This window comes from Citrobacter sp. Cf088 (genome assembly GCF_030334295.1).
Lineage (GTDB): Bacteria > Pseudomonadota > Gammaproteobacteria > Enterobacterales > Enterobacteriaceae > Citrobacter > Citrobacter freundii.
In genome coordinates this window covers 1-57,671 of sequence record NZ_JAOWEE010000029.1, presented here as the reverse complement: position 1 = coordinate 57,671, position 57,671 = coordinate 1, and the positions used below count along the sequence as shown (strand labels likewise).

The 57,671-nt window shown below is 53.1% G+C and carries 53 protein-coding genes and 5 tRNA genes (1 of these 58 running past the window's edge); 15 read left to right on the top strand and 43 right to left on the bottom strand.

The window, feature by feature from the left end; all coding sequences use genetic code 11:
- The 3 genes from OGV71_RS02340 to pldB form a co-directional block, all read right to left on the bottom strand.
- Positions 1-104: the 5' portion of a carboxylate/amino acid/amine transporter gene (locus OGV71_RS02340; RefSeq protein ID WP_003017909.1), read on the bottom strand. The gene continues 796 nt to the left of window position 1, outside the view; the window shows 104 of its 900 coding nt (coding positions 1-104); the start codon lies at positions 102-104; its stop codon lies beyond the left edge, outside the window.
- Between the two features lie 75 nt (positions 105-179).
- Positions 180-980, bottom strand: a complete 801-nt coding sequence (yigL, locus tag OGV71_RS02335) for a sugar/pyridoxal phosphate phosphatase YigL (protein ID WP_003017910.1) — start codon at positions 978-980, stop codon at positions 180-182.
- Between the two features lie 15 nt (positions 981-995).
- A complete protein-coding gene (gene pldB, locus OGV71_RS02330) occupies positions 996-2,012 on the bottom strand; it encodes a lysophospholipase L2 (RefSeq protein ID WP_204583137.1) in 1,017 nt (338 codons plus the stop codon).
- Between the two features lie 110 nt (positions 2,013-2,122).
- On the opposite strand from pldB, the gene rhtB reads away from it, so the two are divergent.
- A complete protein-coding gene (rhtB, locus tag OGV71_RS02325) occupies positions 2,123-2,743 on the top strand; it encodes a homoserine/homoserine lactone efflux protein (protein WP_003828938.1) in 621 nt (206 codons plus the stop codon).
- Between the two features lie 48 nt (positions 2,744-2,791).
- Here rhtB and rhtC read toward each other — a convergent pair whose 3' ends face one another.
- The 3 genes from rhtC to pldA form a co-directional block, all read right to left on the bottom strand.
- The gene (gene rhtC / locus OGV71_RS02320) at positions 2,792-3,412 is read right to left on the bottom strand and encodes a threonine export protein RhtC (protein WP_003828942.1); all 621 of its coding nucleotides are present in this window, start codon (positions 3,410-3,412) and stop codon (positions 2,792-2,794) included.
- Between the two features lie 63 nt (positions 3,413-3,475).
- Entirely contained in the window at positions 3,476-5,305 is a 1,830-nt protein-coding gene (recQ, locus tag OGV71_RS02315) for an ATP-dependent DNA helicase RecQ (RefSeq protein WP_003017915.1), read from the bottom strand.
- A gap of 88 nt (positions 5,306-5,393) precedes the next feature.
- Positions 5,394-6,263 (bottom strand): phospholipase A, encoded by an 870-nt coding sequence (gene pldA, locus OGV71_RS02310; protein ID WP_003017916.1) that lies wholly within the window; start codon positions 6,261-6,263, stop codon positions 5,394-5,396.
- Between the two features lie 165 nt (positions 6,264-6,428).
- Here pldA and yigI point away from each other — a divergent pair, with 165 nt between their 5' ends.
- Both yigI and rarD read left to right on the top strand, forming a co-directional pair.
- A complete protein-coding gene (gene yigI, locus OGV71_RS02305; RefSeq protein WP_139934959.1) occupies positions 6,429-6,896 on the top strand; it encodes an acyl-CoA thioesterase YigI in 468 nt (155 codons plus the stop codon).
- A gap of 51 nt (positions 6,897-6,947) precedes the next feature.
- Positions 6,948-7,841, top strand: coding sequence for an EamA family transporter RarD (rarD, locus tag OGV71_RS02300; RefSeq protein WP_003841213.1), 894 nt, complete (start codon positions 6,948-6,950; stop codon positions 7,839-7,841).
- A 73-nt stretch (positions 7,842-7,914) separates the two neighbouring features.
- Here the strand turns inward: rarD and corA are convergent, their stop codons facing one another.
- From corA to lptM, 8 genes are all read right to left on the bottom strand, one after another.
- Positions 7,915-8,865, bottom strand: a complete 951-nt coding sequence (gene corA / locus OGV71_RS02295) for a magnesium/cobalt transporter CorA (protein WP_003017920.1) — start codon at positions 8,863-8,865, stop codon at positions 7,915-7,917.
- A gap of 153 nt (positions 8,866-9,018) precedes the next feature.
- Positions 9,019-9,075 carry a YsgD/CorL family protein gene (ysgD, locus tag OGV71_RS02290; protein WP_212723238.1) on the bottom strand — a complete coding sequence of 19 codons (57 nt, stop codon included), beginning with the start codon at positions 9,073-9,075 and terminating at the stop codon, positions 9,019-9,021.
- A gap of 148 nt (positions 9,076-9,223) precedes the next feature.
- Complete coding sequence (gene uvrD, locus OGV71_RS02285; RefSeq protein ID WP_003017922.1) at positions 9,224-11,386, bottom strand: DNA helicase II; 2,163 nt, start codon at positions 11,384-11,386, stop codon at positions 9,224-9,226.
- 64 nt (positions 11,387-11,450) lie between these two features.
- Positions 11,451-12,167: a 5-amino-6-(5-phospho-D-ribitylamino)uracil phosphatase YigB gene (yigB, locus tag OGV71_RS02280; RefSeq protein ID WP_003017925.1), complete on the bottom strand. Its 717-nt coding sequence runs from the start codon at positions 12,165-12,167 to the stop codon at positions 11,451-11,453.
- A complete protein-coding gene (xerC, locus tag OGV71_RS02275) occupies positions 12,167-13,069 on the bottom strand; it encodes a tyrosine recombinase XerC (RefSeq protein WP_114681699.1) in 903 nt (300 codons plus the stop codon). The genes yigB and xerC overlap by 1 nt, the downstream gene beginning before the upstream one ends.
- Positions 13,066-13,773, bottom strand: a complete 708-nt coding sequence (locus OGV71_RS02270; protein WP_204583138.1) for a DUF484 domain-containing protein — start codon at positions 13,771-13,773, stop codon at positions 13,066-13,068. Before OGV71_RS02270 ends, xerC begins: the two co-directional genes overlap by 4 nt.
- The gene (dapF, locus tag OGV71_RS02265) at positions 13,770-14,594 is read right to left on the bottom strand and encodes a diaminopimelate epimerase (protein WP_003017933.1); all 825 of its coding nucleotides are present in this window, start codon (positions 14,592-14,594) and stop codon (positions 13,770-13,772) included. Before dapF ends, OGV71_RS02270 begins: the two co-directional genes overlap by 4 nt.
- 49 nt (positions 14,595-14,643) lie before the next feature.
- Entirely contained in the window at positions 14,644-14,847 is a 204-nt protein-coding gene (gene lptM, locus OGV71_RS02260) for an LPS translocon maturation chaperone LptM (protein ID WP_003017937.1), read from the bottom strand.
- Positions 14,848-14,985: 138 nt separating this feature from the next.
- On the opposite strand from lptM, the gene cyaY reads away from it, so the two are divergent.
- Positions 14,986-15,306, top strand: coding sequence for an iron donor protein CyaY (cyaY, locus tag OGV71_RS02255; RefSeq protein ID WP_003017943.1), 321 nt, complete (start codon positions 14,986-14,988; stop codon positions 15,304-15,306).
- A 94-nt stretch (positions 15,307-15,400) separates the two neighbouring features.
- Here cyaY and cyaA read toward each other — a convergent pair whose 3' ends face one another.
- Positions 15,401-17,947, bottom strand: coding sequence for a class I adenylate cyclase (gene cyaA / locus OGV71_RS02250; protein WP_003017946.1), 2,547 nt, complete (start codon positions 17,945-17,947; stop codon positions 15,401-15,403).
- A gap of 391 nt (positions 17,948-18,338) precedes the next feature.
- On the opposite strand from cyaA, the gene hemC reads away from it, so the two are divergent.
- Genes hemC through hemY form a run of 4 tightly spaced genes read left to right on the top strand, consistent with a single transcriptional unit; the run spans position 18,339 to position 22,416 of the window.
- Positions 18,339-19,280, top strand: coding sequence for a hydroxymethylbilane synthase (hemC, locus tag OGV71_RS02245; RefSeq protein ID WP_003841203.1), 942 nt, complete (start codon positions 18,339-18,341; stop codon positions 19,278-19,280).
- Positions 19,277-20,017, top strand: coding sequence for a uroporphyrinogen-III synthase (gene hemD, locus OGV71_RS02240; RefSeq protein ID WP_003017952.1), 741 nt, complete (start codon positions 19,277-19,279; stop codon positions 20,015-20,017). The genes hemC and hemD overlap by 4 nt, the downstream gene beginning before the upstream one ends.
- A 21-nt stretch (positions 20,018-20,038) precedes the next feature.
- A complete protein-coding gene (gene hemX, locus OGV71_RS02235) occupies positions 20,039-21,214 on the top strand; it encodes a uroporphyrinogen-III C-methyltransferase (RefSeq protein ID WP_003017955.1) in 1,176 nt (391 codons plus the stop codon).
- Between the two features lie 2 nt (positions 21,215-21,216).
- Positions 21,217-22,416, top strand: coding sequence for a protoheme IX biogenesis protein HemY (gene hemY / locus OGV71_RS02230; RefSeq protein ID WP_016151234.1), 1,200 nt, complete (start codon positions 21,217-21,219; stop codon positions 22,414-22,416).
- 454 nt (positions 22,417-22,870) lie between these two features.
- Here the strand turns inward: hemY and OGV71_RS02225 are convergent.
- From OGV71_RS02225 to trxA, 18 genes are all read right to left on the bottom strand, one after another.
- Positions 22,871-22,947 (bottom strand) — tRNA-Pro (locus tag OGV71_RS02225).
- Between the two features lie 41 nt (positions 22,948-22,988).
- Positions 22,989-23,074, bottom strand: a tRNA-Leu gene (locus tag OGV71_RS02220).
- Between the two features lie 20 nt (positions 23,075-23,094).
- A tRNA-His gene (locus tag OGV71_RS02215) sits at positions 23,095-23,170 on the bottom strand.
- A gap of 56 nt (positions 23,171-23,226) precedes the next feature.
- Positions 23,227-23,303: transfer RNA gene (locus tag OGV71_RS02210), tRNA-Arg, on the bottom strand.
- Positions 23,304-23,405: 102 nt separating this feature from the next.
- Positions 23,406-24,791: a bifunctional threonine/serine APC transporter ThrP gene (gene thrP / locus OGV71_RS02205; protein ID WP_003841199.1), complete on the bottom strand. Its 1,386-nt coding sequence runs from the start codon at positions 24,789-24,791 to the stop codon at positions 23,406-23,408.
- A gap of 277 nt (positions 24,792-25,068) precedes the next feature.
- The gene (wecG, locus tag OGV71_RS02200) at positions 25,069-25,809 is read right to left on the bottom strand and encodes a lipopolysaccharide N-acetylmannosaminouronosyltransferase (RefSeq protein WP_200055323.1); all 741 of its coding nucleotides are present in this window, start codon (positions 25,807-25,809) and stop codon (positions 25,069-25,071) included.
- The gene (gene wzyE / locus OGV71_RS02195; RefSeq protein ID WP_003017967.1) at positions 25,809-27,164 is read right to left on the bottom strand and encodes an ECA oligosaccharide polymerase; all 1,356 of its coding nucleotides are present in this window, start codon (positions 27,162-27,164) and stop codon (positions 25,809-25,811) included. Before wzyE ends, wecG begins: the two co-directional genes overlap by 1 nt.
- On the bottom strand, positions 27,161-28,240 hold the full coding sequence (locus OGV71_RS02190; protein WP_054528917.1) for a TDP-N-acetylfucosamine:lipid II N-acetylfucosaminyltransferase: 1,080 nt from the start codon (positions 28,238-28,240) through the stop codon (positions 27,161-27,163). The genes wzyE and OGV71_RS02190 overlap by 4 nt, the downstream gene beginning before the upstream one ends.
- The gene (gene wzxE, locus OGV71_RS02185) at positions 28,237-29,487 is read right to left on the bottom strand and encodes a lipid III flippase WzxE (protein WP_204583139.1); all 1,251 of its coding nucleotides are present in this window, start codon (positions 29,485-29,487) and stop codon (positions 28,237-28,239) included. Before wzxE ends, OGV71_RS02190 begins: the two co-directional genes overlap by 4 nt.
- A 1-nt stretch (position 29,488) precedes the next feature.
- Complete coding sequence (gene rffA, locus OGV71_RS02180) at positions 29,489-30,619, bottom strand: dTDP-4-amino-4,6-dideoxygalactose transaminase (RefSeq protein ID WP_003017973.1); 1,131 nt, start codon at positions 30,617-30,619, stop codon at positions 29,489-29,491.
- Positions 30,620-30,623: 4 nt separating this feature from the next.
- Positions 30,624-31,301 (bottom strand): dTDP-4-amino-4,6-dideoxy-D-galactose acyltransferase, encoded by a 678-nt coding sequence (gene rffC / locus OGV71_RS02175; protein ID WP_204583140.1) that lies wholly within the window; start codon positions 31,299-31,301, stop codon positions 30,624-30,626.
- Positions 31,298-32,560, bottom strand: a complete 1,263-nt coding sequence (wecC, locus tag OGV71_RS02170; RefSeq protein WP_286532521.1) for a UDP-N-acetyl-D-mannosamine dehydrogenase — start codon at positions 32,558-32,560, stop codon at positions 31,298-31,300. The genes rffC and wecC overlap by 4 nt, the downstream gene beginning before the upstream one ends.
- A complete protein-coding gene (gene wecB, locus OGV71_RS02165; protein WP_286532518.1) occupies positions 32,557-33,687 on the bottom strand; it encodes a non-hydrolyzing UDP-N-acetylglucosamine 2-epimerase in 1,131 nt (376 codons plus the stop codon). Before wecB ends, wecC begins: the two co-directional genes overlap by 4 nt.
- 55 nt (positions 33,688-33,742) lie before the next feature.
- The gene (wzzE, locus tag OGV71_RS02160; RefSeq protein WP_204583142.1) at positions 33,743-34,789 is read right to left on the bottom strand and encodes an ECA polysaccharide chain length modulation protein; all 1,047 of its coding nucleotides are present in this window, start codon (positions 34,787-34,789) and stop codon (positions 33,743-33,745) included.
- Positions 34,790-34,801: 12 nt separating this feature from the next.
- On the bottom strand, positions 34,802-35,905 hold the full coding sequence (gene wecA / locus OGV71_RS02155) for a UDP-N-acetylglucosamine--undecaprenyl-phosphate N-acetylglucosaminephosphotransferase (protein ID WP_003017991.1): 1,104 nt from the start codon (positions 35,903-35,905) through the stop codon (positions 34,802-34,804).
- A gap of 238 nt (positions 35,906-36,143) precedes the next feature.
- Entirely contained in the window at positions 36,144-37,403 is a 1,260-nt protein-coding gene (gene rho / locus OGV71_RS02150) for a transcription termination factor Rho (RefSeq protein ID WP_002437993.1), read from the bottom strand.
- Between the two features lie 87 nt (positions 37,404-37,490).
- Positions 37,491-37,610 (bottom strand): rho operon leader peptide, encoded by a 120-nt coding sequence (locus OGV71_RS02145; protein ID WP_049259789.1) that lies wholly within the window; start codon positions 37,608-37,610, stop codon positions 37,491-37,493.
- 130 nt (positions 37,611-37,740) lie between these two features.
- A complete protein-coding gene (trxA, locus tag OGV71_RS02140) occupies positions 37,741-38,070 on the bottom strand; it encodes a thioredoxin TrxA (RefSeq protein ID WP_001280776.1) in 330 nt (109 codons plus the stop codon).
- 143 nt (positions 38,071-38,213) lie between these two features.
- Here trxA and rhlB point away from each other — a divergent pair, with 143 nt between their 5' ends.
- Both rhlB and gppA read left to right on the top strand, forming a co-directional pair.
- Entirely contained in the window at positions 38,214-39,482 is a 1,269-nt protein-coding gene (rhlB, locus tag OGV71_RS02135) for an ATP-dependent RNA helicase RhlB (protein WP_003017994.1), read from the top strand.
- A 136-nt stretch (positions 39,483-39,618) separates the two neighbouring features.
- The gene (gene gppA, locus OGV71_RS02130; protein WP_003017996.1) at positions 39,619-41,100 is read left to right on the top strand and encodes a guanosine-5'-triphosphate,3'-diphosphate diphosphatase; all 1,482 of its coding nucleotides are present in this window, start codon (positions 39,619-39,621) and stop codon (positions 41,098-41,100) included.
- Between the two features lie 47 nt (positions 41,101-41,147).
- Here the strand turns inward: gppA and rep are convergent, their stop codons facing one another.
- Positions 41,148-43,169, bottom strand: coding sequence for a DNA helicase Rep (rep, locus tag OGV71_RS02125; protein WP_204583144.1), 2,022 nt, complete (start codon positions 43,167-43,169; stop codon positions 41,148-41,150).
- Positions 43,170-43,253: 84 nt separating this feature from the next.
- Between rep and ppiC the strand changes: the two genes are divergently transcribed.
- Positions 43,254-43,535, top strand: coding sequence for a peptidylprolyl isomerase PpiC (gene ppiC, locus OGV71_RS02120; RefSeq protein ID WP_003017999.1), 282 nt, complete (start codon positions 43,254-43,256; stop codon positions 43,533-43,535).
- Positions 43,536-43,654: 119 nt separating this feature from the next.
- On the opposite strand, the gene ilvC is transcribed toward ppiC, so the two are convergent.
- On the bottom strand, positions 43,655-45,130 hold the full coding sequence (gene ilvC, locus OGV71_RS02115) for a ketol-acid reductoisomerase (RefSeq protein ID WP_003844614.1): 1,476 nt from the start codon (positions 45,128-45,130) through the stop codon (positions 43,655-43,657).
- 164 nt (positions 45,131-45,294) lie between these two features.
- On the opposite strand from ilvC, the gene ilvY reads away from it, so the two are divergent.
- Entirely contained in the window at positions 45,295-46,197 is a 903-nt protein-coding gene (ilvY, locus tag OGV71_RS02110) for an HTH-type transcriptional activator IlvY (protein ID WP_057102263.1), read from the top strand.
- Positions 46,198-46,369: 172 nt separating this feature from the next.
- Complete coding sequence (gene fabV, locus OGV71_RS02105; protein WP_048220134.1) at positions 46,370-47,563, top strand: enoyl-ACP reductase FabV; 1,194 nt, start codon at positions 46,370-46,372, stop codon at positions 47,561-47,563.
- A gap of 63 nt (positions 47,564-47,626) precedes the next feature.
- Here fabV and ilvA read toward each other — a convergent pair whose 3' ends face one another.
- The 6 genes from ilvA to ilvL form a co-directional block, all read right to left on the bottom strand.
- The gene (gene ilvA, locus OGV71_RS02100; protein ID WP_003018007.1) at positions 47,627-49,171 is read right to left on the bottom strand and encodes a threonine ammonia-lyase, biosynthetic; all 1,545 of its coding nucleotides are present in this window, start codon (positions 49,169-49,171) and stop codon (positions 47,627-47,629) included.
- 5 nt (positions 49,172-49,176) lie between these two features.
- Complete coding sequence (ilvD, locus tag OGV71_RS02095; protein ID WP_003844609.1) at positions 49,177-51,027, bottom strand: dihydroxy-acid dehydratase; 1,851 nt, start codon at positions 51,025-51,027, stop codon at positions 49,177-49,179.
- Between the two features lie 60 nt (positions 51,028-51,087).
- On the bottom strand, positions 51,088-52,017 hold the full coding sequence (locus OGV71_RS02090) for a branched-chain amino acid transaminase (RefSeq protein ID WP_003018014.1): 930 nt from the start codon (positions 52,015-52,017) through the stop codon (positions 51,088-51,090).
- 17 nt (positions 52,018-52,034) lie between these two features.
- Positions 52,035-52,298, bottom strand: coding sequence for an acetolactate synthase 2 small subunit (ilvM, locus tag OGV71_RS02085; RefSeq protein ID WP_003018017.1), 264 nt, complete (start codon positions 52,296-52,298; stop codon positions 52,035-52,037).
- Positions 52,295-53,941 (bottom strand): acetolactate synthase 2 catalytic subunit, encoded by a 1,647-nt coding sequence (ilvG, locus tag OGV71_RS02080; RefSeq protein ID WP_204583145.1) that lies wholly within the window; start codon positions 53,939-53,941, stop codon positions 52,295-52,297. The genes ilvM and ilvG overlap by 4 nt, the downstream gene beginning before the upstream one ends.
- A 139-nt stretch (positions 53,942-54,080) precedes the next feature.
- Positions 54,081-54,179: an ilv operon leader peptide gene (ilvL, locus tag OGV71_RS02075; protein ID WP_001311244.1), complete on the bottom strand. Its 99-nt coding sequence runs from the start codon at positions 54,177-54,179 to the stop codon at positions 54,081-54,083.
- Between the two features lie 351 nt (positions 54,180-54,530).
- Between ilvL and OGV71_RS02070 the strand changes: the two genes are divergently transcribed.
- The gene (locus tag OGV71_RS02070) at positions 54,531-56,051 is read left to right on the top strand and encodes a YifB family Mg chelatase-like AAA ATPase (protein ID WP_204583146.1); all 1,521 of its coding nucleotides are present in this window, start codon (positions 54,531-54,533) and stop codon (positions 56,049-56,051) included.
- Positions 56,052-56,075: 24 nt separating this feature from the next.
- Here the strand turns inward: OGV71_RS02070 and maoP are convergent, their stop codons facing one another.
- A complete protein-coding gene (maoP, locus tag OGV71_RS02065) occupies positions 56,076-56,414 on the bottom strand; it encodes a macrodomain Ori organization protein MaoP (protein WP_003018025.1) in 339 nt (112 codons plus the stop codon).
- Positions 56,415-56,520: 106 nt separating this feature from the next.
- Here maoP and hdfR point away from each other — a divergent pair, with 106 nt between their 5' ends.
- Positions 56,521-57,366: an HTH-type transcriptional regulator HdfR gene (hdfR, locus tag OGV71_RS02060; RefSeq protein ID WP_085952510.1), complete on the top strand. Its 846-nt coding sequence runs from the start codon at positions 56,521-56,523 to the stop codon at positions 57,364-57,366.
- Positions 57,367-57,470: 104 nt separating this feature from the next.
- Here hdfR and OGV71_RS02055 read toward each other — a convergent pair.
- Positions 57,471-57,546 (bottom strand) — tRNA-Trp (locus OGV71_RS02055).
- Positions 57,547-57,671: the final 125 nt, after the last annotated feature.

Sequence of the window (57,671 nt, the reverse complement as noted above, 5' to 3'; positions counted from 1 at the left end):
CGCACCAGCACCGCAAAATAGCTATCGACATGACCGGCAAGGTACTCGCCAAACAGGCTGAAGGAAAAGGCCCACAAAATAGTGGTAATGATGAGTAGCGCCACAATGGATGTCTCTTAGAACAGGGAACGTCCATTGTAGCGGAGAGTTTAGTTGACAACTGGTCAACTAAAGAACAATCACTTTAAAAAGAGATCGCGCAGGTAGTGCGGCACGGCATCGTCAGCATTAAGACCAATGACTTCCAGTTCTGGGTGCAGATCCTTCAGGCGCTGGTGGGCATTGCCCATGATGCAGCCTTTGCCCGCCATGGAGAGCATTTCCGCATCGTTCATCCCGTCGCCAAAAGCGATGCAGTCTTTCAGGCTGTAGCCCATCGCTTTCGCTACCGCTTCCAGCGCATGACCTTTCGACACGCCGCCCGCCATGACTTCCAGACAGGTAAGCGTAGAGAAGCTGACGTTGACGCGATCGCCCCAGCGGGCGTTAATCGCCTGCTCCAGCGGTAGCAGTCTTTCGTGAGAGTCGGTGGTGAAGAACACTTTGCTGACGCCTTCAGGCTCCAGTAATGCAGGTTCAAACAGGGAATAATTAAACACTGCTTCTTTGAAGAATCGCATTTCGTCCGGACGATGGCGATTCATAAACCATTCATCATCGCGATAAACGTTGGTCACGATGTCCGGGTTTGCATTCACTACGCCAAACAGGTCGCTGGCAATGTCGCGATCCAGGTTATGGGAAAAAACCAGATTCCCGTCAGAATCATGCACCCGCGCGCCGTTGGACGTGATCATGTAGGTTTTAATGCCGAGGTTATCGCGAATTTGCCCCACATCAACATGATGACGGCCAGTCGCAAACACGAAGTTAACGCCGCGAGCGGTCAATAACTTCAGCGTCTCTTTGGCATAAGGGGACAGAGTATGGTCGGGGGAAAGCAGCGTACCGTCTAAATCAGACGCAACAACCTGATACATAAGAAAATTCAACCTCTAGGCAAAGCGGGTTCCGCTGGATGAGTTATGCTTGTCGAAAAATTCGACAATAGCGTTAAGCGCGACTGAGCGCATGGCGTCCTTTTCAAAAAGGATCTCATGGTACGCGCCTTTTATGACAAGCGGCTGACCTCCTTCTACAGGATGGCCCGCTGCGGCGCGGAGTTCACAAAAACGATCGTGCATGCGGTTATCCACTACACGTTCTTCTTCAGCCTGAATCAGCAGCGTCGGCGTCGTATCATCCCCAGCGCCAGCCAAAACCTGTTCACCAGCCAGAATCCCTTCGCGTACCCAGTGATAGGTAGGACCGCCAACGCGCAACCGCGGCTCATCAGCATAGAAGCGTAGATTGCGCCGATAGCGCTGTCGACTATGGGTTAACGCATTCATACCGAACGGCAGCGCCCGCCAGCGCCCGGTTCCCATCGCATAGCCTTCGCGGATCCGCGGGTGCCCTTCAGCCCAGTCCAGAATGTGGCGCACCATCCAGTCGGGAAAGCGCATCACAATACCAAACATCGGTGCACAAAGCGCGATGGCATCACACTGATTCGGGTGGCGCTGCAGGAATAACGTGGCAATCGCCCCGCCCATTGAATGCGCCAGGATATAGCGTTTTCTCCACGGACCGGGTAGCACCTCCTGCTGCCAGAAGGCGGTTAGATCGTCGACATAGTCATTAAAGTTATCGACATGACCGCGATGTGGATCCGAAAGCATTCGCCCGGAACGCCCCTGACCACGGTGATCGATAATGAGCACGTCAAAACCAGAATGAAACAGGTCATACGCCAGTTCAGCGTATTTCACATAGCTTTCAATGCGTCCAGGACAGACGACGATGACGCGATCGTTTTTTTCTGCATGAAAACGCACAAAATGTACGGGGATATCATCCACACCCGTAAATTCCGCTTCTTCCCGCTGACGCCAGAAATCTGTCAGTGGCCCCATGGAAAAAGCAGCAAACGCGTTTTCTCTTGTTTCCCAGTCCTTTTGCTGCTGAAACATCGGGTATCCAGCCTCGCTGACCAAGTAAAATCGTTTTTTTCGCCGTCGCTGATACAACCTAACGGCAGTAGCGTATTGTGGCATAAAAATAGACAATCCGGGAGTTTCTCATGACCTTTGAATGGTGGTTCGCCTACCTGCTGACCTCTATTATTTTGAGCTTGTCTCCAGGCTCTGGCGCAATCAACACTATGACCACTGCCATCAGCCATGGTTATCGCGGTGCCAGCGCGTCGATTGCAGGTTTACAGACAGGGCTGGGCATTCATATCGTTTTGGTAGGCGTGGGGCTAGGAACGCTATTTTCACGTTCGGTGATCGCATTTGAGGTGCTGAAGTGGGCGGGAGCGGCCTATCTGATTTGGCTGGGTATTCAACAATGGCGGGCTGCGGGCGCTATCGATCTGAACACCATGGCGAATACACAATCACGCAGTCGCCTGTTCAAACGCGCGGTCTTTGTGAATCTGACCAACCCCAAGAGCATTGTTTTTCTTGCCGCCCTGTTCCCGCAGTTTATCCTGCCGCAGGAACCGCAACTGATGCAGTACGTGGTGCTTGGCGTTACGACCATCGTGGTCGATATCATTGTGATGATCGGTTACGCGACGCTGGCCACGCGCATTGCAGGCTGGATTAAAGGACCAAAGCAAATGAAGGCGCTCAACAAAGTGTTTGGCTCGCTATTTATGCTGATAGGCGCTCTGCTGGCATCGGCAAGGCATGCTTAAAAGCAGATAAAAATACTGGGCCCACCCAATACCGAGTGGGCCAATCACTTAGCGCGAAATAATCAGATGGATGCCGAAACCCGCGAACAGCGCGCCAGCAAAACCATCAATCCACTTCGCCAGACGCTGATAGCCACGACGCATTTTCGGCAGCGCAAACAGGCTGGCGACCACGGTAAACCACGCCAGCGTTTCCACGATAATCAGAGCAAAAATCCCCCAACGCGCGCCCGTTCCCACGTTATCGCCAACGAACAATGAGAAGACGGAGCCAAAATAGATAATGGCTTTAGGGTTCGCCAGGTTGGTCAGCAGACCTTTCAAAAAGCTGCGTCCGCTCTGCGCCAGCTCCACCTGCGGAGTGGGAGCTGCAACATCCTGTTTTTTAAACGCGCCACGCAGCATCTGGTAGCCCATCCAGCACAGATACAGACCCCCACCGACCATAATAATGGTGTGCAGCCAGGCCATTTTTTCGATAATCAGATGCAGGCCGAGCAGTGCCACGCCAGCCCAGACCATGACGCCACAGGTAATACCCAGCACGCCCATCATCGCTTCTTTGCGCGAACGGCTAACCGCAGTTTGAGAAACAAAAAAGAAATCGGGACCGGGGCTCATCAGCGCAACGATATGCACCAACGCAACGGTGAAAAATAGCGTTAACATAAAAATGACTCGCGGGGGAATAGTTCAGTGAGTCACCATCCTGGCACTTTTTTGCCCGGCTGACTACTCTTCGTCGTCACCATCAACATGTGCGCGAATAAGCGCCATAAACTCTTTGCCAAAACGCTCAAGTTTACGCATTCCCACGCCGTTGACGCTCAGCATTTCACTCGGTGAAACCGGCATTTGTTCGGCCATTTCAATCAACGTAGCGTCGTTGAACACCACGTACGGCGGGATGTTCTCTTCATCGGCAATGGCTTTACGCAGCTTACGCAATTTGGCGAACAGTTTGCGGTCATAGTTGCCGCCGAAGGATTTCTGCATCGCGCGCGGTTTCAGCGCCACAATACGCGGCACGGCAAGCTGTAGTGGAACGTCACCGCGTAGCACCGGACGCGCGGCTTCGGTTAACTGTAACGCGGAGTGATGAGCAATATTCTGCGTCACCAGGCCCAGGTGAATAAGCTGGCGAATAACGCTCACCCAGTGTTCGTGGCTTTGCTCGCGACCAATGCCATAGACCGGCAGTTTGTCATGGGCCAGTTCGCGAATACGCTGGTTATTCGCTCCGCGCAGCACTTCCACGACGTACCCCATGCCGAAGCGTTGGTTAACACGGTAAATCGTCGACAGCGCTTTACGCGCATCCATGAGTCCGTCGTACTGCTTTGGCGGATCGAGACAAATATCGCAGTTACCACACGGCTCCTGACGCCCCTCGCCAAAATAGTTCAGCAGCACCAGACGACGACAGGTTTGCGCCTCGGCAAACGCCCCCATCGCATTGAGCTTATGCCGTTCGATATCCAGCAGTTGCCCAGCGGGTTTCTCTTCGAGGCAACGGCGTAGCCATGCCATATCAGCCGGATCGTAAAACAGCATCGCTTCCGCCGGTAGGCCATCACGTCCGGCGCGGCCGGTTTCCTGGTAATAGGATTCGATATTGCGCGGAATGTCGAAATGCACCACGAAGCGTACGTTAGGTTTGTTGATCCCCATACCGAACGCCACGGTCGCCACCACGATTTGCAGATCGTCGCGCTGGAATTTCTCCTGCACCTCGGCGCGTACGGCGTTTTCCAGCCCGGCATGATAAGCTCCGGCGCTGATACCCCGGCTTTGCAAACGCGCGGCGGTATCTTCAACTTTGGCGCGGCTGTTGCAGTAGATAATGCCAGACTTACCGCGCTGCTCTTGCACGTAGCGCATCAGCTGATCGAGCGGCTTAAATTTCTCCATCAACATGTAGCGAATGTTCGGGCGGTCAAAGCTGCTGATCTGAATTAACGGGTCGTTGAGTCCCAGCAGACGCACAATGTCCAGCCGGGTTGTCTCATCCGCGGTCGCGGTCAGCGCCACAAACGGCAGGGTTGGGAAACGTTGGCGCAACTGGCCCAGCGCCGCGTATTCGGGGCGGAAATCATGCCCCCACTGCGAAATACAGTGCGCTTCATCAACCGCCAGCAGCACCGGATTCCAGTGCGCCAGATGCTCAAGGAAGTTATCCAGCATCAGGCGTTCGGGCGCAATGTACAGTAAGCGAATCTGTCCTGTACGACAGCCTGCCATCACCTCAAGCTGCTGCTCACGACTTTGAGTAGAGTTAAGGCACGCCGCCGCCACGCCGTTGGCCAGCAGTTGATCGACCTGATCCTTCATCAAGGAAATCAGCGGAGAAACAACAACGGTGAGTCCGTTTAGCAATAATGCGGGAATTTGATAGCACAGGGATTTACCGCCGCCGGTCGGCATAACGACCAGGCAGTCGCGACCAGAGAGCACGGTGTCAATGATTTCTTCCTGACCAGGGCGAAACTGTTGGTAGCCAAAGGTTTCTTGCAAAACCTGTTTAGCGCCCATTTCCAGATTCAACACTTCCGCCTGCGCCACATTAACCCCATTAGCCTGAAATAAAAACAGGCGCTATTTTCAGCGCCTGAGAGAGAAACTGCAATGATTAAAATACTCTCAATACTTATCAGAAGATATCGTTGAGCATCACGCCCACACCAACACGGGTCTGATTGAAGTTATAGTCAATCAGCGATTCGCCGTAACCGCTGTAAACCTGGGTGTAAAGACGCACATGCTTCGTAATGGGGTAACTGACACCCAACTCAGCGCCGCCGTAACCGGTATTCCAGTTGTACTGACCTTTCGCACTTAAGACGGCGTCACCGAGGTGATAACCCAGTTTGAGCTGATAGTAGCCCATATATTTTGTGATATCAGGGTTATCGTCAGTGCTGCCGATGACGTACCACGGCTTAACTTCCACCAGCCAGTTACCGTTTTCAGCCATCAGACGAGTATAAAGACGGTTCCAGCTACGTGAAGTGGGATCGGAGCGGCCGTTGGAATCATGGTTATAGCCCATTTCGACATCACGAAGCGTCCAACCGGCAAAGCGGTAGTCGGTGGCGAAACCGAGGAACAATTGCGGTTCGTAGTTGGTTTCGCGAAACGGTGAAGACTCTTCACTGTTAGAAAGCTGCCACCAGGATTTCTGGGTATAGGAGCCGCCGAGCACCGAATTTGGGCCTAATATCCCGCGCCAGAGCGGAAACGCCAGGCTTAGCTGAAACTTAACCTCATCTTTGCGCGCATTTTCGGACCAGCTATAGCTGCTGATCGCTTCTTTGTTCATGTCGCTGGTATTGGTGTAGATAAGATAGTTGGTGTCATAAGGATAAAGCGTGAAAGGATTGTCATGCTCCTGCAGCATGTTGGCGATAATACTGCCGCGAACCGCGGGTGCATCATGAATCTCTTTCACTGTCGCTTCCTGCGCATACGCGGTCAACGGCAGCATGACTGCTGGTAGTAACCATCCCAGAATCGCCCGCATCGGTACTGTTCTCCTGAACCAAAATATTGATGAATTGTATAATTATCTGGCAAGTATTCTACATACTTAGCGAGTTCCTCGTTAGTTATCCCTTCCTAAAGTAGAAAACAACAAATAATAAGCATAATATCAACATTTCATTAACCATTGAGATGTAGGGATCGTATGTCTGCCGTACTTACTGCTGAGGAAGCGCTGAAGTTAGTGGGTGAAATGTTTGTCTATCATATGCCGTTTAACCGGGCGCTGGGACTGGAGCTTGAACGCTATGAGAAAGAATTTGCTCAATTAGCCTTTAATAATCAACCGATGATGGTCGGCAACTGGGCGCAAAGCATTTTACATGGCGGCGTGATCGCCTCGGCGCTGGACGTCGCCGCCGGACTGGTGTGCGTTGGCAGTACGCTAACCCGCCATGAGACAATCAGTGAGGACGAACTGCGTCAGCGGATGTCACGCATGGGAACCATCGATTTGCGCGTTGATTACCTGCGTCCAGGGAGAGGGAATCGCTTTACCGCCACCAGCAGCCTGCTGCGGGCGGGTAATAAAGTCGCCGTGGCACGCGTGGAACTGCATAACGAAGAACAGCTTTATATTGCCAGCGCAACCGCCACTTATATTGTGGGGTAAGTAGCCAAAAAAAGGTAAACTGCTGTTACATTTCTGCAATGAGTTTTCCCGATGGATGCTAAACAAACGCGGCAGGGCGTGTTACTCGCTCTTGCTGCTTATTTTATTTGGGGTATCGCACCTGCCTACTTCAAGCTGATTTACTATGTCCCGGCGGATGAGATCCTGACGCACCGCGTCATCTGGTCATTTTTCTTCATGGTGGTGCTGATGAGCATCAGCCGCCAATGGTCGGGTGTCAAAACGCTGCTCCAAACGCCAAAGAAGATCTTCCTGCTGGCGCTCTCGGCGGTGCTCATCGGCGGAAACTGGCTGCTGTTCATTTGGGCAGTCAATAATCACCATATGCTGGAAGCCAGCCTCGGCTATTTTATTAACCCGCTGGTGAATATTGTGCTGGGAATGCTTTTCCTCGGCGAACGCTTTCGCCGCATGCAGTGGCTGGCGGTACTGTTAGCCGCCTGCGGCGTGCTGGTACAGCTGTGGACCTTCGGATCGCTGCCAATCATCGCGTTGGGACTGGCGTTCAGCTTTGCTTTTTATGGTCTTGTGCGCAAGAAGATAGCCGTCGAAGCACAAACCGGCATGCTGATCGAAACCCTGTGGCTTTTACCCGTTGCAGCCATTTATCTGTTTGGCATTGCCGACAGCCCAACCAGCCATATGGGGCAAAACCCGATGTCGCTTAATCTGCTGCTGATTGCTGCGGGTGTCGTGACCACCATACCGCTGCTGTGCTTTACCGGCGCGGCAACCCGCCTGCGTCTGTCGACGCTGGGTTTTTTCCAGTACATTGGCCCTACGCTGATGTTCCTGCTGGCGGTAACGTTCTACGGTGAAGTACCGGGTGCGGACAAGATGGTTACTTTCGCGTTTATCTGGGTCGCGCTGGCGATTTTCGTAATGGATGCGATTTATACGCAACGACGGGTTCGTCGGAGCTAGGGGATTGCCGGATGGCGCTTCGCTTATCCGGCCTACAAAAACACATCACCGTAGGCCGGATAAGTCACCGCCATTACAGCCAGTTCTTGCGCTTAAAGTACAGATACGGCGCCAGACCGGCGAGCATCATAAAGACAATCGCCCCAGGATAACCAAAGCTCCAGTGCAGTTCCGGCATGAACTCAAAGTTCATCCCATAGCTGGACGCCACCAGCGTCGGCGGCAGGAACACCACAGAAACCACTGAGAAGATCTTGATGATGCGGTTCTGCTCGATGTTGATAAAACCCATCGCCGCCTGCATCAGGAAGTTAACCTTCTGGAACAGCGATTCATTGTGCGGCAGCAGAGATTCGATATCGCGCAGGATCTCACGCGCCTGCTCCAGCTGACTGCCCGGCAACCGCGCTTTACGCACCAGGAAGTTCAGTGCGCGTTGGGTATCCATCAGACACAAGCGTACCTTCCAGCCGATATCTTCCAGTTCCGCCAGCGTCGACAGCGCTTCGTCATATTCATCGCCCTGACGCCCTTCCATGATCACACGGCTGAGTTTTTCCAGGTCGCTGTAGATGTTTTCGATCTCATCCGCCAGTTGTTCAATTTTGGTTTCGAACAGGTCGAGCAACAGCTCGTAGGCATTGCCATCCACCATAGCCTGGTTACGCGCACGCATGCGGTACAGGCGAAAGGCCGGCAATTCGCGCTCGCGCAGGGTAAACAGACGGCCTTCGCGAATAGTAAATGCGACGGTTGAGTTACCCGCGTGATCGTCGGCGTCTTCATAAAAGAAGAAGGAGTGAATGTGCAGACCGTCTTCGTCTTCAAAAAAACGCGCGGATGCTTCGATGTCTTCCAGTTCAGGGCGCGTAGCCAGATTCTGGCCCAAGTCCTTTTGCACACGGTTTCGTTCTTCGTCATCCGGCTCGACTAAATCGACCCAAACCGAACTGGCAAGGTGCTCGATCTCGTCTGCCTCAAGGCGAGTTAAACGATTGTTTTCCAGTTGAAATGCGCTCAGCATGACCGGGACTCCCAATGCAAAAAATTATCGGACAGTTCGGAGGGCACACAGAAACAAATTGGGTTTCAGACCATTAAACAGCCTGACTCAGCGCGACGGGAAAAACAGAAGGTCGCTGACAACCGCGAAGGCTATCAGCAAAAAGGGATAGCCTTAGGAGTTGATCCTGGATGACAGGATAATGAGCCAGTATCTACTGGGTGTGTCCAAGGCGAATGTCCTCTTAGCGTAATCGTGCGCGCATGTTACGCCAGCAAAATTTTGACGTCAACACGCAACGAAACGCTAGCCTGGATAAATTACCTGCTCATCAGTAAGGCTAGCAGATCGTTACAAAATAATGATATTTTTCTGAAAGTTATACCGTTTCCAGTCGGGCATAGGCCGCCACCAGCCATTTGATCCCCTGCCCCTGGAACGCGACCTGCAAACGACTGTGCTCGCCGCTGCCTTCCAGATTGACAATGGTGCCCTCGCCAAACTTGGCATGGCGTACGCGCTGGCCAAGCTTATAGCCGGTATCGTTTTCCGCCATTGGCGTGCCCATTCGCTGATGGCTTACCGGGCGGCTGACCGTGGCGCGCAGACGTACCTCTTCAACACACGCTTCCGGCAGTTCACCAATAAAGCGCGACGGACGATGGTAAACCTCTTTGCCGTACAGACGACGCGTTTCGGCGTAGGTCAGCGTCAGCTTTTGCATCGCGCGGGTCACGCCGACGTAGGCCAGGCGGCGTTCCTCTTCGAGACGTCCTCCTTCGTCCAGCGACATCTGGCTGGGGAACATGCCTTCTTCCATGCCGACGATAAACACCTGCGGGAACTCCAGACCTTTCGCCGAGTGCAGGGTCATCAGCTGAACCGCATCCTGCCAGGTATCCGCCTGCCCTTCGCCCGCCTCCAGCGCGGCGTGAGACAGGAACGCCTGCAGCGGCATTAAGTCTTCATCTTCCTCGTTGTAGCTGAACTGGCGCGTTGCCGTCACCAGTTCGTCTAAGTTTTCGATACGCGTCTGGCCCTTCTCGCCTTTTTCCTGCTCGTACATCATGCGCAGGCCGGAGTCTTTAATCACCCGGTCAGTTTGCACGTGCAACGGCATATCGGCGGTCTCCTGGGCCAGGGCGTCAATCAGCTCCATAAAACGCTGTAAGGCGCTGGCAGCGCGCCCCGCGAGGGCTTTTTCCTGCAACAGCTCACGACAAGCCTGCCACAACGTTAGCTGGCGGTCACGGGAGGTCTGACGCACCACATCTAAAGTACGATCGCCAATCCCGCGGGTCGGCGTATTCACCACGCGCTCAAATGCGGCATCGTCATTGCGATTAGCGATCAGGCGCAGGTAAGAGAGGGCATCTTTGATTTCCTGGCGTTCGAAGAAGCGCATCCCGCCATAAATCCGATACGGCATGCTGGCCTGTAACAACGCCTCTTCCAGTACGCGCGACTGGGCGTTGCTGCGGTACAGAATAGCGCATTGTTCAAGTGCGCCGCCGTTGTCCTGCCAGGTCTTGATGCGGTTAACCACAAAACGCGCTTCATCAAGTTCGTTGAACGCGCAGTAAAGCGAGATCGGTTCACCGTCGACACCGTCGGTCCACAGCTTTTTACCCAGACGCCCGTTGTTGTTCTCAATCAGGGCGTTAGCTGCGCTGAGGATATTGTTGGTCGAGCGGTAATTCTGCTCCAGACGAATGGTTTCTGCACCCGGGAAATCGGTGAGGAAGCGCTGGATGTTTTCCACCTGCGCCCCGCGCCAGCCGTAGATCGACTGGTCGTCATCACCCACGATCATCACTTTACCGGTATCGCCCGCCAGCAGGCGGATCCAGGCGTATTGAATGTTGTTGGTATCCTGAAATTCGTCCACCAGGATATTGGTAAAGCGTTCGCGATAGTGCTGCAGGATATGCGGTTTGTTGAGCCACAGTTCATGGGCGCGCAGCAGCAGCTCGGCGAAATCAACCAACCCGGCGCGGTCACACGCTTCCTGGTAAGCCTGATACACTTTCTGCCAGGTTTGCTCAACCGGGTTGCCATAGCTCTGCAGATGGTGCGGGCGCAGCCCTTCGTCTTTCTGACTATTAATAAACCACATCGCCTGACGCGGCGGCCACTGCTTCTCATCCAGGTTCATCGCCTTGATCAGGCGCTTGAGCAGACGCAGTTGATCTTCGCTGTCGAGGATCTGGAAATCCTGCGGCAGGTTGGCATCCATATGGTGCGCGCGCAGCAGACGGTGCGCCAGACCGTGGAACGTCCCCACCCACATACCGCCCTGGCTGGTTCCCATGATCTGACCAATACGGTGGCGCATTTCCGCTGCCGCTTTGTTGGTAAAGGTTACCGCCATAATCGAATACGGCGAGTTGTTCTCTACCGTCAGTAACCAGGCGATACGGTGCACCAGCACGCGCGTTTTACCACTCCCCGCACCTGCCAGAACCAACATGTTGCTGCGTGGCGCGGCCACAGCCTGGCGCTGTTCGTCATTGAGGCTATCGAGCAGGTAAGAAACGTCCATTGGCACCGCCGGAATCAACAGGGCCCAGCCGGCCCCCTGGGAATTTATACAGAGTTGTTGGTGATTATATCAGCGAGGTCAGAGATGCCAACTGTGAAATTTCGATATGCGGCAGCAAACGGCTGTCAGCGGTGTGCATCAGGTCGGCATTTTCCGGTTTGATCCAGCAGGCCTGCATACCACAACGGATAGCGCCCGCGACGTCTGTCGTCAGGTCATCGCCCACATGCAGGATCTCACCTACAGGCATTTTCAGTTTTTCCGCCGCCAGCGTGTACATGTCGCTGAACGGTTTTGATCGTCCGTCGGGACCGGCGCGCAGCACAAACTCAAAGTAATCACCCAGGCCAAACAGTTCCGGCTGCGCGTTACCGTTGGTGATCGCCACCAGCGGCCATTTGCGAGCCAGCGCTTTCAGCGTGTCATGCGTCGTCTGTGGGACTTCAATGCGGCTACGCCATTTGGCAAAATTCATCATCGCCGCATTCGCCCCCATTCTGGCTTCTGCCGCTGACAAACCCGCCTCCAGCATAGCGCGTTCTACGGCCCGGTGACGCCATTGGGTAACATCGTGATAGATTTCCGGCTCGGCGTCGCGAACGGCCTGACGCAAGCGCTGTAGGTCGCTATTTTGCAGCGAATTCAACGCCGGATGGTAATTCTGTACAAACGCGAGCGCTTCCTGCTCGGTGCGTGTGATAACGGGACGGTTATCGTAAAGGGTGTCATCAAGGTCAAAGGTGAGCGCAGAAATGCGCCCCAAAGGCCGGTAAAAACGCATTATTTCCCCCGTTTGGCGCGCGGATGCGCCGCATCGTACACTGAAGCCAGGTGTTGAAAATCAAGATGGGTATAGATTTGAGTTGTGGAGAGATTGGCATGACCCAATAACTCCTGCACTCCGCGCAGATCGCCGCTCGACTCCAGCATATGCGTCGCAAAGGAGTGGCGTAATTTGTGGGGATGTACGTGGCTGTTCAGCCCCTGCTTGATACCCCATTCAGCAAAGCGTTTCTGCACGTTACGCGCCGAGATGCGTTTGCCCAGTTTTGACAGAAATAGCGCATCGTCATCGCAGCCAAAGAGTCCGCGTAGATCCAGCCAGTGCTCAATCCACGCCACCGCATTGCGGCCAATCGGCAGGCGACGCTCTTTACTGCCCTTACCCATCACCCACACTTCGCCGGTGTCGAGATCGAGATGTTTAATATCCAGCCCAACCAGTTCAGATAAACGCAGACCCGCGCCGTACATCACTTCCAGCATCGCTCTATCACGCACGGCAAGGGGGTCGTTGAGATCGATATCCAGCAGACGATTAACGTCGTCGACATCGATATTTTTAGGTAGATGACGCGGTGCTTTCGGCGCGGAAACGCTTTTTGCCGGATTGGCTTTCAGTTCGCCCTGATTAACCAGCCAGTCGAAGAAACTGCGTAACGCGGAAAGTCGCAACGCCAGGCTCGCCGGCCCCAGCCCTTTACGACGGCTGCGCACGGCAAAACTGCGCACCATGGCGGCATCACATTGTTGCCAGCTTTGCAGACCGGTCTCTCCGGCTAACGCAATGATGGCATCAAGCTGACGCTGATAATTAAGCAAGGTGATCGGGCTAAGCTGACGCTCAACGCCCAGATAGCGCAAAAAGCGCGCCACATCCTGAGAAAGGGGTGAATCGGTCATACGCGTTCAATCCAGCGCTCCAGCAGCTCCGGCAACATCAGCGAGATTTCCTGCAGCAATTGCGTGCCTTGCCCCTGCTGGTAATGATTAACATCACGACTGCTAAACAGCATCACGCCAAGGGATCCATCCTGCCCGAGCATCGACATCGCGACTGAGCCTATGGCTTTCGCCTCCGGCATCATCACCAGCAATTCAGGACCATTGAGCGGCCCAAGATAGTGCTGCGACTGGCCCAAACGCTGGATACGCAACGGTTCAAAAGCCTGACGGCTTAATGCCAGATGGGTGAATTTTGATGGCGCGCCAAGTCGCCAGCGATCCGGGAACAGACGAACCGTCGCTCCGGCCAGCCCTAGCTCACGCGCCCAGCGATGCAAGCGCATCAGCATGTCGTCAAGACTGCTGGCCGACACCAGCCGGCTTTGCAGACTTAACAGACGATAGAACAGGCTTTCATTGGCGTTGGCTTGTTCCATCAACAACGCCATGTTCTCTTCCAGCACGTTAATATGATTACGCGCCCGCGCCATATGCCATTCCACTAAAGAGACCGTGCCCCGCACTGGGTGCGGAACTCGCATCGCTTCAACGGCCTGGGCATTACGGATAAAAAACTCAGGATTACGTTGCAGATAATCGACGACCGCCCGATCGTCGAGCTCCATGAGCGTTTCCTGTAGTTCTTCCCCTGGTTGCTTCATAAGTGAATAAATCCGTCGTAGACATGTGCCGCCGGGCCAGTCATATACAGCGGATGACCCGGACCTTTCCAGGCGATATCAAGTCGACCGCCCGGTAATTCCACCCTCACTTCTTCTGCCAGCAGCCCCTGCTGGATACCGACTGCAACGGCTGCGCATGCACCGCTGCCGCAGGCCTGCGTTTCACCCGCGCCGCGCTCATAGACGCGCAGTCGGATATGCTCGCGTTTTACCACCTGCATAAATCCGATGTTGGCGCGTTCAGGGAAGCGTTCATGGCTTTCCAGAACCGGTCCCAGTGTTTCTACCGTGGCCGTATCAACATCATCAACCTGAATCACGCAGTGCGGGTTCCCCATTGAAACCACGCCGCACAATACTGTCTGTTCGGCCGCGCGCATAATATAGGTCTTCTCTGCTTTATTAGCGCGAAAAGGAACCTGCGAGGGTTCAAAATTGGGTTCGCCCATATTCACTCGCACCAGCTCGTCGTCGGTTACGGTTAATACCATACGACCATTCGCGGTACTGACGCGAATATCGCGCTTATTGGTCAGCCCTTTCAGGCGAACAAAACGGGCAAAACAGCGGGCGCCATTGCCGCACTGTGACACTTCACTGCCGTCGGCATTAAAAATACGGTAGTGGAAATCCAGCTCCGGATCATACGGAGGTTCAACCACCAGCAGTTGATCAAATCCAACGCCGAGATGTCTGTCGGCCAGGCGGCGGATCAGCTCTGGTGAGAAAAAGACATTCTGCGTTACCGCGTCGACGACCATAAAATCGTTGCCAAGGCCATGCATTTTAGAGAATTGCATCATTCACTCCGTTCACGCGGGTACAGAAATGTAAAATCTATTCCTGCCGTTAGTAATTCACCTGAGAAGGCCCATCACTAATCCCACGATCGTTTTTCTCAGGCGTGGTGGATTGCGATTGCGGCTGAACGCTCTTGGTCGGAGGCGGCGCGGTTTTATCAGCTGGCGGGAAATAGAGCGGGCCTTTGAGCCCACAGCCCGTCAGGCTGAACAGAGTAAAAATGACAGCGAGTGGCTTTAACACGTTTTTCATTATTGATTGCCTGTAAAGTTCATGCTTTCTGTTTTCTATCATCGCAGGAGAAGGCGTAAAAGCAAGAGTTTGGCTAAAAACTGCATCGCGATTTATTCCACGTTATACTGCGGGCATCACGAAAAATAGGATAAGAAAATGAACGACAGTGAATTTCATCGCCTTGCTGACACCCTGTGGATGACCATTGAAGAACGTCTGGATGACTGGGATGGCGACAGCGATATTGATTGTGAGATCAACGGCGGCGTTCTGACCATCAGTTTCGAAAACGGCAGCAAAATTATCATTAACCGTCAGGAGCCGCTGCACCAGGTATGGCTGGCGACCAAACAGGGCGGCTACCACTTTGACCTGAAAGGCGACGAGTGGATCTGCGACCGAAGCGGCGAAACGTTCTGGGATCTGCTGGAACAGGCGGCAACGCAGCAGGCAGGTGAAGAGGTGAGCTTCCACTAAGTGTGATTGCCGGATGCGCTTCGCTTATCCGGCCTGGGAATCTCGCGCATTTGGAGGCCGGATAAGGTGTTTACACCGCCATCCGGCACTATGCTTAAGAGAAGTACTGCTGCAACTGCGGCGCGTCGTTGTCCTGATTGACGGGCGGAACAGCGCTAATCGGCTGGGTGCGGAACGGAATCACCTGCGCGCGCCCGTCGGTTTTCACAATCTGATAGAACTGCGGCAGGTTAAAGTTGATGAAGCTGGAGCCGTAGGTAAAACGATCGTGCGACGATGAGTAGAAACGGCTGACGTCGCGTACCAGTTCCTCTTTACTACCTTCGCAGTGGTGATACACCTCAGCCCGATTGCTTTCGTCCAGAATGTAGATATTAAAGCCCTGCTCATCACCCGTTTCTTCGAAAAAGAACTGAATAATCCCTTCACTGGCAAAACCGTCTACCACCGACGGCAGTTTCACATGGTTGGTCTCAACCTGGACGGAAAGCCCGTGCAGTTTGTTATGTGAAATCGCGCCATAGAATTCAATCGCGTTTTCCAGCTTCTGCACCGAGACGTTCAGGCGCTCGAAGAACAATCCCCACGTCTGGCCGGAAACACGTAGCGCTTTGAAACGTCCGGTTTCCTGACGGGTGCTGGAGAGGCGTAATTCAATGCACTCAGACACCAGTTGCTGAACGCGGGTGCGAATTAAACCGCGCAGATGCTGGCTATAGCAGAAAACCTCGACGCTATCTGGCGGCGCGGCATCCTGGTGCATTTTGCCCAGAATCGTTTTTAACGCTTCAATCATCGCCTGCTCGCCGTTGAAGTGCAGCGTACGCACTTCATTCCACGAGTTGCGGTACAGCAGGTCTACGCTACCCACCAGGCATTTTTGCTCTTCACCAAAACTGAAGACGTCCAGCTTACGGAAATCAAAATGCACCACCTGATTGCGAAACGCTGCCGTCGGGTCATATTCGAGGTTAACGATAATCGCCAGATGGCGAATTTCGCATGGGCTATAGAGCGCTTTCGGCGTTGGCGCAGGCAGTCGCAGCGGGAAGTGGTGCGACACATCGGCGACCATTTCCTGCAGCTTCGGCAAATCAACAATGCCGTTGCCCTTAATAAACAAATGCGTACGCGAGGTCAGCAGGCCATTGAACCAGGCCCACGCCACCAGCTTATTGAGATAGCGGTTATATTCCAGCGGCTGATGGCTGATGATCGAGTCCATGTTAGGCGCGCGGTTGTAGAGATACCAACCCGAACGGTTGGCACGACCCGGCGGTACATGGATAAAGGTCAGATTCGGTTCCGAGAGATCCGGAGATATCTGCGGGTTCACCAGCGTGACCTTACCCGGCAACGCTTCAAACGCAGCATACAGCTTACGGGTCAGCACACCGATATCCTGCGGACTGGCGCTGACGCTGAGGTTATTGCGCCGCGCAAAGCGGATCAGGTTACGATAGCTCTGCATCATCGCATCGAGCAGTTCGTTATGCGCTTCACGTACCTGGTCAATCTTCCAGTTAGCGCGGTTATCCAGCATGGTCAGACGAGTGTCATCCCAGCCCCACTCTTTCACTAACTGACTTAATACTTCACGACGCCAGCCCACGCAGGCGCGCTCACGGCTCAGCTTCTCGCACACTTTTAAGTAGAAACATCGACGTACTAAATCCAGGCGCGTCGGATCTTCGATCGCCGTGAGGTACTCGGTAACGCGCTCCAGCATCATGCAGTAAGGGTCGAGACCAAAAGAGACGATCTCGCCGTCATGCAAGCGCTGTTTAATGTCTTTCGCCAACAGTCGTGGGTTGGGATATTCCCAGGAATAGGCTTCCAGCAACAGCGTTTTCAGTACCGCTTTGTACGGGGAGTCGATACTCTTGTACAACTGCCAGAGGCTGGCGCCAAAGTACTCTTCGGCGGAAAGCGAACTGAGTCCGCCGAGATCCAGCCATTCGTTTGGCGTTAACACCCCCTGTGCGTAGAGCGTCATGACGTAATCGTCGTAGTGCTCTTCTTCGTCGCCCGGCACCATATTCCACAGAATACGTTTACCCGCGAGGCGCACAGCGGTGCGATAGAATTCATCCAGCAACAGGATATGCTGCGTCGAGCCACAGTCTTCACCACCCAGACTGCCGCTTTCATTGTGACGGAAACGGTTTTCGTCAATCAGGAAGAAACTGACTTCCACGCCCAACGAGGCCGCCCAGCTTTCCAGCAGGCTACATTTACGCTGCAGCAGCTGGCGCTCTTCGCTATCCAGCCAGGATTGATGGCAGACCCAGATATCAAGGTCAGACGAACAACTTTGCCCTACCGAAGAGGTACTGCCCATCGAGTAAACGCCGGTGATCGGCAGTTCGCCCTTCGGCGGGTCCTGCGGCGACATACCGCGGTACAGTTCCAGTTCGTTCAGGTAGTGGCGTTGGGTTTCATCAGGCGTGTAAAGGCATATGCCTTTGGGAACGTTACCATCAAGGTAACCCGGCATCAGCGGATGGTGGTAGTGCAATAATGTCGGCAGCAGACTGTATACCTGCTGGAAAGCAGGTCCCATGGCAGCAAGCGCGCGATCCACACGCAGTTGATTTATGGCATCCAGTCTCTGTTTCAGAGTCTCAATATAGAGGTACAAGACGTATCGCCTGATGTTGCATCCGTCATGGCGTCGATAGCGGCGGCGCAAACGCTCACCACCCTCGTCATCAGTCCGGATAAACCGTATGTCAAAAATAACCGTTACCTTTTTCCCCTGCACTTTTATTAGTTACAGATGAAAAAATGGTCTAAAACGTGATCAATTTAACACCTTGCTCATTGACCGTAAAGAAAGATGCGCTACATACCAGTGTAGCACCGTTCGTTACGTGTAAATTCCTTCATACGGTCGGGAGGTTTTTCTCGTCATTATTCACTGACAGTGATGATGCAGCGCCTTTTCCTCTCACTTACGTTTGAGCGTAACGCTGACATCCCTTTGATAAGGATGTTAGGATGGTCAATGATTGATAATGACGGTAACAAGCATGTTAGACAATGTTTTGAGAATTGCCACACGCCAAAGCCCCCTTGCGCTCTGGCAGGCACATTATGTCAAAGACGCCTTAATGGCAAACCACCCAGGTCTGATCGTGGAACTGGTTCCTATGGTAACCCGTGGCGATGTGATCCTTGATACCCCGCTGGCGAAAGTCGGAGGGAAAGGGTTGTTTGTTAAAGAGCTGGAAGTCGCGCTGCTGGAAAAACGCGCCGATATCGCCGTGCATTCCATGAAGGATGTGCCGGTTGAATTCCCTGACGGTCTTGGACTGGTCACCATTTGCGAGCGAGAGGATCCGCGTGATGCTTTCGTCTCAAATAAGTACAACACGCTGGATGAACTCCCCGCAGGCAGCATCGTTGGGACATCCAGTTTGCGTCGCCAGTGCCAGTTGGCGAAGCGTCGCCCGGATCTCGTCATCCGTTCGCTGCGCGGCAACGTAGGCACGCGCCTCAGCAAACTGGATAACGGCGATTATGACGCCATTATTCTGGCGGTCGCTGGATTAAAACGTTTAGGTCTTGAGTCGCGAGTCCGTACCGCTCTGCCGCCGGAAGTCTCCCTGCCCGCTGTCGGACAAGGCGCAGTAGGCATAGAATGTCGACTGGATGATATGCGCACTCAGGCGCTGTTAGCGCCGCTCAACCATGAAGAAACCGCGCTACGCGTCAAAGCAGAACGCGCCATGAACACCCGCCTGGAAGGGGGATGTCAGGTACCTATTGGTAGCTATGCCGAAATCATCGACGGTGAGATTTGGCTACGTGCGCTGGTCGGCGCGCCAGACGGTTCACAGATGGTATGCGGAGAACGTCGCGGCGCCACACAGGATGCCGAACAGATGGGCATCTCTCTGGCAGAAGAACTGCTGGAGAACGGTGCGCGCGCCATTCTGGCTGAAGTTTATAACGGAGAAGCACCCGCATGAGTATTCTGGTCACCCGCCCGTCTCCCGCTGGGGAAGAGTTAGTGAGCCGTCTGCGCACACTGGGGCAGGTGGCCTGGAGTTTTCCGCTCATCGAGTTTTCACCTGGTCGGGAACTGGCAACGCTTGCTTCCCGACTGTCGGCGCTGACGGAGAACGATCTGGTCTTCGCCCTCTCGCAGCACGCCGTTACCTTTGCAGATGCCGAGCTTCAGCAGCAAGAGAAAAGCTGGCCATCCCTTCCGCAGTATTTTGCCATTGGCCGTACAACGGCGCTGGCGCTGCATACTGTTAGCGGCTTCAATATTCACTACCCTCTGGATCGGGAAATTAGCGAAGTCTTGCTACAATTACCTGAATTACAAAATATTGCGGGAAAACGCGCGCTTATATTACGCGGCAACGGTGGCCGTGAGCTGATAGGTGAAACCCTGACGGCACGCGGAGCCGATGTCGATTTTTGTGAATGTTATCAACGCAGTGCAAAATATTACGATGGTGCAGAAGAAGCGATGCGCTGGCAATCCCGTGGCGTAACCACGGTGGTCGTCACTAGCGGAGAGATGCTACAACAGCTCTGGACGCTTATTCCACAGTGGTATCGTGAGCACTGGTTACTACGCTGTCGGCTGCTGGTCGTCAGTGAGCGTCTGGCGCACCTCGCCCGGGAACTGGGCTGGCAAGATATTAAGGTCGCTGATAACGCCGACAACGATGCGCTACTACGCGCATTACAATAACTCTCATAATGGGATGCCATAATGACGGAACAAGAAAAATCCTCCGCCGTGGTTGAAGAGACCAGGGAGGCCGTGGAAACCACGTCACAGCCAGTTAATACTGAAAAAAAGAGTAAGAACAGCACGGCGCTGATTCTGAGCGCTGTGGCGATTGCTATTGCGCTGGCAGCAGGCGTTGGGCTGTACGGCTGGGGGAAACAACAGGCAACAACACAAACAGCAACCAGCGATGCGCTGGCGAACCAGCTGACGGCACTGCAAAAAGCGCAGGAAAGCCAGAAAGCTGAGCTGGAAGGCATTATTAAACAGCAGGCAACGCAGCTGGATGAAGCCACTCGCCAGCAGGCCGCGCTGGTCAAACAGCTTGATGAAGTCCAGCAAAAAGTCGCCACCATCTCCGGCAGCGATGCTGGAACATGGCTGCTGGCGCAGGCTGATTTCCTGGTGAAACTGGCTGGTCGCAAATTATGGAGCGATCAGGACGTCACTACCGCCGCGGCGCTGCTGAAAAGCGCCGATGCCAGTCTGGCAGATATGAACGACCCGAGCTTAATTACCGCGCGACGTGCGATTACTGACGATATCGCGAGCCTCTCCGCGGTGACTCAGGTCGACTATGACGGCATTATCCTGAAAGTGAATCAACTCTCTAATCAGATCGATAACCTGCGTTTGGCCGACAACGACACCGACGATTCACCGATGGACTCGGACAGCAGCGAGCTTTCCAGCTCGATTAGCGAATGGCGTGTCAATCTGCAAAAAAGCTGGCAGAACTTTATGGACAGCTTTATCACCGTGCGCCGTCGTGATGAAACTGCCGTACCGCTGCTGGCACCGAACCAGGACGTTTACTTACGTGAAAATATCCGTTCCCGCCTGTTAGTAGCGGCCCAGGCCGTGCCGCGTCATCAGGAAGAGACATACCGCCAGGCGCTGGAAAATGTCTCCACATGGGTGCGTGCTTACTACGACACCGACGATGCAGCGACCAAAGCGTTCCTTGAAGAAGTAGACCAACTGAGCCAGCAAAGCATCAGTATGGATGTCCCGGAAACGCTGCAGAGTCAGGCTATTCTCGACAAGTTAATGCAGACCCGCGTACGTAATTTACTGGCGCAACCTGCCACAGCACCGGTAGCAGCAGCGCCAGCGCCTTCGACAGACGCTCCGGCAACCGCGCCGCAAGGAGAATAATGATGCTAAAAGTATTGTTGCTCTTTGTGCTGTTGATCGCCGGGATCGTCGTCGGTCCGATGATAGCCGGTCATCAGGGCTATGTGCTGATCCAGACGGATAACTACAATATCGAAACCAGCGTGACGGGCCTGGTGATCATCCTGATCGTCGCCATGGTCGTCCTGTTTGCGATTGAATGGCTGTTGCGCCGAATTTTCCGCACCGGCGCACATACCCGTGGGTGGTTTGTGGGTCGTAAACGTCGTCGCGCCCGTAAGCAGACTGAACAGGCGCTGCTCAAACTGGCAGAAGGTGACTATCAGCAGGTTGAGAAGCTGATGTCGAAAAATGCCGATCATGCAGAACAGCCAGTAGTGAATTACCTGCTGGCGGCAGAAGCGGCTCAGCAGCGCGGTGACGAAGCTCGCGCCAACCAACACCTTGAGCGTGCTGCCGAACTGGCGGGAAATGATACGATCCCGGTAGAAATCGCTCGCGTTCGCCTGCAACTGGCGCGTAATGAAAATCACGCTGCACGCCACAGCGTAGACAAACTGCTGGAAGTAACGCCACGTCATCCGGAGGTGCTGCGTCTGGCTGAGCAGGCCTACATTCGCACCGGCGCATGGAGTTCCTTGCTGGATATCATCCCATCCATGGCAAAAGCGCATGTGGGTGATGACGAGCACCGCGCCATGCTGGAACAACAGGCATGGGTTGGCTTGATGGATCAGGTCCGCGCCGATCAGGGCAGCGAGGGGCTGCGTGCATGGTGGAAAAACCAGAACCGTAAAACTCGTCATCAGGTTGCTTTGCAGGTAGCAATGGCTGAACATCTGATTGAGTGTGACGATCACGATACGGCGCAGCAGGTCATCATTGATGGTTTGAAACGTCAGTACGATGACCGTCTGGTGCTGCCGATCCCGCGTCTGAAAACCAATAATCCGGAACAGATAGAAAAAGTGCTGCGCCAGCAGATTAAAGCCGTGGGCGATCGCCCGTTGCTGTGGAGTACACTGGGTCAGTCGTTAATGAAGCATGGGGAATGGCAGGAAGCCACGCTCGCCTTCCGTGCCGCTCTCAAACAGCGCCCGGATGCCTATGACTACGCCTGGCTTGCTGACGCGCTGGACAGACTGCATCAGCCGGAAGAAGCCGCCACCATGCGTCGTGATGGCCTGATGTTGACGTTGCAGAACAACAATCCCCCGCAGTAACTCCTGAATGCCCGGTAGCGCTTTCGCTTACCGGGCCTACATATTTTTCAATCGTATACACAAAATCATTCGAGAAGCAGTTCGAAGGATTTTGTGTATGCATAAAAAAACGCCCGCTCGGTAAGTAGCAGGCGTTAAACAGGTCTGTATGACAACATAAATGGGTGCTTCACTCAACGTTATGTCCATGGTGTTTGATGAGGCTACGCGACATCTGTCTGTGGACGATAAGCACCGTAAATGGCTCTGCATCATTCCTGAGTTTATGAGGCCAGAGGGCGAACATAAGAGATGGAATGAGCATCTACCCGCATATTATTGCACAAGGCATGCCACGATTGCACTGCAAAAACCAGGTATTCGGACTTTTTAAGACATCAGGTAATTCGCGGGAATAAAGGCTGAGAAGGGAAAATCAGAAAACAAAAAACCCCGCCGAAGCGGGGTTCAAAATTGGTCGGCGAGAGAGGATTCGAACCTCCGACCCACTGGTCCCAAACCAGTTGCGCTACCAAGCTGCGCTACTCGCCGTTTTACTGCTTTTTGAATTTTTAGTTCAATTCTTTAAGTCGTGGTGCGAGGGGGGGGACTCGAACCCCCACATCCTAAGGACACTAACACCTGAAGCTAGCGCGTCTACCAATTCCGCCACCTTCGCATTTCACAACTTTAAATTAATGGGGTGGCTAATGGGATTCGAACCCACGACAACTGGAATCACAATCCAGGGCTCTACCAACTGAGCTATAGCCACCACTGCAAATCTTTTACGCGGTATTAAAACCACCGCAGCTCTGGCACCCTACTAAATGGTGCGCCCGACAGGATTCGAACCTGAGACCTCTGCCTCCGGAGGGCAGCGCTCTATCCAGCTGAGCTACGGGCGCTTAGCGCCGTTGCGGGGCTGGATATTACGGAGGTCTCGGTCTTCTGTCTAGTGCTTTTTTAAAATAAATTATCGTTTGGTCATGGTTTGTGCGTTTTGTCGCTTATTCCCGCAATTTATGGGCTGTGCCATGACGATTCAGACCAAAAACCTTATAAATGAACGTCACGGCCAACAAGAAACCCATGCCAACAAAAAGCGACATTCGGGTATCTTCATTAAAGTACATGCCAATTAATACGCAAATCAGGAACGCCATCGTCAAATAATTCGCCCACGGGAACAGAATGGAGCGGAATGGATGACTGGCAATCGCCGCTTTATGCGCCTGACGGAAACGCAGCTGGCTTATCAGGATCACAAACCACGGCACCATCCCCGGCAACACGCTGGCGCTATAGACATAAACAAACACGCGCTGCGGATTGGGAATGATGTAGTTCAGGCACGAACCAATCAGCAGGATCGCGATAGAAATGGCCACGCCGGCAACCGGTACGCCATGGCGAGAAACTTTCCCAACAGCGGCGGGGAGCTGGCGATTCTTGGCCAGCGCGTAGAGCATACGCCCACAGCTGTACATGCCGCTGTTACAACCCGACAGCGCCGCCGTCAGGACCACAAAGTTAATAATCCCCGCCGCGGCGGTAATACCAATCTTGGCAAAGGTGAGAACAAACGGACTGCCGTTGCTGCCAATTTCATTCCACGGGAAAATAGTGACGATAACAAAAATTGCGCCAACGTAGAAAATCAGGATACGCCACAGCACTTTACCTACCGCGCTGCGCAGCGTGACCTGTGGGTTCTTCGCTTCACCTGCAGTAATGCCGATCAGCTCCACGCCCTGGTAAGAAGCCACGACAATACACAATGCCGTCAGGAAACCCTTCCAACCACCGGCAAAGAAACCGCCGTGTTCGGTCAGGTTGCCAAAGCCGATAGCCTGACCGCCATTACCAAAACCGAAGAAAATCACCCCTAACCCAATGACGATCATCACAATGATGGTGGTCACTTTGATCATGGCAAACCAGAACTCAATTTCACCATACAAGCGAACTGCGGCGAGGTTCGCCAATGCAACCAATCCGACCGCGACCAGTGCGGGTATCCATTGCGCCATTTCAGGGAACCAGAACTGGACGTACACCCCGATGGCGGTAATCTCTGAGATCCCCACCGCCATCCACATAAACCAGTATGACCAGGCGGTGAGATAGCCAAAGAAGGGGCTCATATAACGGTGAGCGTAAACAGCGAATGAACCGGCAACCGGCTCGAGGAATAACATCTCCCCCATAGAACGCATAATGAAAAATACGAACAGCCCGGCGACGATATACGCCAGCAGAACCGAAGGTCCCGCCCATTTCAGGGTACTGGCGGCCCCCATAAACAGCCCGACGCCAATAGTGCCCCCGAGGGCAATTAATTCGATGTGACGAGCCTCCAGCCCACGCTGTAGCTCAGGTTTGTTCTCGGCCATAAATCCTCTTGTTGTGTTTGCATACTGTCCGGTATTACCGGTTCTCGTTATGGGTACATCTTGTTATGTCATAACAGGCCATACGACACCGACCGCTTAGCGGTTGGCGTCAAAACTCCACGGCACTGGAATGATTGTTGCGAATGGTTTCCTAAAATCGCTTAAATGGCAATTAAAGCATTCAAAAAATGAATATATTGTGCGAGAAAGCAGCGATTATGTTGTAAATAAGTAGCGTAATTAGCAGATCACGCTACTTATCAGAGGAGAGAGGGCGTCAGAGGTTGCCGGTATAGTGCCAGCGGAGATAGCGTAATAAGCGAAGTTGTCGAGTAATACGGCTCGGTTGCGACAATAAGCGATACAGCCACTCCAGCCCCAGATTTTGCCAGATTTTAGGCGCACGCTTAACGTGACCGGTAAAGACGTCGTAGGTGCCGCCCACGCCCATATACAGCGCGTCGGGGTGAGTCTTGCGGCAATCACGCATAAAGATCTCTTGTTTCGGCGAACCCATCGCCACCGTCACAATTTGCGCGCCGCTGGCGTGAATACGCTCAAATAACGCCTGACGCTGCTCTGGGGTAAAATAACCATCCTGGCTACCCACAATGTTCACACGCCACTGTGCACGTAGTTTTGCTTCTGTTTGCGCCAGAACTTCAGGCTTGCCACCAACCAGGAAAACAGGCGTTCCGTTTTGCCCAGCTCGCGCCATCAGCGCTTCCCAAAGGTCAGCACCGGCCACACGTGAAATCTGCGCCTGCGGGAATTTTTTGCGCACCGAACGCACCACGCTAATCCCATCCGCATATTTGAACTCCGCGGCGTTGATCAGCTCCCTCACTTCAGGATTATCTTCTGCTGTCAGCATTTTCTCAGCGTTGATAGCCACCAGCGTTCCTGACCTGAGGTGTCCTTCGGCAAACAGGTAATTCAGCGCATGTTGCATATCGCGCCAGCCAATCAGTTGTAATCCGCGCAGCGAATACAGCGGCGCAGTTGTGTTATCTGTCATTACGATCCTTCAATTTGTGTCCGGGGCAGCGACTTGATTCGTTTATGGATGAGTCCTGCGCTATCGAATAGCCAAAACAGCAGTTTTGCCATCAGTAGGCAAACGCCAAAAATCACGAGGAAAAAGACCACTCGCGAGACAAACGAATCCAGCCCTTCACGTGCCAACACGATCATATTGAAAATGGCGCCAAAACAGAAACTGTGCAAAATCGCCGCCTTATAGCGATTGGTTTCTTGGTTACCTAGCTCATACAGCCAGTCGAACCACTTGATAATGAGTCCAACGACAATCGCGCCTAATGGTATAAAAAGCGCCCCGCCCATCACCACCAGTGAACCAATTAACGTCGGCGAAATCGCCAGTCCTGAGTGGTTGTTCAACACTTCCCAGGTAAAGTAGTTCGCTGAGTTGAGTACAATACTCGGCCGCCCAGGCCACAGCCAGGAAGGAATAAAGACGTAGAAGTCACGGACGATCGGCGCCAGCCCCTGGAACTCAATATTGTGGTAATTCTGCAGCAACAGCGCCAGGTTCTCCCACGGCGAGAAGGTGTCGCGCGTAAGGTACAGGAACGTATAGAACGCCTCATCGCCGCTAACGCTCATTCCGTAGCGCTTCAACGCCAGCCAGAACATCCCGACAATACCCAGCACGCCTGCTGCGACCAACATCCACAGCGAAATCCAGCCGCGAATAATGCCGATAAACAAGAAGATGGCAAACGCAATGATGATATTGGCGCGCGTCCCACCCACAATCATATAGGTCAGCAAACCAAACGCGACGGTGCTCACCAGGAAGAACAACCACGCTTTGCTGTCCTGACGCAAGAAATAAACGACCAGCATGGCCGGAATGAAGAAGTAGAAGAAACGCTTCAGAGCGACCCCAGAGACTTCGCTGGAAAAAATCTGGCTATAGGATTGCAGTCTGAACAGCAGGAATCCGTTGTGCATAAAGAAGACGCCCACACTCACCAGCGCAATCGCCATCAGGATAACCCAGGTCAAATGGGCTTCAACGCGATTGATGGTAAACAGCGGCCTGCGCGGCTTACCCTCTACTCGCTTACGCAATCGTGTTTTATACGTCACGTAGTAGACGGCATAGAAACAGGCTGCTGACAGCAAGGCCTGCAGCAGGATCTCCGGCGGAGCCACTGCCACATCAAAGCGGAACACCAGGATGCTGGTTAACGGGAATCCGAAGAAGAACGTCAGCAAGAACAACAATGAGAAGAAAACATTGAAGTTAAAACGTACGCGGCGGAACTCAAACCAGGTCAGCGTGGCGATAAATAAGGTAGAGAGCAGCCAGACTACCAGCAGACCGCTGAATTGCATCAGGCTCATACGGTTTCTCCTGAAGCAATGCGCAGCGCGTTATACCACGGCTGCAGATAATTCGGGCTAAAGAAGGTAATCGTGTTTTTATCTACCGATGCCAACTGGCGCTGCGCTTCACGTACGACGCCTTCATTGAGATCATCCGTGGTAAATAACACTGGAAGATTCTGTTCCACCATATCCTGCCAGAAGGGATTTTCACGGTTGAGCACGCACGGGATACCCGCCTGGATCAGCAAACACAGGGTACCGATCCCCTGCTGCCGGGCAAAAATAAAGTAACCCAAATCGCATTGCCGCAATAATGTTAGATAGGCATCAAATTCCAGCTTTTCACTTAAAATTTGCAGATTATCAGCGCTAAATAATGCCATACCGGCCTGGCGAACCTCGTCGATATAGGCCTCATTATTGGCGGGGTAACCCATCGGCACAATCACGTTCACCGTGTCGCCGAACTGCTGATGGACAGCACGCAGCGCGGCAACATGCTCATTGCTGCGATCGCCAGAGTTGCCAACCAGCACCGTCATCTTGCCGCTGCGCTGACAATCATTGCTCATGTTATTGAGTGAAGGATCCATTCGCGTTGGGAAATAGAGCAACTCACCCCGTACATGCGGATGTTGCTCGGCGAAATAACGTAAATCGCCCCGAGTGGCAAATACGCAGCCCACGCGGTTCTGCGCCATGCGGCGAATCGGGTAAAACAGGCGGAATTTCAGCCCACTGGAGACTTCGTATAAATCAGCACCCCAGATATGCCAGTAAAACTGCGTCGGTTTAATTCCCCCGCTCAGCAGCGCCAACCACAGGCTGGTGTTGAACTGACCGTGGAAGAAGAATCGCTGTTGGCGATTCGCTTTTGCTTTCGCAATAACTGCTTCGGCTAACGCTTTTTTCCCGCTGTAGAAACTCAGCGATAACGCCGGGCAGCTCTCACTGAATCCCGCATCCTGACCGGCAACCATAAACGTGCGCGCGTGCTCGCTCGTCGCGGCAAGCGAGTCGTTGAAAAACCGCAGCACGGTTTGGTTATGGTGAGGGATATCCGATCCCAGAACGTGAATCAGTACAGTCATGCCCGCCTACGCCAGAGTAAAAACACGCCACAACAAAGAGAAAAATAGACGATGTACGTTGCCATATAAGCCTGTGCCGCTCCCAGCGCACCATGTGCAGGGATCAGCCAGTGAGCAAACACCGTCAATAACATGAACTGGCTAATTTCAGCCAAAATATAAAACCGCAGTGATGCTTTCGCGATCACCAGATACCCAAAGACATACGCCCCAACTTTTAGTACATCGCCAACCAGTTGCCAGGCAAACAGATCGCGCATGGCGGTGAATTTTGCGGAGAAAAGCAGCCAGATAGCAAAGTCACGCAGTAGCCAAACGGTAAAGCTCGCAGCGGCAACTGCAGGTAACACGAACTTCAGCGACTTAACCACCTCGCGCGTAATGTCGCGCTTTTCAGTCAGTCGCGACAACGTCGGCAGCAAGTAAACGCTGAATGAAGCGGTAATGAATTGCAGATAAGCATCAGAGATACTGCTTACCCCCTGCCAAATCCCCACATCATCCCAACTGTACTGCGCCGCCAGCAGGTTTCGCATCATCACGTATGCCACAGGCAACGTTACGGAGGTAATCAGCGCCATCAGCGTAAACTTGCTTAGCTGTCCAGCCAGACCGTTATCCCACGAGGGTTTCAGGTAATGCAGAGGAATCGCCCCGCGCTTAATCAGCATAATAGCGGCAGGGATAACGACCAACGCGGGCACTAATGCCAGACCCAGCAAAGCGCCTTCATACCCTCCCAGGCGATAACAGCCATAATAAGCCACTACGCCCACCAGACTGCCCACAATCAGCGACAGCGCGTTACCCGCCGCATCGCGAAACCCCTTCATCAACGCCAGCAGCAGATTCGCCCAGGCAATGCCCATCTGCACCAGCGCAACCAGTCTTACCAGCCCCTGATAATGAGTATGACCAAACAATCCCTGACTGATTGGTGCGGCCGCCAGCAGAAAAATCACCGCCATCAGCGTAGAGAATCCCAGCACCATCGCGGAAGATGTACCGACGACCTTGCGGAGCCGGGTCGGCTCGTCATGGTGCTGCGCAACATATTTCGTGACGCCGTTGAAAATGCCGGCCCCCGCCAGGACACCAAGCACGGTGACCATCTGGCGGAAGTTACCCGCCTGCCCCACGCCTGCCGGGCCAAACGACACCGCCAGCAGCTTCACGACCAGCAAACCCGCACCAATTTTTACCAGCGTACTGGCTGCCGTCCATAAGGACGCTTTAGCAAGCGACATTTCAGGCGAAGTAGTTGAGTAAGGTCGAAATTACCGTTCGCTGGTTGACCGGCGACAGGTTGTAGAACAGCGGTAAACGCAGCAAACGCTCGCTCTCTTTGGTGGTGTAACGATCAACACCGGCAAATACGCCGAATTTGTCGCCAGCCGGGCAATCATGCAGCGGGATATAGTGGAACACCGCCATAATTTCAGCTTCTTTCAGGAAGTTAATCAACGCGGTGCGATCATCGATATCGCGCAGCTTGATATAAAACATATGGGCGTTTTGCACGCAATCGTCCGGTACAGAAGGCAGCTCGATACGTCCGGTACGCGCCAGCGGTTCAAGAGCATCATAGTAGTTCTGCCACAGCGTCAGACGCTGCTGGTTAATGCGGTCCGCTGCTTCCAGCTGCGCCCACAGATAGGCGGCCTGTAGATCGGACATCAAATAACTGGAGCCGATATCACGCCAGGTATATTTATCTACCTGGCCACGGAAAAACTGGCTGCGGTTTGTCCCTTTTTCACGGATGATCTCTGCACGTTCGACTAATTTTTTATCATTAATCAGCGTCGCGCCGCCTTCACCACCTGCGGTATAGTTTTTGGTCTCATGAAAGCTAAAGCAACCGATGTGACCAATCGTCCCCAGCGCCCGACCTTTGTAAGTCGACATAACGCCCTGGGCCGCATCTTCCACCACAAACAGGTTATGTTTGGTCGCCAGCGCCATAATAGTATCCATTTCGCAGGCCACGCCCGCGTAATGCACCGGCACAATCGCGCGGGTTTTGTCGGTGATCGCCGCTTCAATCAGCGTTTCGTCAATGTTCATGGTATCCGGGCGGATATCAACAAAGACAATTTTCGCGCCTCGCAGCACGAAAGCATTGGCCGTGGAGACAAACGTATAGCTTGGCATAATGACTTCATCGCCAGGCTGGATATCCAGCAGCAATGCCGCCATCTCAAGCGATGCGGTGCAGGAAGGCGTCAGCAATACTTTCTCGCTGCCAAAATGCTGTTCCAGCCACTGCTGGCAGCGACGGGTAAAACCGCCGTCGCCACACAGTTTGCCGCTGTTCATCGCAGCCTGCATGTAATCGAGTTCAGTGCCCACCACCGGCGGTGCGTTAAATGGAATCATCGTGTCACCTGTATAACCAATACGCGGTGCTTTCCACATTCGCACCACTGTGTATATAACGTTTAAGCGCGGCGGTATTGCCCATTTGGGTCGCCACACGCAGTGCTGTTTTACCGTGAGCCTGCGCCCAGCAAAGCGCGGCCTGCATCAGTTCTGCTCCCGCCCCACGCCCGGCTAGCAGGCCAATTCGCGCCTCGGTCGCATTCAGTTCACGCAGCGAGACATAGCCACGAATCTCACCTGTTGGTGTACGAAAAACGAGGCATTGATGATCGAACGTCCCCAGCACCGCGTTTTCAATCCACTGCGCATAAAAACGCGCGCTGGCATCTGCGGGATACCACGGGGCGCGAAAACGACTTTGCGCGAACGCCTGTCCTGCCAGATGGCGTAATGCAGGGATATCCGTAGTTTGTGCGACCTGCGCACCGGGGTCACCATGCGCACACGTCACTGGCAGCACAAAATCCACTTCACCTTCAACCAGTGAGAAGCCCAGCTGTTGCAGGGCATCTAATGCTTGGGTATTGGCGGCAGGTATTTTTGCCTGTACCCGCGACCAGGGCTGCAACGCATCCGCAGTCAGAACCGACGCGTGTTGGTCAAAACGCACAATGGCGCTATGCACGCCAAAGAACGTATTTTCCCAGCTAAGCGGCTCAATACTGGCGCGGATTTTCACCGCCAGACCCCTTTGGTATCAACGACATATTGCTGGTGAACCGCATCGCCTTTAATGGCTTTAAATTCATTGTGGTCGACCAGCAAGACCAGCACATCGGCGCTTCCCAGGGCATCGTCCAGCGTTGCCAGTTGGCACAGACCGTCCAGTTTTTTCGGCAGTTGATGGATATTCGGTTCCACTACCAATGTTTCGCCTTTGTGCCAATGCGCGATACTTTGCGCAATTCCCATCGCCGGGCTTTCACGTAAATCATCAATATTCGGTTTAAATGCCAGACCAAAACAGGCAATTTTCACTTCGCTGGCCCGTTTATTGGTATCTGCCAGACAGTCGGCCACGGCAGCTTTTACCCGTTCGACCACCCAATGAGGCTTACCGTCGTTTACCTCACGCGCGGTGCGAATCAATTTCGCCTGCTGCGGGTTCTGCGCCACGATAAACCACGGATCAACCGCAATACAGTGCCCGCCAACACCCGGACCCGGTTGCAAAATATTCACGCGCGGATGGCGATTTGCCAAGCGAATCAGTTCCCAGACGTTGATCCCCTGATCGGCGCAAATCAGCGACAACTCATTGGCGAAGGCGATATTGACGTCGCGGAAGCTATTTTCAGTCAGCTTGCACATTTCCGCAGTGCGCGCGTTGGTCACGACACATTCACCCTCAAGGAAAATGTTGTACAGTTCGCTAGCACGCGCGGAACAGACGGAGGTCATTCCCCCAATCACGCGGTCGTTTTTAATCAGTTCAACCATCACCTGGCCCGGCAGCACGCGTTCTGGACAATAAGCAATGTTAACGTCAGTCTGTTCCCCGACCTGCTGCGGGAAAGTCAAATCAGGGCGCATTTCAGCCAGCCATGTGGCCATCTGTTCGGTAGCCCCGACAGGCGACGTCGATTCAAGGATCACCAACGCGCCTTTTTTCAGCACCGGAGCAAGAGACTTGGCTGCGGCTTCCACATAAACCATATCGGGTTCGTGCTCTCCCTTAAACGGAGTAGGCACAGCAATCAGATAGGCATCCGCATCTACAGGGGTTGTGGTCGCACGCAGAAATCCATTTTCGACCGCCGTTTTCACCACGGCGCCCAAATCTGGCTCTACGATATGAATTTCACCGCGATTAATGGTATCCACCGCGTGTTGATTTACATCTACGCCAATCACATGCTTTTGACGGGAAGCAAAGGCAGCCGCCGTCGGCAGTCCGATATAACCCAGCCCAATGACAGAAATGGTCGTAAAACTCATAGCGATATCCGATTATTTTTTAACGCGTGTAAAATACGGTCACATGCCTGCCCGTCACCATACGGATTATGGGCGCGGCTCATGGTCTGATATTCATTGTCGTCATGCAGCAAACGCGTGACTTCTTCGACAATACGCTGCGGGTCTGTCCCTACCAGACGTACTGTGCCTGCAGTAATCGCTTCCGGACGTTCCGTCGTTTCGCGCATCACCAGTACTGGTTTCCCCAGAGATGGGGCTTCTTCCTGAATCCCACCGGAGTCGGTAAGGATCAGCCAGGCGTGATTCATCAGCCAGACAAACGGCATGTAATCCTGCGGTTCAATCAGGATGACGTTTACAACGTGACCCAGAATGCGATTCACCGGTTCGCTGACGTTAGGATTCAGGTGCACCGGATAGACAATCTGTACGTTCTGATTGGACGCAGCAATTTCCGCCAGCGCATGGCAAATGCGTTCAAAACCGCGACCGAAGCTTTCCCGACGATGACCGGTCACCAGTATCATTTTTTTATCAGAGCTCAGGAAAGGATAATGCTCTGCTAATTCAGCACGCAATTTATCGTTCGCCAGTACGCGGTCGCGAACCCAGATCAACGCATCAATAACCGTATTACCTGTAACGAAGATACGGCTATCAGAAATGTTTTCCCGTAACAGGTTTTGGCGCGAGTTTTCTGTTGGCGCAAAATGATACATAGCCAGACGCCCGGTCAGCGTCCGGTTCGCCTCTTCCGGCCAGGGAGAGTAGAGATCGCCTGTACGTAAACCCGCCTCCACATGCCCTACCGGAATACGCTGATAGAACGCGGCCAGGCTAGTAGCGATGGTGGTCGTGGTATCGCCGTGAACCAACACAACGTCAGGTTTAAAATCAGCCAGAATAGGCTTTAATCCTTCAAGTATTCGGCAGGTAATTTCTGTTAGTCCCTGACCTGGCTGCATAATATTGAGATCGTAGTCAGGTACAATGGAAAAAAGGTTCAACACCTGATCGAGCATCTCCCGATGCTGCGCCGTGACGCAAACTTTTGCCTCAAAATCAGGATCTTTTGCCAGCGCATGAACCAGAGGTGCCATTTTTATGGCCTCTGGTCGCGTGCCAAATACAGTCAGTACTTTCACATCGATTCTCTTCGGATTGGCAGTGAGGGCCCAGCCCCTCACTGCAACGATATTGCTAAATCGTGCGGCGGCGGGTTAACGCGACACCAGCACCGATCAGAGCCCCAACGATGCCCCACATAATCATCAGGAAAGCACGACGAGGGCTGTCACGTTTTACCGGTTCTTCCGGCGTACGCAAATAACGATAGGTCTGAAAACGCGGATCCAGAGTTGGCCCAACGTTCAGTGTGTTAAGCATGGCTCGGTTTTGGAAGTAGTCCAGATCGAAATCGGGACCAACAGATTGCAGGTTTTCGAGGCGCGCCTGCAGCATAGGACGTCCAAGCAAAAACAGTTCAGAATCCGGCAATTCTTCAGCAGGAACATCCGTAGAAGTACGCGAAATATTATGCTGTTCAGCAATTTTGAGCGCCTGCTCAATGTTGTGGACTCGGCGAGAGAAAATCGATTTCGCCACTTCTTCCTGGCGTTTAACCTGCGCCTTCATCTGCACAGTGCGTGCAGCCCAGGCGCCCTTCAGCTCATCATTCAGATGACGCGCAGCACGCTGACTGGCAAACGCCACGTACTGACGCAATAGATTGTTGGCATCAGGTGCCGTCTCGGCAATCAGCTTCACGCTGTCGTTGGTATTACGAACCGCATCGCCAGGCATAAACTGAATGTTATTGATCAGTTCATCCAGCATCACCGCATCGGCTTTGCTGTTACCCACCATACGTTGCTTGTAATAATCAGTCTGCTGCCAGAATTCACGACGCGTATCCCAGGAAGCAAGTTGCATGATGAATTCTTTATAGGCTTCATCCATCACTGACGGCTGATCCGCTGATGCAAGACTGGCCTTGATGTCCAGGTTACGTAAGAACTGCTGCTGAGAGTAATAGCCGCCCAACATATTAACCGTTGGCCTGTCTGAAATCGCCGTCGCACTCCACTCCTGACGAGCAAAGAACGTATAGGCGAGAGCGACTAACGCGAAGGCGAGAGCCATACCGACGATCCACACCTTCCCTGTCCACAAAGTACGAAACAACCCACGGATGTCCAGTTCATTTTCAGCGCTCATGGCATGTTCCCCCGGTAATGGTTGTGTCATCGTACCCTCAATTTATTTGGTTAAGTTTGGTTTACTGTCACGGTTTCTACGCAACTTGCGCTTCCAGCGTTTGATAAATCTCGCCACCTTCCAGGCGCGTTTTATACAGATGTCGTACAGGACAAACGCCAGTAAAAAGAGCACCAACATCACCCATTCCGGGACAATACGAGAATATTCAGCCAACACGCCGATAGAAGCCAGGATCGCAGCAGCCAGCGTAATCAGGACAAAAGCCTGTCGGGAAGTAAACCCGGCGCGCATGATTAAATGGTGAATATGTTGGCGATCCGGAGAGAAAGGGCTCATGCCTTTACGTAAACGGCGATACATAATTGCCACCATATCCATTAACGGAATGGCAATAATCCACAGAGCCGTGACCGGGCTAATAGGATGCGTTGGCCCCTGGGTAGTCTCCAGCAGAATCCAAATCACCGTGAAGCCAATCAACGTACTTCCCGCATCCCCCATAAAGACTTTATAGCGGCGTCCGAGAATCCCCAGGTTCAGTAGGATGTAAGGCAGAATGGCGGCGATCATGGCAAAACACCAGATGGCCAGGCTTGTCTGGCCATCGAACCACAGAATAAGCCCCATCGCGGCGAATGAGACACTGGATAGCCCACCGAGCAGACCATCGATCCCATCGACCATATTGAAGGCGTTAATCGCCGCCCAAACGGCAAACAGGGTCAGGAAATAACCAAAAGGACCGAGCACCATCTCCCAGGGGCCGAAAATATAGCCAAGGCTTAGCAGATAGAGTTTGCCCACTGACATCATAATGATGCCAATAAGGGCCTGGATGGTCGCGCGGATTTTTACACTGATATCAAAACGATCGTCCAGGGCACCGATAAACACCAGTACACCGGCACAGGCCAGGTAGAGAGTAGCATGCGGGATATAATAATCGGCGATGAGGAAGGTAAAGCAAATGCCTGCGTAAACCGAAATCCCCCCAACCAGCGGAATCAGTCCCTGATGACGTTTACGGAAGTTGGGTTTATCCACCAATCCAATCTTTTTCGCAACCTTGCGGGCAAAGAAAAGAAACAGCGTTGTGAATAAAAAAATACTGATGAGATCAGTACTTGCTGTCAGTAAATTCACTATACATGCTCTCAGAGAATATCAATATATGAAGTATAACCATCCGGGCGATTATTCAGAAGAGAAACCCGATTCCATATCAGGTGGTTCTGTATGATTATTAACCACAAAATACGAATTACAACCCTTCGTCACCAGGCGGTATGTCATACCGGATTATTATTATTGTGTCGTTAAGATTACATCCACAAAAGCAAAACGCCACGTAAAAACGTGGCGTTTTCAGATGATGCCCGAATCAGGAACGCTTCATCATATCGAAGAAGTCGTCATTGGTCTTGGTCATCGCCAGTTTGTTAATGAGGAATTCCATTGCGTCGATTTCACCCATAGGATGGATGATTTTGCGCAGGATCCACATTTTCTGCAGCTCTTCCTGGGTAGTGAGCAGCTCTTCTTTACGGGTACCGGAACGGTTGTAGTCGATAGCCGGGAAGACGCGTTTTTCAGCAATCTTACGAGAGAGGTGCAGTTCCATGTTGCCGGTACCTTTAAACTCTTCATAGATAACTTCATCCATTTTAGAGCCGGTATCAATCAGCGCAGTCGCGATGATGGTCAGGCTACCGCCCTCTTCCACGTTACGTGCAGCACCAAAGAAACGCTTCGGACGATGCAGGGCGTTGGCGTCCACACCACCGGTCAGTACTTTACCGGAAGCAGGAACCACGGTGTTATATGCACGTGCCAGACGGGTGATGGAGTCAAGCAGAATGATAACGTCTTTCTTGTGTTCAACCAGACGTTTCGCCTTCTCGATAACCATTTCCGCAACCTGAACGTGGCGGGAGGCAGGTTCGTCAAAGGTAGACGCAACCACTTCACCTTTCACCAGACGCTGCATCTCGGTAACTTCTTCCGGACGTTCGTCAATCAGCAGCACCATCAACACGCAGTCAGGATGATTGTATGCAATGCTCTGCGCGATGTTCTGCAGCAGCATGGTTTTACCCGCTTTCGGCGGAGCAACAATCAGACCACGTTGGCCACGACCGATCGGCGATGCCAAATCCAGTACACGTGCCGTTAAGTCTTCAGTAGAACCATTACCACGCTCCATACGCAGACGAGAGTTTGCGTGCAGCGGCGTTAAGTTCTCAAAGAGGATTTTATTACGGGCGTTTTCTGGTTTGTCGTAGTTAACTTCGTTAACTTTCAACAGCGCAAAGTAGCGTTCACCTTCTTTCGGCGGGCGAATCTTACCAGAAATGGTATCACCAGTGCGGAGGTTGAAACGGCGGATTTGGCTGGGAGAAACGTAGATGTCATCAGGACCGGCGAGGTAGGAGCTGTCTGCAGAGCGGAGGAAACCAAATCCATCCTGCAATATCTCCAGCACACCGTCACCAAAGATATCTTCGCCACTCTTTGCGTGCTGCTTCAGGATGGCAAAAATAATGTCCTGCTTGCGCATACGAGCCAGGTTTTCAAGGCCCATATTTTCGCCGAGAGTGATCAGCTCAGAAACCGGCGTATTCTTTAATTCGGTAAGATTCATAATGGTGTGAGTTCTTAAACTTGGGGTAAATCTCGAACTTAATGTTGTGAATGGTATGGCAGGGTCATCCATGCCTGTTTACGGCCATCAACTCATGTCTGTTCGCTGTCTGGTCACAGGAAAGTACGCAGAACTGAAACGACAAGACGGATTGAGTGACAAGCCAGGAATCTGTCCACTTCTCGCGCGAGAAACAACGGGAAGTATTGGATATAACTAGATTCAAACTTAATAAGGTATGTTTAATACGAAGTCAACACTAACTTAGCACGACTCAAGTCGGGCGTCCAGTCATCCGAATCATTTCGAAGTATGGTCGCCCGATCATGAGACTTCCTTACGCTAAATTAGCGTCGAGGAATTCTTTCAACTGACCTTTGGACAGCGCGCCGACTTTTGTCGCCGCAACTTCGCCGTTTTTAAACAGCAACAGGGTCGGGATGCCACGGATACCATACTTCGGCGCGGTGCCTGGGTTTTGGTCAATGTTCAATTTAGCAACCGTCAGTTTGCCCTGATATTCGTCAGCGATTTCATCCAGAATCGGAGCGATCATTTTGCACGGACCGCACCACTCTGCCCAGAAATCAACGAGGATTGCTCCGTCCGCTTTGAGTACATCCGTGTCAAAACTGTCGTCAGTCAGGTGAATAATTTTATCGCTCATAATAACTCCACAGGAATAAGCCTGGTGCATTGGTGTAGCATTAATCAACGACGTGTTGATGTAGCATTAACCAACTAAAGGTTGACTTTATTTCACCGGATACGCTTTCGTAAAGCAATAGTAAGCTGATATTCTACCACACTATGAGCAAAACACATTTAACAGAACAGAAGTTTTCCGACTTCGCCCTGCACCCAAAGGTGATAGAAGCCCTTGAAAACAAAGGCTTTCATAACTGCACGCCCATTCAGGCCCTCGCGCTGCCGCTAACGCTGGCTGGTCGTGATGTTGCCGGGCAGGCGCAAACCGGTACCGGAAAAACGATGGCGTTCCTGACGTCAACGTTTCATTATCTTCTCTCTCATCCCGCGATTGCCGATCGCAAGGTGAACCAACCGCGTGCGTTAATTATGGCGCCAACGCGTGAGTTAGCCGTGCAGATCCACGCCGATGCCGAGCCGCTGGCACAGACCACTGGTCTGAAATTAGGCCTGGCGTATGGCGGCGACGGTTACGATAAACAGCTGAAAGTGCTGGAAAGCGGCGTCGATATTCTTATCGGCACGACCGGTCGTCTCATCGACTATGCAAAACAGAACCACATTAATCTGGGCGCGATTCAGGTCGTGGTGCTGGATGAAGCCGATCGTATGTACGATCTGGGCTTTATTAAAGATATCCGTTGGCTGTTCCGTCGTATGCCGCCAACCACCCAACGTCTGAATATGCTGTTTTCTGCAACCCTCTCTTATCGCGTTCGCGAACTGGCGTTCGAACAAATGAATAACGCTGAGTACGTTGAAGTCGAACCGGAACAGAAAACTGGCCATCGCATTAAAGAAGAGCTCTTCTACCCCTCCAACGAAGAGAAAATGCGTTTGCTGCAAACGCTGATTGAAGAAGAGTGGCCAGATCGCGCCATTGTTTTTGCTAACACCAAGCATCGTTGTGAAGATATCTGGGGCAGCCTTGCTGCAGACGGCCATCGTGTCGGTCTGCTGACCGGTGACGTGGCGCAGAAAAAACGTCTGCGAATCCTTGATGAATTCACCCGTGGCGATATCGACATTCTCGTTGCGACGGATGTTGCTGCACGTGGTCTGCATATCCCAGCCGTAACGCACGTATTTAACTATGACCTGCCGGATGACTGTGAAGATTACGTTCACCGTATCGGTCGTACCGGTCGTGCTGGTGCAAGCGGTCACTCTATCAGCCTCGCTTGTGAAGAGTACGCGCTGAATTTACCCGCAATTGAGACCTATATCGGCCACTCGATTCCGGTCAGCAAATATAACCCGGATGCGCTAATGACCGATCTGCCGAAGCCTTTGCGCTTAACGCGCCCGCGCACAGGCAATGGCCCACGCCGTACCGGTGGTGCTCCGCGTAATCGTCGTCGTTCAGGTTAAGAAAAGTTATGCCATACACAAAATCATTCAGCCTGTATCAAGGCGGCAAGAAAACGAATCCTGATGAACCTACTTTAGTAAGTGATTCGGGTGAGAGAACGCAGCCAACACAGATACAGGTTGAAGGATGAAGTGTATGAATTCTACTTCGCTGTATGCGGCAATCGATCTCGGATCAAATAGTTTTCATATGCTGGTTGTACGCGAGGTGGCAGGAAGCATCCAGACGCTCACTCGTATCAAACGCAAAGTGCGTCTGGCTGCTGGACTCAACGGTGACAACGAGCTCTCTGTTGAAGCAATGGAGCGCGGCTGGCAATGTTTGCGCCTGTTTGCAGAACGTCTGCAGGATATCCCGCATCCACAAATCCGCGTGGTCGCCACGGCAACATTACGCATCGCCGTAAATGCCGATGTGTTTATTGCTAAAGCGCAAGAGATCCTCGGCTGCCCTGTCCAGGTGATTAGCGGTGAAGAAGAAGCGCGCCTGATTTATCAAGGTGTGGCCCACACTACCGGCGGTGCAGATCAGCGTCTGGTCGTCGACATTGGCGGGGCCAGCACTGAACTGGTTACCGGTTCTGGCGCGCAAACCACTTCCCTGTTCAGCCTGTCAATGGGCTGCGTCACCTGGCTCGAACGCTATTTTACCGATCGTAATCTGGCACAGGAAAACTTTGACGAGGCCGAGAAAGCCGCTCGCGAAGTTCTGCGCCCGGTCGCCGACAAACTGCGTTTTCATGGCTGGAAAGTTTGCGTTGGTGCCTCTGGCACCGTCCAGGCGTTGCAGGAAATCATGATGGCGCAGGGCATGGATGAGCGCATTACGCTGGCCAAACTTCAGCAGCTTAAGCAGCGCGCCATTCACTGCGGTCGTCTGGAAGAGCTGGAAATCGAAGGGTTAACGCTGGAACGTGCGCTGGTTTTCCCCAGCGGGCTGGCCATTCTGATTGCTATTTTCACCGAACTGAACATTCAATGCATGACCCTGGCCGGCGGCGCATTACGTGAAGGTCTGGTCTACGGTATGCTGCATCTGGCGGTGGATCAGGATATTCGAAGCCGCACATTACGCAATATCCAGCGTCGCTTTATGGTCGATACAGAGCAAGCACATCGCGTTGCCAATTTAGCGACTAAATTTCTCGATCAGGTAGAAAAAAAGTGGCATCTTGAACCGATTAGCCGCGAATTACTGATTAGTGCCTGTCAGCTGCATGAAATTGGCCTAAGCGTTGATTTTAAACAGGCACCACAGCATGCCGCTTATCTGGTGCGCAATCTCGATCTCCCGGGTTTTACCCCTGCGCAAAAGAAACTGCTAGCGACGCTGTTACTCAACCAGACCAATCCCGTCGATCTCTCTTCGCTCCACCAGCAAAACGCAGTGCCACCGCGCATCGCGGAGCATCTTTGTCGTTTGCTACGCCTGGCGATCATCTTCGCCAGTCGTCGCCGTGACGATCTTGTGCCGGAAATTCAATTGGATGCAAGAAACGAGCACCTGACGGTCACTCTACCAGAAGGCTGGCTGGAACATCATCCGCTGGGTAAAGAGTTAATCGATCAGGAAAGCCAGTGGCAAAGCTATGTCCATTGGCCGCTGGACGTTCATTAGATGTTGGTTGCCGGATAGTGCTTACACATATCCGGCCCATAAAATACCTACTTCGCTTTAGCTTTCGCCATCATTGCCCGAATATTAGCGATGCTGGCCTGACCTTTTTGCATCCGTTCCTCTGCGCTCACCACTTTTCGCTCTTGCTCCCAGATAACGTCATCCTGTGGCAGCTCCAGAAGGAAACGACTCGGTTCCGGACGCACCAGCTCACCGTACTGACGACGCTCTTTACATAGCGTGAAGATGAGCTCTTTTTGTGCACGCGTAATCCCTACATAAGCCAGACGACGTTCTTCGTCGATATTGTCTTCATCGATACTGCTCTGGTGCGGCAAAAATCCTTCTTCCATTCCCACCATAAACACGTATGGGAACTCCAGCCCTTTTGAGGCATGCAGTGTCATCAATTGCACCTGATCCAGCTCTTCTTCACTCTCTCCACGTTCCATCATGTCGCGTAGGGTAAAGCGGGTAACAGCCTGGGTCAGGGTCATTGGCTCTTCCAGCTCACTGCCTTCCAGCATCTCCGTCATCCAACTGAACAGCGTATTGACGTTTTTCATACGCATTTCAGCCGCTTTCGGGCTCGGCGAGGTTTCATACAGCCAGGATTCGTAATCAATACCGTGGATAAGATCGCGCACAGCGGCAACCGGCTCACGCTCCGCCAGACGCTGAATTTCCCCCAGCCAGTGCGTAAAGCGAGTCAGAGAATCATACCCGCGCCCGGTCAGTGTCTGGCTAAGCCCCATATCAAAGCTGGCGGTAAACAGGCTTTTATTACGTGTCATCGCCCATTCCCCCAACTTTTGCAGCGTGGCCGGGCCGATTTCACGTTTTGGCGTGTTTACGATCCGCAAAAATGCGCTATCGTCATCCGGGTTGCTCAGCACGCGCAGATAAGCCAGCAGATCTTTAATCTCCGGACGCGAGAAGAACGACGTTCCGCCGGAAATTTTGTACGGGATACGGTTCTGCATTAGAAACTTTTCGAACACGCGCGACTGATGATTACCGCGATACAGGATGGCGTAGTCTTTATACTGCGTCTTGTTCACAAAATGATGGGCAATTAATTCCCCGGTCACGCGTTCCGCTTCGTGCTCTTCATTGTTGGCACTCAGTACCTTCAGTTCGGCACCGTAACCCAACTCGGAAAAGAGTCGCTTTTCAAAGACGTGTGGATTGTTCGCAATAAGGATGTTCGCCGCCTTAAGGATGCGACCTGATGAACGGTAGTTTTGCTCCAGCTTCACCACCTGCAAAGCCGGAAAATCTTTGCTTAACAGTACCAGGTTCTGTGGACGGGCGCCGCGCCAGGAGTAGATCGACTGATCGTCATCGCCCACGACGGTAAAGCGCGCGCGTTTACCTACCAGCAACTTCACCAGCTCGTACTGGCTGGTGTTGGTATCCTGATATTCATCCACCAGCAGGTAGCGGATTCTGTTTTGCCAGCGCTCACGCACTTCTTCATTGCGCTGTAGCAGTAGCGTGGGAAGCAGGATCAGATCGTCAAAATCGAGGACGTTACACGCCTTCATATGCGCGTCATACAGACCATAGCAGTGGGCAAAAATACGATCGCGCTCACCCTTTGCACTGGCTGCCGCCTGTGCCGGAGTCATCAGATCGTTTTTCCAGTTGGAGATCGTCGAGATCAACTGCTGGAGGATAAGCTTATCGTCTTCGATTAGCCCTTCGGTCAGTTCCTTGAGCAAGGCCACCTGGTCAGTATCGTCAAACAACGAGAAGTTAGACTTCATCCCCAGCGCCGCATATTCACGCTTAATGATATCCAGTCCCAGGGTGTGGAAGGTGGAGATCATCAACCCACGCGCCTCTTTACGACCCAGCGTTTGCGCCACGCGCTCTTTCATCTCGCGCGCAGCCTTATTGGTAAAGGTCACGGCCGCAATATGGCGTGCCTGATAACCACATTCACGGATCAGATGGGCGATTTTGTTGGTGATAACACGCGTCTTGCCGGAACCCGCTCCCGCCAACACCAGGCAAGGTCCGGTGACGAATTCGACGGCTTGTTGTTGTCCGGGGTTCAAACGCATAAAGGGTCACTCATGAAAGTCGGGAGGGGAGAATAACAGCGTGGTAGTATAGCCAGCCTTAACCACCCCACTCAAGGCACGATCATGGCAAAAACAGCAGCAGCAGTGCATATCCTTGTTAAAGAAGAGAAACTGGCACTGGATCTTCTGGAACAGATTAAAAACGGCGCAGACTTCGGCAAGCTGGCGAAGAAACACTCTATCTGCCCATCAGGCAAACGCGGCGGTGATTTAGGTGAATTCCGTCAGGGCCAGATGGTTCCGGCGTTCGATAAAGTCGTCTTCTCCTGCCCGGTGCTGGAGCCGACCGGCCCGCTGCATACCCAGTTCGGTTATCACATCATTAAGGTGCTGTACCGTAACTAATAAAAAATCCCGGAGCGTTCAGGCGCCGGGATTTTTTTGCCGGATGGCGGCTACGCCTTATCCGGCCTACATCTGCTGTGCGTAGGTCGGGTAAGCGCAAGCGCCACCCGACATCCTATTTAGCCAGCAACGGCAATGCGTTTCATATCGGTCATATAGCCACGCAGTTTCTGGCCCACTTTCTCGATAGCGTGGCTGCGAATCGCATCGTTCACATCGCGCAGCTGCGCGTTGTCTACCGCACCTTCGGCAATCGCTTTGCCCAGGTCGCCGGTCTGCAGGGTGGTCATGAACTCTTTCAGCAGCGGTACGCAAGCGTAAGAGAACAGGTAGTTGCCGTATTCTGCGGTATCGGAGATAACCACGTTCATTTCGTACAGACGCTTACGGGCGATGGTATTCGCGATCAGCGGCAGCTCGTGCAGTGATTCGTAGTACGCAGATTCTTCGATGATGCCGGAATCCACCATGGTTTCGAACGCCAGCTCAACGCCCGCTTTCACCATCGCAATCATCAGAACGCCTTTATCGAAGTACTCCTGCTCACCGATTTTACCTTCAAACTGCGGGGCGGTTTCGAACGCGGTTTTACCGGTCTCTTCACGCCAGGTCAGCAGTTTCTTATCGTCGTTAGCCCAGTCAGCCATCATGCCGGAAGAGAATTCGCCGGAAATGATGTCGTCCATGTGTTTCTGGAACAGCGGCGCCATAATCTCTTTCAGCTGTTCGGACAGCGCATAAGCACGCAGTTTCGCCGGGTTAGACAGACGGTCCATCATCAGGGTGATGCCGCCCTGCTTCAGCGCTTCGGTGATGGTTTCCCAGCCGAACTGAATCAGTTTTTCAGCATATGCCGGGTCAGTACCTTCTTCCACCAGCTTATCGAAGCACAGCAGAGAACCGGCTTGCAGCATACCGCACAGGATAGTCTGCTCACCCATCAGATCAGATTTCACTTCCGCAACGAAGGAGGACTCCAGCACGCCCGCACGGTGACCGCCGGTGGCCGCAGCCCAGGCTTTAGCAATAGCCATACCTTCGCCTTTCGGATCGTTTTCCGGGTGAACGGCGATCAGGGTCGGTACACCGAAGCCACGTTTGTACTCTTCACGAACTTCAGTACCCGGGCACTTCGGTGCCACCATCACAACGGTGATGTCTTTACGGATCTGCTCGCCCACTTCGACGATGTTGAAGCCGTGTGAATAGCCCAGCGCCGCGCCATCTTTCATCAGCGGTTGTACCGAACGTACAACGTCGGAGTGCTGCTTGTCTGGCGTCAGGTTAACCACCAGGTCAGCCTGCGGGATCAGCTCTTCGTAGGTACCCACTTTGAAGCCGTTTTCGGTCGCTTTACGCCAGGAAGCACGCTTCTCAGCAATGGCTTCTTTACGCAGTGCGTAGGAGATATCCAGACCGGAGTCACGCATGTTCAGGCCCTGGTTCAGACCCTGAGCGCCACAGCCGACGATGACCACTTTTTTACCCTGAAGGTAGCTCGCACCATCGGCGAATTCGTCGCGGCCCATAAAGCGACATTTACCCAGCTGTGCCAGCTGCTGGCGCAGGTTCAGTGTATTAAAGTAGTTAGCCATGATGGTGTACTCCGTGATGTTGTGTTGTGGTGCTTATTATTCGGTTCGCAGATTTGTATTTGCGAGATTGAATCCACATTACAACAGGAAATTTATTGCGGAAATTGATATATTCACAACGTCACATTGCAATTTATGCAACGTAGAAAATCGGAGGCTCGTCTGTGGATTTACGCGATCTGAAAATGTTCCTGCATCTGGCGGATAGCCGCCACTTTGGCCGCAGCGCACGGGCAATGCACGTCAGTCCCTCCACGCTTTCGCGCCAGATTCAGCGCCTGGAAGAAGATCTCGGGCAGCCGCTGTTTGTGCGCGATAACCGTACGGTCACGCTGACCGAAGCGGGCGAAGAGCTGCGCGTATTCGCCCAGCAGACGCTGCTGCAATACCAGCAGCTGCGCCACACCCTCGATCAACAAGGGCCGTCGCTGTCGGGCGAACTGCATATTTTCTGTTCGGTAACTGCGGCATACAGCCATCTGCCACCCATTCTCGATCGTTTCCGCGCCGAGCATCCATCGGTGGAAATTAAGCTCACCACCGGCGACGCCGCCGATGCGATGGACAAAGTGGTCACTGGTGAAGCCGATCTGGCGATTGCCGGTAAGCCCGAGACACTGCCCGGCGCGGTAGCGTTCTCGATGCTGGAGAATCTGACGGTGGTGTTGATCGCCCCGGCGCTGCCCTGCCCGGTGCGTAACCAGGTTTCCGTCGAGAAACCCGACTGGTCGACGGTGCCGTTTATCATGGCCGACCAGGGGCCGGTCCGCCGCCGCATTGAGCTGTGGTTTCGCCGTCACAAAATCAGCAACCCATCGATTTATGCCACGGTGGGTGGCCACGAAGCGATGGTCTCAATGGTGGCGCTGGGCTGCGGCGTGGCGCTGCTGCCGGAAGTGGTGCTGGAAAACAGCCCGGAGCCGGTACGTAACCGCGTGATGATTTTAGAACGCAGCGACGAGAAAACGCCGTTCGAGCTCGGCGTCTGCGCGCCGAAAAAACGACTGCATGAACCGCTGATCGACGCGTTTTGGAAGATTGTTCTGGAACGTAAATCTGCCGACTAGCGCCAGCGTCAGGCCTAAAATCAGTGGTAGATTCAGTATTGGCACTCCTTTTCTGTATAATGTCGTGATCCATTGTAGTGGGGGGCTTGTTAACCATCGCGTTAAGCAGGCCAGAACAGACGGTGTCATTGCGCACTTGACAGCGAAAATACAAACTTAATTAGCCATCATTATGATAATCAAACCAAAAATTCGTGGATTCATCTGTACAACGACCCATCCGACTGGCTGCAAAGTCAACGTGGAAAAGCAGATCGAGTATGTTAAGCAGAACGGGAAAATCGAGAACGGCCCGTCCCGCGTGCTGGTGATCGGTGCTTCCACCGGTTACGGTCTGGCTTCCAGAATTTCTGCCGCCTTTGGCAGCGGAGCCGCCACTATCGGCGTATTTTTCGAAAAACCGGGCACGGATACCAAACCGGGCTCCGCGGGCTGGTATAACTCTGCCGCTTTCGATGAAGCAGCTAAGCGTGAAGGTCTGTACGCCAAAAGCATCAACGGCGATGCGTTCTCTGACGAATGCCGTGATGAAGTGATCAAACTGATAAAAGAAGACCTGGGTCAGATTGACCTGGTCGTTTATTCACTGGCTTCCCCAGTGCGTAAAATGCCGAAAACCGGTGAAATCGTCCGTTCTGCGCTGAAGCCAATCGGTGAGGTTTACACTTCTAAAGCGATCGATACCAACAAAGATCAGATCATCACCGCCAGCATTGAGCCGGCAACCGAAGAAGAAGTGCAGAACACCGTTACCGTAATGGGCGGCGAAGACTGGGAACTGTGGATGGGCGCGCTGAGCGAAGCGGGCGTGCTGGCTGACGGCGTGAAAACCGTAGCCTACTCCTACATCGGTACCGACCTGACCTGGCCAATCTACTGGCACGGCGCGCTGGGCAAAGCGAAAGAAGACCTTGATCGCGCCGCGGGCGAACTGCGTAACCAGCTGGCTCCGCTGAACGGTTCCGCGAACGTTGCCGTACTGAAATCCGTTATCACTCAGGCGTCTTCCGCCATTCCAGTGATGCCGCTGTACATCTCCATGGTCTTCAAGCTGATGAAAGCACAGGGGATTCATGAAGGTTGTATCGAGCAAATCAACCGTCTGATGACCACCAGCCTGTACGGTGACAAAGTGGCGCTTGATGACAACCAGCGTATCCGTATGGATGACTGGGAACTGCGTGATGACATTCAGCAGGCATGTCGCGACCTGTGGCCGCTGATCACCACCGAAAACCTGGCGCAAGAAACCGATTATGCAGGCTACAAGCAGGAATTCCTGAACCTGTTCGGTTTTGGTCTCGACGGCGTGGACTACGACGCTGACGTGAACACCGAAGTCGAATTCGACGTTATCACGCTGTAATCTGCTGATACAGTAGCAAAAAGGGTTCATGTTTTTACATGAACCCTTTTTTAATGGCTGTTGTTAACCCGCAAGGAAGAACCTGAACGCCGGGTTATGCGTTTCATCGTGACAGTCATAACCCAGTTCATTTAGCCGCGTTTCAAAATCAGGCTCGTGTTCCCCCAACTCAAACGCCGCCAGTACGCGACCATAGTCGGTACCGTGACTGCGATAGTGGAACAATGAAATATTCCAGTGCGTCCCCAGGGTATGCAGAAATTTGAGCAACGCCCCCGGCGATTCAGGAAATTCGAAGCTGTAGAGACGTTCCTGTAAGGGTTTCGACGGACGTCCACCGACCATATAGCGCACGTGTAGCTTCGCCATCTCGTCATCAGACAGATCCACCACGCTGTAGCCGCCCTCGTTGAGCAGTTGCAGGATTTCCTTACGCTCTTCCAGCCCACGGCTCAGGCGTACACCGACAAAAATGCAGGCGTCTTTCGCATCGGCAAAGCGGTAGTTAAACTCCGTTACCGAACGGCCACCCAACAGCTGGCAGAACTTCAGGAAACTTCCCTTCTCTTCCGGGATGGTCACCGCCAGCAGGGCTTCACGTTGTTCCCCCAGCTCGCAACGTTCGGAAACGTAGCGCAGGCCATGGAAGTTAACGTTAGCGCCGGAAAGAACATGCGCCAGACGCTCGCCGCGAATATTATGCTGGGCGATGTATTTTTTCATCCCCGCCAGCGCCAGCGCCCCGGAAGGCTCAGCCACCGCACGTACATCCTCGAACAGGTCTTTCATTGCCGCACAAATAGCATCGCTATCGACAGTGATAATATCGTCGAGATATTCCTGGCACAGACGGAAGGTTTCATCGCCAATACGTTTCACCGCTACGCCTTCGGCAAAGAGACCCACACGCGGCAGATCCACCGGATGACCGGCATCCAGCGCCGCCTTCAGGCAGGCCGAATCTTCCGCTTCCACGGCAATCACTTTGATTTGCGGCATCAGCTGTTTAATCAGCACCGCAACACCTGCCGCTAATCCGCCACCACCAACAGGCACGAATACGCGATCGAGATGAGCGTCCTGCTGGAGCAGCTCCAGCGCCAGCGTGCCCTGCCCGGCAATCACCATCGGATGATCAAACGGTGGAACCCAGGTAAAACCCTGCTGCTGTGACAGTTCAATCGCTTTGGCTTTGGCTTCATCAAAATTCGCGCCGTGCAACAGCACTTCTCCGCCGAAGCCGCGAACGGCATCGACTTTGATATCGGCGGTAGCCGTTGGCATGACAATCAGCGCCTTCACGCCTAATCGCGCAGAAGAGAACGCGACACCCTGAGCATGATTACCCGCCGATGCGGTGATGACCCCATGCGCTTTTTGCTCTTCGGTCAAGCCCGCCATCATGGCATAGGCACCGCGTAGCTTGAAGCTATGAACGGGTTGACGGTCTTCGCGCTTCACCAGAATGACGTTATCGAGGCGCGAAGAGAGCTTTTCCATTTTCTGTAGCGGCGTTACCTGTGCCGCTTCGTATACCGGCGCACGCAGTACCGCTCTGAGATATTCAGCGCCCTCAGGAGCACCGGATAGAGGTTGTGAATCCGCCATAGTCATTATCCCCCGAGCTTCGACTTATCGCGCACCGCACCTTTGTCGGCACTGGTTGCCAGGCTGGCGTAGGCGCGCAGAGCAAAGGAGACCTGACGTTGACGATCTTTTGGCGTCCAGGCTTTGTCACCGCGAGCTTCCTGCGCTTCACGGCGCGCAGCGATTTCCGCATCACTCAGTTGCAGTTGAATGCCACGATTCGGGATATCGATTGCAATCATGTCACCATCTTCGATAATCGCGATATTACCGCCGCTGGCCGCTTCCGGAGAAACGTGACCGATGGAAAGCCCCGAAGTACCACCGGAGAAACGACCATCGGTAATCAGCGCACAAGCCTTGCCGAGGCCCATCGATTTCAGGAAGGTGGTTGGGTAGAGCATTTCCTGCATGCCTGGCCCGCCTTTCGGCCCTTCGTAGCGAATGACAACCACGTCGCCAGCCACCACTTTACCGCCGAGGATTGCTTCAACCGCATCGTCCTGGCTTTCATACACTTTTGCCGGGCCGGTGAATTTCAGGATACTGTCATCCACGCCTGCAGTTTTTACGATACAGCCGTTTTCCGCAAAGTTACCGTACAGGACTGCCAGACCGCCGTCTTTGCTGTAAGCATGTTCCAGCGAGCGGATGCAGCCTTCAGCGCGGTCGTCATCCAGCGTATCCCAACGGCAGTCCTGCGAGAACGCCTGGGTGGTACGGATGCCCGCCGGTCCGGCGCGGAACATTTTTTTCACCGCGTCGTCTTTGGTCAACATCACGTCATACCGATCAAGCGTTTGCGGCAGAGTCAGACCCAGCACGTTTTTCACGTCGCGGTTCAGCAGTCCGGCACGATCCAGTTCGCCTAAAATACCCAGTACGCCGCCTGCGCGGTGCACGTCTTCCATATGGTATTTCTGCGTGCTCGGCGCCACTTTACACAGTTGTGGGACTTTGCGGGACAGCTTGTCGATATCACTCATGGTGAAGTCGATTTCCGCTTCCTGCGCTGCCGCCAGCAGGTGCAGAACGGTGTTGGTGGAGCCGCCCATGGCGATATCCAACGTCATGGCATTCTCAAACGCCGCCTTGCTGGCAATGTTGCGCGGAAGCGCAGAAGCATCATCCTGCTCATAGTAGCGTTTAGTCAGCTCAACGATGCGTTTACCCGCGTTAAGGAACAGCGTTTTACGGTCGGCGTGAGTCGCCAGCAGCGAACCGTTACCCGGCTGCGACAGGCCCAGCGCTTCGGTCAGGCAGTTCATTGAGTTGGCGGTGAACATGCCGGAGCAGGAGCCGCAGGTTGGACAGGCGGAACGTTCAACCTGCTCGCTTTGTGAGTCGGAGACTTTCGGGTCAGCGCCCTGAATCATGGCATCAACCAAGTCGAGCTTGATGATTTGGTCAGAGAGCTTGGTTTTCCCGGCTTCCATCGGACCGCCGGAAACAAAGATCACCGGAATATTCAGGCGCAAAGAGGCCATTAACATCCCAGGGGTGATTTTGTCGCAGTTAGAGATGCAGACCATCGCATCGGCGCAGTGGGCGTTAACCATGTACTCAACGGAGTCAGCAATCAGCTCGCGGGACGGCAGTGAATACAGCATGCCACCGTGCCCCATGGCGATACCATCATCCACAGCAATGGTGTTGAACTCTTTCGCCACGCCGCCTGAGGCTTCAATTTGTTCGGCAACCAATTTACCGAGATCGCGCAGGTGGACGTGACCCGGCACAAACTGGGTAAAAGAGTTCACCACTGCGATAATCGGTTTACCGAAGTCATCATCGGTCATCCCGGTGGCGCGCCACAGTGCGCGGGCACCCGCCATATTGCGGCCGTGGGTGGTGGTAGCAGAACGATACTTAGGCATGCTTGATTAACTCCCGTCTGTCTAATAATTGGGACGGTGCGTGCCGTCCCAAATTTATGTTTATTGATTAACCTGATCCAACCAGCCGTATTTATCTTCCGTTTCACCGGTGAAGAGGCCAAAGAAGGCCTGCTGGATGCGTTTGGTGACCGGACCACAGCGGCCTTCGCCCACCTGGATACCATCGACGCTGCGTACTGGGGTGATTTCGGCCGCGGTACCGGACATGAACACTTCGTCGGCCAGGTACAGCGATTCACGGGACAGCACCTGCTCACGCACTTCGATATCGAGATCTTTCGCCAGCTTAATGATCGCGTCACGGGTGATACCCGGCAGTGCAGAAGAGGTAAACGGCGGGGTAAACAGAATGCCGTCTTTTACTTCAAACAGGTTTTCACCCGCGCCTTCAGAGATGTAACCATTCACATCCAGCGCAATGCCTTCCTGATAGCCATGACGACGCGCTTCACTACCCACCAGCAGCGAAGACAGATAGTTACCGCCCGCTTTAGCCGCTGTAGGGATGGTGTTCGGCGCAACGCGGTTCCAGGAAGAAACCATCGCGTCGATCCCCTGTTCCAGCGCTTCAGCACCAAGGTAAGCGCCCCACGGGAACGCAGCGATGATCACGTCAGTGGTGTATCCCGCTGGCGGGTTAACGCCCATCCCCACGTCGCCAACAAACACCAGCGGACGGATATAGGCGCTGGTCAGATTGTTTTTACGAATCACCTCACGGCAAGCTTCCATCAGCTCATCAACGCTCTGAGAAACCGGAAAACGATAGATCTTGGCTGAATCACGCAGACGCTGCATATGTTCACGATGACGGAACACCACCGGCCCTTTGTGAGAATCGTAGCAACGGATGCCTTCAAATACAGAAGTACCGTAGTGCAGCGCGTGGGACATCACGTGAACCTTAGCGTCTTCCCAACGAATCATCTCGCCATTAGACCAAATGTAATCAGCTTTTTTCGTCGTCATTTTTCTTCCTTTTGCGCTCAGGCGCGGATTTGTTGTGATGTGGTTGTGCTCTGGCAGATAGCAACATGTGCAACGTCTACCAGTTTACTTAACTGACTAAACAGTAAGTCGACCGACCGGGGGCTGGCAACGGTCAATTCGATATTTATATTTTGCGCATCGCTGGCGGCTTCCATATTCATGGAGCACACCTGAAAACCGCGATGGCGTACCACGCGTAAAACACGTTCTAACGTTTCCGGATTGAACCGAGCCTCAACGGCGACCTGATGTTGCATCATGATAATTTCTCCAGCATTTCTGAGTTACTGGCACCTGGCGGTACCAGAGGCCAGACATTCTCAAGTTCGTCGATTGAGACATGAAGCAGGTATGGCCCCTCGCTGTTCAGCATGGTGTCGAGTGCCGCTTCAACCTGGTCTTTACGGGTGATGTGTTGACCTGGGATGCCGAAGGCACTGGCCAACATGAGGAAATCGGGGTTATCGGTAAGGGTGGTTTCGCTATAACGTTCCTGGAAAAACAGCTGCTGCCATTGTCGCACCATGCCTAACCGCTGGTTGTCGAGTAAAACTATCTTCAGCGGCAGCTGCTTGCGTTTTACGGTGCCGAGCTCCTGTACATTCATCATGAAGGAACCGTCACCGGAGATACAGATTACCGTATCGTTCGGGCGAGCAACCTGCGCGCCAACCGCAGCTGGCAAGCCAAAGCCCATCGTACCCAAGCCGCTCGAGGTGATAAAATTTTCCGGGCGGGTGTAGGTCATATGCTGCGCCGACCACATCTGATGCTGGCCAACATCCGTTGTCACTACGCTGTCCGCGGGTTTGCGATCGGACAACTGCTTCAACAACAGTGGTGCGTAGATAGCCTCACCGGGATGATCATAGCGCCAGGTATGCTCTGTGCGCAGTTCAGCACTATGCTGAAGCCATGCGTCAATCTTCAGCGATTGCTGCAATGCCGGCAGAAGAGAATTTAAATCACCCTGCAATGCTACGTGCGCCTGGCGCAGCTTGTTCATTTCCGCAGGGTCGATATCCATGTGGATCACGCTGGCGTTTGGTGCGAAGGTATTCAACTTGCCGGTCACCCGGTCATCAAAACGCGCGCCCACTGCAATCAGTAAATCACATTCTTGCACCGCGAAATTTGCCGCTTTAGTGCCGTGCATTCCCAACATACCCAAATAGTATGGGTAGTCAGCCTCTACTGCGCCCAGCCCCTTCAACGTGCAGGCGACCGGCATTTGGGTTACCGCGATAAATTCACGCAGGGCCGGGACCGCCTGCGCCATACCAACGCCGCCACCTACGTACAGGATAGGTTTCTGCGCTTGTGCCAGCATTTTACGCGCCTGCTCAACGTCAGCGTGCGGGAAAACCTCTACGTTTTTGACTGTCGTAAAATACGGCTCCAGCGTACCGCTGGCCAATTGGATGTCTTTCGGGATATCAACCAGAACCGGCCCCGGACGACCGGAATTCGCTACAGCGAAAGCTTCAGCCATGATGCGCGGCAGCTCTTCCAGTGACTGCACCAGGAAACTGTGTTTGGTGCAGGACAGAGACATACCCAGAACGTCCACTTCCTGGAACGCATCCGTTCCGATGAAAGGTGATGCCACCTGGCCGGTGATCGCCACCACAGGAACTGAATCTAACAGTGCATCGGCAAGGCCCGTGATCAGGTTGGTAGCACCAGGCCCGGAAGTGGCGATACACACGCCGGTTTTACCGGTCGCACGGGCATAGCCAATTGCTGCCATTGCCGCGCCCTGCTCGTGTCGGCACAACAGGTGTTCTACGCCGCCGTCATATAACGCATCGTAAACCGGCATAATTGCGCCACCAGGATAACCAAAGACGGTTTGAACCCCTTGTGCACGCAACGCATGTACCACCCACTGTGCCCCATTCATAGTTACATCCCCGCCGGAAATCTTGAGAAACAGAATTTTATGCTACCGTTCACTTTCTGCTCCTCGTGTATGTTTTTAAGGTCAAAAAAAACCCCCGAACCTTTCGGTGCGGGGGTCTTAGTTCGTTAAGGCTTGTTTTCTAAGCCTTTCCTCGTCCAAGTGCAGCCCCGCACGGTGGGATAATAATCACCACCACGCTAATCACGACCAGGCTAATCACTCGTAGAAGGGCTGTCATTTTTGTATTTTCTTGCATCTTGTTCGAAGGAATACCTAAAGAGTTACCATAGAATTTGCAAATGACACAAGATATTTTTTTATTCGTTTTTCTGACGACGTTAACGGTTTAGATAAATATCGTTGTTTTTTAAACAAAAAATCAAAAGTGAAAATATTTCACTTTTCAGGTGATTCTCGGCAACCATTCCCTACTAAAAACGCCATTCAAAAGCGTTTGCGAGCGCTATTCCAGACTTTATGCAATCAGTGTTGAGCTACATAAAAACACGGGAATAAGCCTCTAAAAACCGTAATTATGTGAAATCTTGCCGCGATGTATTGCGACATAATGCTTTCATCAGGAGGGCTTATGTCACTATCGATTGTTCACACACGCGCTGCGTTGGGCGTGAATGCGCCAGCCATTACCATCGAGGTACATATCAGCAACGGTTTGCCTGGTTTAACCATGGTGGGATTACCCGAAACAACGGTAAAAGAGGCTCGCGATCGGGTTCGCAGTGCGGTAATTAATAGCGGTTATGAATTCCCGGCAAAGAAGATAACCATAAACCTCGCTCCGGCCGATCTCCCAAAAGAAGGGGGACGATACGATTTACCTATCGCAGTTGCGCTTCTGGCCGCTTCTGAGCAGCTTACTACCCATAATCTCGATACATATGAGCTGGTAGGCGAATTAGCGCTTACAGGCGCGTTACGCGGCGTTCCCGGTGCGATATCAAGTGCAACCGAAGCCATTCGCGCAGGGAGGAGAATTATTGTCGCAAAAGAGAATGCAGCTGAAGTTGGACTAATACACGGTGAAGGGTGCCTGATAGCCGATCATTTACAGACCGTATGCGCATTCCTCGAAGGTAAGCATGATTTAGACAGACCATCATCGGCAGATTTTACCCCCTGCGCATTAGCAGATGATCTGAGCGATGTTATCGGCCAGGAACAGGGTAAACGCGGGCTGGAGCTTACCGCAGCTGGCGGTCATAACCTCTTACTCATCGGCCCTCCGGGTACGGGTAAGACCATGCTGGCCAGTCGCCTGAGAGGATTGCTTCCGCCACTGAGTAACGATGAGGCACTGGAAAGCGCCGCGATTCTTAGTCTGGTCAATTCCGACACGCTACAGAAACAGTGGAAACAACGCCCTTTTCGCTCTCCGCATCACAGTGCTTCATTAACCGCCATGGTCGGTGGAGGCTCTATTCCTGCGCCAGGCGAGATCTCTCTGGCGCATAACGGCATACTATTTCTGGATGAACTACCCGAGTTTGAGCGGCGCACGCTGGATGCACTGCGCGAACCTATTGAGTCCGGACAGATACATCTATCCCGCACCAGAGCAAAAATCACCTATCCCGCTCGCTTTCAACTCATAGCCGCCATGAATCCCAGCCCAACAGGCCATTATCAGGGGAACCATAACCGCTGTACCCCAGAGCAGACGCTACGCTACCTCAATCGATTATCAGGCCCATTTCTTGACCGCTTCGATCTCTCTCTCGAAATCCCTTTGCCACCGCCCGGGATACTCAGCCAGAACCAGGTAAAAGGGGAAGATAGCGCAACGGTGAAGCAACGTGTTATGGCAGCGCGAGATCGTCAGTATCGACGACAAAATAAGTTAAACGCGCATCTGGACAGTCAGGATATCCATAAATACTGTCCACTGCGCAGCGACGATGCACAGTGGCTTGAAGAAACGCTCGCGCATCTCGGATTATCCATCCGCGCCTGGTTACGCCTGATAAAGGTCGCTCGAACGATCGCGGATATAGAGCAATCTGACCATATCTCTCGCCAGCACTTACAGGAGGCTGTTGGGTATCGGGCGATAGACAGATTACTCATTCATTTGCAGAAACTACTGGCATAAAAAAAGGGCTTTCGCCCTTTTTTATTAATCATCAGATTCGGTGTAATCTTCCGCACCTTCCACCTGAGGTTTCCCACCAGACAGCGTGTGGAAGCGTTTTGGACGCTTAATGCGCGTCATGTATTTGGACCACACACGTTCAGCTTCGGTAACCGGTTCGCGCTCACCACGGCATACCGCAACAAACAGTTTTTCTTCTTCCGTTACCGGCTCACGCTTGCCCAGATCCAGCTCATTGAAAGCATAACCGTGACGCTCAAGCAGTTGTGCTTCTTTAATGGTGAAATCACCATGACGGGAGAATCCGCGGGGATAATATTTATTATCGAAATATCGATTAGTCGTCGTAAAGCTTTCCGCCATCCTGCACGCTCCTAATTCTTTGGCCGAGCTATTTATGGCGCGGAGTATTAGTTACGCTTGACAGAGCGTCAAACAAAAGATTTAAATCATAACGACAAATAATTTTATGGAGCGAGTTGTGGATACGGAATTGTTAAAAACTTTCCTGGAAGTTAGCCGGACACGCCACTTTGGCAGAGCTGCTGAAGCGCTCTATCTGACCCAATCAGCGGTTAGTTTCCGGATCAGACAACTGGAAAATCAATTGGGTGTAAACCTGTTCACCCGACACAGAAACAATATCCGTTTAACCGCTGCAGGTGAAAAATTACTGCCTTACGCTGAAACGCTGATGAATACGTGGCAAGCCGCACGTAAGGAGGTTGCTAATACCTCGCGGCATAACGAGTTTTCTATTGGTGCCAGCGCATCCCTCTGGGAATGCATGCTTAATGGCTGGCTGGGGCGTTTGTACCAATCCCAGGAGCCGCAATCCAGCCTGCAGTTTGAAGCGAGGATCGCTCAGCGACAGTCGTTAGTAAAACAGCTCCATGAACGACAGCTTGATCTACTGATTACTACCGAAACGCCCAAAATGGACGAATTTAGCAGCCAACTGTTGGGATATTTCACGCTGGCGCTCTATTGCAGTTCTCCTTCACAAACCAAGGATGAACTGAATTATCTGCGTCTGGAATGGGGACCTGACTTTCAGCAACACGAAGCGGGATTGATTGCGGGAGATGAAGTGCCGGTACTCACCACCAGTTCGGCAGAATTGGCCAGGCAGCAACTTTCAGTCCTTAGAGGCTTTAGCTGGCTTCCGGTCAGTTGGGCTAAAGGTAAAAGCGATCTCCATACGGTTACTGACAGCACAACCCTTTCGCGCCCGTTATATGCAGTCTGGCTGCAAAACAGCGATAAACATGCACTGATTTGCGACTTGCTGAGAACGAATATTCTGGAAGATTAAAGAAAATACGGGCAAGGATGCCGAGAATAAAACAACTGGAAGGGAAGGCACAGCGCAAATTGCAGATAAAAAAAATCCTTAGCAAGAATGCTAAGGATTGTTTCTGGCAGGGGCGGAGAGACTCGAACTCGCGACACCCGGTTTTGGAGACCGGTGCTCTACCAACTGAGCTACGCCCCTAAATTTTCTTATCATTAAGCCTGCTACTAAGCAGGCTTAATTTTCTAATAAGTGGCGGAACGGACGGGACTCGAACCCGCGACCCCCTGCGTGACAGGCAGGTATTCTAACCAACTGAACTACCG

What these genes read in the sequence shown, in the direction of transcription:
- fabV (WP_048220134.1), top strand. Translation starts at nt 46,370, where the DNA reads ATGATAATCAAACCAAAAATTCGTGGATTCATCTGTACAACGACCCAT.
- wzzE (WP_204583142.1), bottom strand. Translation starts at nt 34,789, where the DNA reads ATGACACAACCATTACCGGGGGAACATGCCATGAGCGCTGAAAATGAA.
- hemY (WP_016151234.1), top strand. Translation starts at nt 21,217, where the DNA reads ATGCTAAAAGTATTGTTGCTCTTTGTGCTGTTGATCGCCGGGATCGTC.
- rhlB (WP_003017994.1), top strand. Translation starts at nt 38,214, where the DNA reads ATGAGCAAAACACATTTAACAGAACAGAAGTTTTCCGACTTCGCCCTG.
- yigL (WP_003017910.1), bottom strand. Translation starts at nt 980, where the DNA reads ATGTATCAGGTTGTTGCGTCTGATTTAGACGGTACGCTGCTTTCCCCC.
- hdfR (WP_085952510.1), top strand. Translation starts at nt 56,521, where the DNA reads ATGGAGCGAGTTGTGGATACGGAATTGTTAAAAACTTTCCTGGAAGTT.
- xerC (WP_114681699.1), bottom strand. Translation starts at nt 13,069, where the DNA reads ATGACCGATTCACCCCTTTCTCAGGATGTGGCGCGCTTTTTGCGCTAT.
- ilvM (WP_003018017.1), bottom strand. Translation starts at nt 52,298, where the DNA reads ATGATGCAACATCAGGTCGCCGTTGAGGCTCGGTTCAATCCGGAAACG.
- lptM (WP_003017937.1), bottom strand. Translation starts at nt 14,847, where the DNA reads ATGAAAAACGTGTTAAAGCCACTCGCTGTCATTTTTACTCTGTTCAGC.
- corA (WP_003017920.1), bottom strand. Translation starts at nt 8,865, where the DNA reads ATGCTGAGCGCATTTCAACTGGAAAACAATCGTTTAACTCGCCTTGAG.
- rarD (WP_003841213.1), top strand. Translation starts at nt 6,948, where the DNA reads ATGGATGCTAAACAAACGCGGCAGGGCGTGTTACTCGCTCTTGCTGCT.
- rhtC (WP_003828942.1), bottom strand. Translation starts at nt 3,412, where the DNA reads ATGTTAACGCTATTTTTCACCGTTGCGTTGGTGCATATCGTTGCGCTG.
- hemC (WP_003841203.1), top strand. Translation starts at nt 18,339, where the DNA reads ATGTTAGACAATGTTTTGAGAATTGCCACACGCCAAAGCCCCCTTGCG.
- pldB (WP_204583137.1), bottom strand. Translation starts at nt 2,012, where the DNA reads ATGTTTCAGCAGCAAAAGGACTGGGAAACAAGAGAAAACGCGTTTGCT.
- OGV71_RS02070 (WP_204583146.1), top strand. Translation starts at nt 54,531, where the DNA reads ATGTCACTATCGATTGTTCACACACGCGCTGCGTTGGGCGTGAATGCG.
- ppiC (WP_003017999.1), top strand. Translation starts at nt 43,254, where the DNA reads ATGGCAAAAACAGCAGCAGCAGTGCATATCCTTGTTAAAGAAGAGAAA.
- OGV71_RS02090 (WP_003018014.1), bottom strand. Translation starts at nt 52,017, where the DNA reads ATGACGACGAAAAAAGCTGATTACATTTGGTCTAATGGCGAGATGATT.
- hemD (WP_003017952.1), top strand. Translation starts at nt 19,277, where the DNA reads ATGAGTATTCTGGTCACCCGCCCGTCTCCCGCTGGGGAAGAGTTAGTG.
- uvrD (WP_003017922.1), bottom strand. Translation starts at nt 11,386, where the DNA reads ATGGACGTTTCTTACCTGCTCGATAGCCTCAATGACGAACAGCGCCAG.
- ilvL (WP_001311244.1), bottom strand. Translation starts at nt 54,179, where the DNA reads ATGACAGCCCTTCTACGAGTGATTAGCCTGGTCGTGATTAGCGTGGTG.
- ilvG (WP_204583145.1), bottom strand. Translation starts at nt 53,941, where the DNA reads ATGAATGGGGCACAGTGGGTGGTACATGCGTTGCGTGCACAAGGGGTT.
- rhtB (WP_003828938.1), top strand. Translation starts at nt 2,123, where the DNA reads ATGACCTTTGAATGGTGGTTCGCCTACCTGCTGACCTCTATTATTTTG.
- thrP (WP_003841199.1), bottom strand. Translation starts at nt 24,791, where the DNA reads ATGGCCGAGAACAAACCTGAGCTACAGCGTGGGCTGGAGGCTCGTCAC.
- ilvC (WP_003844614.1), bottom strand. Translation starts at nt 45,130, where the DNA reads ATGGCTAACTACTTTAATACACTGAACCTGCGCCAGCAGCTGGCACAG.
- hemX (WP_003017955.1), top strand. Translation starts at nt 20,039, where the DNA reads ATGACGGAACAAGAAAAATCCTCCGCCGTGGTTGAAGAGACCAGGGAG.
- trxA (WP_001280776.1), bottom strand. Translation starts at nt 38,070, where the DNA reads ATGAGCGATAAAATTATTCACCTGACTGACGACAGTTTTGACACGGAT.
- yigI (WP_139934959.1), top strand. Translation starts at nt 6,429, where the DNA reads ATGTCTGCCGTACTTACTGCTGAGGAAGCGCTGAAGTTAGTGGGTGAA.
- gppA (WP_003017996.1), top strand. Translation starts at nt 39,619, where the DNA reads ATGAATTCTACTTCGCTGTATGCGGCAATCGATCTCGGATCAAATAGT.
- wecC (WP_286532521.1), bottom strand. Translation starts at nt 32,560, where the DNA reads ATGAGTTTTACGACCATTTCTGTCATTGGGCTGGGTTATATCGGACTG.
- rffA (WP_003017973.1), bottom strand. Translation starts at nt 30,619, where the DNA reads ATGATTCCATTTAACGCACCGCCGGTGGTGGGCACTGAACTCGATTAC.
- OGV71_RS02270 (WP_204583138.1), bottom strand. Translation starts at nt 13,773, where the DNA reads ATGAAGCAACCAGGGGAAGAACTACAGGAAACGCTCATGGAGCTCGAC.
- pldA (WP_003017916.1), bottom strand. Translation starts at nt 6,263, where the DNA reads ATGCGGGCGATTCTGGGATGGTTACTACCAGCAGTCATGCTGCCGTTG.
- wzyE (WP_003017967.1), bottom strand. Translation starts at nt 27,164, where the DNA reads ATGAGCCTGATGCAATTCAGCGGTCTGCTGGTAGTCTGGCTGCTCTCT.
- rep (WP_204583144.1), bottom strand. Translation starts at nt 43,169, where the DNA reads ATGCGTTTGAACCCCGGACAACAACAAGCCGTCGAATTCGTCACCGGA.
- OGV71_RS02190 (WP_054528917.1), bottom strand. Translation starts at nt 28,240, where the DNA reads ATGACTGTACTGATTCACGTTCTGGGATCGGATATCCCTCACCATAAC.
- cyaY (WP_003017943.1), top strand. Translation starts at nt 14,986, where the DNA reads ATGAACGACAGTGAATTTCATCGCCTTGCTGACACCCTGTGGATGACC.
- rho (WP_002437993.1), bottom strand. Translation starts at nt 37,403, where the DNA reads ATGAATCTTACCGAATTAAAGAATACGCCGGTTTCTGAGCTGATCACT.
- wecG (WP_200055323.1), bottom strand. Translation starts at nt 25,809, where the DNA reads ATGACAGATAACACAACTGCGCCGCTGTATTCGCTGCGCGGATTACAA.
- dapF (WP_003017933.1), bottom strand. Translation starts at nt 14,594, where the DNA reads ATGCAATTCTCTAAAATGCATGGCCTTGGCAACGATTTTATGGTCGTC.
- wzxE (WP_204583139.1), bottom strand. Translation starts at nt 29,487, where the DNA reads ATGTCGCTTGCTAAAGCGTCCTTATGGACGGCAGCCAGTACGCTGGTA.
- ilvD (WP_003844609.1), bottom strand. Translation starts at nt 51,027, where the DNA reads ATGCCTAAGTATCGTTCTGCTACCACCACCCACGGCCGCAATATGGCG.
- maoP (WP_003018025.1), bottom strand. Translation starts at nt 56,414, where the DNA reads ATGGCGGAAAGCTTTACGACGACTAATCGATATTTCGATAATAAATAT.
- yigB (WP_003017925.1), bottom strand. Translation starts at nt 12,167, where the DNA reads ATGCGTTTTTACCGGCCTTTGGGGCGCATTTCTGCGCTCACCTTTGAC.
- ilvA (WP_003018007.1), bottom strand. Translation starts at nt 49,171, where the DNA reads ATGGCGGATTCACAACCTCTATCCGGTGCTCCTGAGGGCGCTGAATAT.